Here is a 57,671-nt window from a genome sequence, read left to right as displayed (position 1 = left end):
TGGCCTCTGTTTTCTTCTACTGCCAGCGCTTTCCAGCTGCTGACCGGCTTCGCACGCTGGGTGTTATAGGCGATCACCGTGGCGATAATTTTGGTGCCGAAAAAGGTTTTATCCGCATCGTAATAGGCAGGCTTAAGGTGGCTGACCGGGGCGGCCGGATATGAATAGAGCTGCCCCTCTTTCTTGAGCGCGCCCAGATTGATCGCGTCGGCCACCAGCAGCACATCGGGTTTGACCTGGCCGCTCATCATCTCCGTGCGCAGCACGTTCATCAGTTGAGTGGTGCCGTTGCGGGTCCACTCCACCTCCACCGCCGGATACGCGGCCTTAAACGCATCGATGGTCTGTTGCGCAATTTCAGGTGCCTGCGACGTGTAAACCACCAGCTTGCCGCCGGGCGCGTCGGCCGCCTGCAACAGGGTTGAGGCCGCGAGGCCCGAGAGCAACAACAGCGCGTGAAGCGGAGTACGAAAAGCCGTTTTCATGGTTTCTGAAACCCTTTATGCAGGAAGAATCCAGCCGTCATCGACGGCGACGCCGACGGTGTCATCCACCGCCAGTAATGCAGCATCATTAAGCGTCAGCGACAGGCTGACATCCGGTTGATTAAGCGGTCGAAGGTTGATCTGATGGTAGCCACCGCGAAAGATAATGCGCTCAACGCGGGCGGCAAACTGCCGCTCTCCCTCAGTGGCGAGGTGAAAACTGACGCTGTGGAAGCTGGCTTTGCCGTGCGGCAGCGGGCGCTGGTGAGGCGAGCAGCGCAGCAAAACCCGCAGCCCGCAGAGCGTGGCGGTTGCCTGACCCGGATCGAGCGGCTCAATGTCGCTGACCGGCAGCACCCGCCCCTCATCAATAAAGGTCGCCACCATCTCATTAGCCGGTTCGCGCCACAGGGTTTGCGGGCTGGCGAACTGCATTACTCTGCCGTGTTCGAGCACCACGATGCGGTCGGCCAGTGCCATCGCTTCGCGTTGATCGTGGGTGATATAGAGTAAGGTGGCGCCACTGTGGCGATGGAAGCGGCGGAACTCCTCTTCCATGGTGGTGCGCAGATGGACATCGAGGTTAGCCAGCGGCTCATCCAGCAGCACCAGCGTCGGCCGTGCCACCAGGCAGCGAGCCAGCGCCACGCGCTGGCGCTGACCGCCGGAGAGATCGGCGGGTCGGCGGTCGGCGAAGCGATCCAGCCCGACCAGCGTCAGGGCCTGGGTGGTGCGCAGTTCGCGTTCTGCGCGCGCCACACCGTTCACCTTCAGGCTGTAGCCGACGTTCTCCGCGACCGTCATATGCGGCCACAAGGCGTAGTTCTGGAACACCACGCCGAGCTCGCGGGCTTCCGGCGGCAGGTGCAGCCCGTCTGCGGCAACCTGCCGTTCACCGATGCGGATTTCACCGCTGTCGAGCGTTTCAAAGCCGGCCAGCAGGCGCAGCAGGGTGGTTTTGCCGCAGCCAGAAGGCCCAAGAACGGCGACAAACTCGCCCTGATTAATCTGTAACGAAATCGCGTCCAGTACCGGCTGGGCGCCGAACGCTTTACTCAGTCCGGTTAACGATATTGCCGCCATCTTACTCTGCCTTTGCCGTTAACATGCTGGGCAAAACGCTACGACAGTTTGATGACAGCCCGGTGACAGCCCGGCTTACGGGACGCGAAAGCCGGGCTGGCGGAGCGGCATCGGGGCGTGCTCGCCCCGTGGCTTACTGCTGGGCGGTGAGCGCCGCAATCGGCTGCCAGATCTCGGTTAATGCGCCCTCTTTGCCGGTAAAGGGATCCTGCGTCGGCAACGGCACTTTTTTCACCTGCTCCTGGGCCATTTTCAGCTTCGCGGGCTCATCGCGCAGCGTCTCCGGCGACATCCCGTGCGGATAGGCACCTATCACCATAAAATCTTCGCTGGCGCTGACCTGCCGATGGCCGACACCCGCCGGAATAAGGACTGCATCGCCTGCGCGCAGGGTCACCATCCGGCCACTGTCGCCGCCAAACAGCACTTCCGCCCAGCCTTCAGCGACGCCCAGCAGTTCATGGGTATTAGGATGATAATGGGTGTATGGGAAGATCGGATAGCGCCAGGCGGGTGGCCAGCCGTTCTCCTCAAAGGTTTTCTCAAACCACGCAGCGATCTCCTCCTCTTCCGGCACCACGCGCGGCCAGATAATCAGAGGTAACGGGTTATTGGGTACACCGCCCGACGGGCTGGCGAGCATCAGATGCTGAGGATTGTCAGAGGCCCCGGCCGAGAAGGTGCCAGCGGCAAAGGACATCATTAATAGCAGACTGGAGGATGAGGCACGCATACAGGTTCTCCGATGTTTTTCTAAGTGTGGCAAACCCGCGGTACAATGCAATGTGCGCCAGACGACACAATTGAGATAATTGACTGATATTGCTGACTAAAGCCAAATGTGTCGTTAACTATAGGGTCGGAGTGTGCCTGCGCGACGGCGGATAGCGGTTCTTACTGCGGCAAAGTGTTGCAAAATGTCAGGCGGGAAGTCTAAAGGCGCCACAGCCCGACGCCCCGGTCACTGTCGTATAAACTGTTATATAAAAAAAGCACAGATCTGTTTCTGATATGCTTGACTGTTATCTGTTGTAATAGCTAACAGATGACAGTGAGGTAACAAATGGACGCTATTAAACAAATCCTGATTGACGAGATCGCCCTGCTTAACCGCGAAGAACGTCGCGACAATTTGCCGCGTTTCAGCCTCTCGTTTCTGAAGAACCACCCTGGTCTCTGGGCAGTAATGTATCTCTGCTACGGCCTGTGCGTGGCGCTGATTTTCACCACCGAGATGCTCGGCTGGCCCGCCTTCTGGTTTGCCACCGTGTTTGTGCTGGTGATGAGTGTGCTGATGCTGCTGGATATCAACCCGAAATATCGCTTTGAAGATATCGATGCCCTCGATCTGCGCGTTTGCTACAACGGCGAGTGGTATTACATTCAGCCGGTACGCGAACAGGCAATCTCACGCATTCTGTCGCTGCCTGAGACACCAGAACGCGTGAAGAGCGGTATCCAGCGTCTGCTGACACAAAAAGGGGAAGTGGACTTCTATGATGTCTACTACCTGACCTGGGGCCATCAGGAAGCGGCGCGGGTTTAATCCGCCTATCCTTCCGCCATTAGCTGACCCAGCTTCACGATTGCCGCCTCGGCCCGACTATCCCACGGCCAGGCGGTATTTAACCTGAAGCAGTGCCTGAACTGCTCACCTGCCGAAAATAGCTGCCCCGGTGCAATACTGATCCCCTGAGCCAGCGCCCGCTGATAGAGCCGGGTCGTATTGATGCTTTCCGGCAGCGTCACCCAGAGAAAATAGCCGCCACGCGCTTCGCTGACCGTGGCCTGCGGCGGCAGCACCTTCATTAACGCCTGGCGCACCATCTGCTGTCGCTTCGCCAGAATCTGCCGCAGCCGCTTCAGATGGGTGTCGTAACGCCGCGTGGCAAGAAAATCGGCCAGCGCCAGCTGCATCGGCGCACTGGTAGAGAGCGTGCTCATCAGTTGCAGCCGCTGAATACGCTGCGCATGCTGCCCCGCCGCGACCCAGCCGACCCGGAATCCTGCCACCAGCGACTTTGAAAATGAGCCGCAGTGCAGCACGTTCCCCTGGCGATCCCAGGCTTTCGCCGGCAGCGGCGGCGCATCACCCGCCCAGAGTTCGGCATAGACATCATCTTCAATCATCGGCACCTGATAACGCGCCAGCAGTGCGACCAGCTGCTGTTTGCGTTCCGGCGTTAAGGTTACGCTCAGCGGATTCTGCAGGGTGGTCATCAGCCAGCAGGCTTTCACCGGCCAGCGCTGCAGTGCTTCCTCCAGCTGGACGAGGTCGATGCCATTTCTGGCATCGACCGGAATCGCCAGCGCCTTGAGCTTAAGCCGCTCTATCGCCTGCAGCGCGCCATAAAAACTCGGCTGTTCAATCACCACATAATCGCCCGGCTCGGTCAGAGATTGCAGACTGAGGTTCAGCGCCTCCAGCGCTCCGCTGGTGATGACAATTTCATCCGGCGACAGGGTGATGCCCTGACGCGCATAGCGCTGCGCCAGCAGCTGTCGCAGCGTGGCGTTGCCGGGCGGCAGATTGTGCAGCGCATCGGTTGGGGTCAGATGATGAGAGACGTTAGCCAGCGAGCGCATCAGCTGGCGCTGCGGAAAGAGTGCGGGATCGGGAAAGGCGGAGCCAAACGGCACGATGGCCGGATCGCGCGTGGCCTGCAGCACATCAAACACAAAGTCGTTGATATCGACCTGTTCACTGATCGCCACGCTCAGCGGCGCGGGTGCTAAGGCACGCGGTGCAACGTAGTAACCCGACTGTGGACGGGAGACGATCCAGCCCTGACTCTCCAGCAACTCATAGGCATGCAGCACCGTCATCAGGCTGACGCCCTGTTGCGCGACCTGCTGACGCAATGACGGCAGACGGGTGCCCGGCAGCCAGATGCCGGCCTCTATCTGCTGCTGAATCTCATCCATCAATCGCTGGTATTTCGCCACGGGTGACCTCTCCTTGTTTGACCGTGAATAGTCTGACCGCGAGACTTTACCACGCACGGCGACCAATGACAGGCGGCGCGAATCGCTTTATCCGATTGCGCTGATTCTTCACGGCTTCAGGCAGGTCAGATCACAGCGACCTGCGGCTGCCCGGCTTCGGCTTCGGCTTCGGCTTCGGCTTCGGCATTAAGACTCACTTCCGCAATTGCCTCTTCAATTTCTGCCACCACATAATCAGCCAGCTCCGGCACCCGCTCCGGGGGAACCGGCTTGCCCAGCAGATAGCCCTGCAGCGTATTACAGCCCAGGCTGGTCAGGAAGGCCTGCTGCTCAGCGGTTTCAACGCCTTCGGCCACCACTTTCAATTGCAGCGACTGCGCCAGCGCCACTATCGCCGACACGATGGTGGCATCTTCTGTGTGATGCTGCAGCTCGTTCACAAAGGCCCGGTCAATCTTGAGTTCACTGGCCGGTAGCCGTTTCAGATAGAGCAGGCTGGAGTAGCCAGTGCCAAAGTCATCAATTGAAGCTTTCACCCCGAGCTGGGTCAGCTCAGTCAGAATACGCACGCTCTCATCGGGATCGCGCATCGCGGTGGTTTCCGTCACCTCCAGCGTCAGCAGTTCGGCCGGAATCTGATGTTTTTCCAGCGCATCCACCACCGTCTTCACCAGATTCGATTGCTCAAACTGCAACGCCGACAGGTTCACCGCCACCGACCAGTGCGGATGGCCCTGCAGATGCCACTGGCGCAGCTGGCGACAGGCTTCATGAATTACCCAGTTGCCGATATTGACAATCATTCCGGTCTTTTCTGCCATTGGCAGAAATTTATCGGGCGACAGCAGGCCGCGCTGCGGATGCTGCCAGCGCAGCAGCGCCTCAAAACCGAGAATCGGACCGCTCGGCGCGCAATATTTTGGCTGATAGAACAGGCGCAGTTCATCATGATCCAGCGCCTGCCAGAGATCGTTATTCAGTTGAAGCTGGCTCTGGGCCTGAATGTTCATTGAAGGCTGAAAGAAGGTGTAGCCGTTGCGGCCATTATTTTTGGTGTGGTACATCGCCGCATCGGCGTTGAACATCAGTTCGCGCTCATCCACGCCATCGCCGGGATAGACCGCGATGCCAAGACTCAGCGATACCACCAGCTCATAGCGTGAGATATCAAACGGACGATCCACCGCTTTGACCAGCTTATCGGCGATGGCCGCCGCATCATTGGGATCGTCGATCTCCACCAGCAGCACAAACTCATCACCGCCGAGCCGCGCCAGCGTGAAGTAGCCGGTCATCTGCTCGCTCATGCGCTCGGTCACGCCGACCAGCAGACTGTCGCCAATGTGGTGTCCGAACGCGTCGTTGACCGCCTTAAACCCATCGAGGTCCATAAACATCAGGGCAAACTGCCTCTGCTCACGGTTCGCTTTGTTGATCGCCTGCTCCAGCCGATCCTCCAGCAGGATGCGGTTAGGCAGCCGCGTCAGGTTGTCGTGCAACGCCAGCTGTGCCAGCTCGCGATTGGCTTCAGCCAGCGAACTGGCGAGAATCGAGGTACGCGCCTGCATCCGCGCATCCAGCATCGACACCAGCAGAGTAATGCCCAGAATCGAAATAGTGACCACCGTGACCAGAATCGCCAGCCAGTTGCTGTTGACGCCCTGCCCGACCGGATGACTGTGGACGGGAAACTCTGCCGCCATCATGCCGGTGTAGTGCATGCCGGCAATAGCACAGCCCATCACCACCGATGCGCCAATGCGCAGCAGGGTGACCCGGCTGGTCTGTCCTTCCCGCAGGTTAAACGCCAGCCACAGCGCGGTGCCAGAGGCGGCCAGGGCGATCGCCACCGACAGCGCTACCCAGCTCCATTTCCAGACGATACCGGGGGAGAACATCAGCGCCGCCATGCCGGTGTAGTGCATCGCGACTACGCCGCTGCCGAGGATCAGCGCGCCGCCTGCCAGGCGCGGCAAAGGCAGATCGCCATTGCAGACCAGCCACAGCGCAAATATCGACGCACAAACCGCGATGGCTGCAGAAAAGGCGGTGAGCCCGGCGTTGTAGCTCATGACCATCTCCATGTTCATCGACAGCATGCCGATAAAGTGCATCGCCCAGATGCCGATGCCCATGGAAAAACCGCCGCCGAACAGCCAGACCAGCGCAACTTTGCCGGTTGAATGCACCACCCGTCCCGCCATATCTAAGGCGGTGAACGAAGCCAGCATCGCGACAAGAACGGAGACGATGACGATAAAAGAGTCGTATGAGGTCGCTAACATAGTGCATTCCCGCGAAAGCAGAGCTTGTGGTTGGGCAGAGGGTTTTAAAATTATTCTCTTAGTTATCGGCACAGCCCGGCGGTTAATGAGCCGCGAACCCTGCATCCTTCCACTCATTCTGAGTGATGAAATCTATCGTTGCTGTCAGCGCTATCAGCCGGACAGTGACGCCACCGGCTGTCGCAGTGAGGGAAAACTCAGCGCCTCAACCCGGTCTGCTGGCGTCGGCTTGCCCAGCAGATAGCCCTGCAACGCATCAAAGCCTAAGCTGGTGAGCAAATGCTGCTGCTCTTCAGTCTCCACCCCTTCCGCCACCATGCGCAGATTGAGGCTCTGCGCCAGGGTCAGCATGGCGCTGACTACGGTCGCATCTTCACTGCCGGGCCGCAGGCAGTTGATAAAGCTGCGATCAATTTTGAGTTCACTGGCATCCAGATCTTTGAGATGCAGCAGGTTGGCATAGCCGATGCCGAAGTTATCAATCGCGACGCTGACACCCGCCTGCTGCAATTCACGAATGCGCTGCTGGCTGAAAGCGGGATCGTGCATGGCAATCGCTTCAGTGATCTCCAGCATCAGCGCGCTGCCTGGCAACTGGTTACGCGCCAGGGTCTGCGTCAGGATAGTCAGCAAATCACGCTGGTGAAACTGCAACGCGGAGAGATTCACCGATACTGTCCAGTCACTGTGGCCCTGGCTGTGCCATATCCTGAGCTGACGGCAGGCCTCCCCGATCACCCAGTTACCCAGCGCAATAATCTGACCGGTTTTTTCGGCGCGCGGCAGAAACAGCTCAGGCGTCAGTAAACCGCGCTGCGGATGCTGCCAGCGCAACAACGCTTCGAATCCTATTAACCTGGTGCCGCCGGAACAGAATTTGGGCTGATAGAACAGCCGCATCTGCTCGCGCTCTATCGCCTCCCACAGATCGTTCGCCAGCTCCAGCTGATGCTGCGTCGCGGCGCTCATGGCCGGTTCAAACAGGCACCAGCCGTTTCGTCCGCTGTGTTTGGTGTGGTACATCGCCGCATCAGCATTAAACAATAGCTCCTGCCGGTTGCGACCGTGCAGCGGAAAGATCGCAATGCCCGCGCTGAGTGAAACGTGCAGCACATAGCGGTCAAGTTCAAACGGCGAACTGATGACTTTAACCAGTTTTTGCGCCAGCTGGCGGGCTGCGCTGATATCGCACTCAGCCATCAGCACAAATTCATCGCCCCCCAGACGCACCAGCAGCATCGTGTTGCTAAGCTGGCTGCACAGCCGTTCCGCCACCGCCACCAGCAACCGATCACCGACATGATGTCCCCATGTGTCATTGACCGCTTTGAAGCCATCGAGATCCATATAGATCACGGCAAAGCGATGCTCATTAAGCATCGCCTGTTTAATGGCGAGATCGAGCTGCTGCTCCAGCATTACACGATTGGGCAGCGTGGTCAGGTTGTCATGCATCGCCAGCTGACGCAATTCCTGGTTAGCGCGATTGAGGCGGGTCGCCAGACGCGCGGCGCGCAGCTGCGCATCCAGCATCGAACTCAGCAGAGTGATACCCAGAATAGTCAGGGTAATCAGCGTTACCCACACCGCCAGGCCCGCATTACTGACGCCGTGCGGCTGCATCATACTGCTGTGGCTGAACTCTGCTGCCGCCATACCTACATAGTGCATACCGGCGATGGCGATGCCCATGACCAGAGAGGCCAGCCCGCGCATCAGCATCAGATGATGATCGCCCTGGCGCAGATGAAAGGCCAGCCACAGCGCCAGGCCAGAGGCCGCAAACGCAATCAGCACAGAGAGCGCCACCAGCAGCGCATTCCACTCCGGTTGCGGTTCAATCAGCAGGGCATACATACCAAGATAGTGCATGACCACCACACCCGCGCCCAGGATCAGCGTGCCGCGCAGCAGCCGCTGGCGGGTGAGATGCAGGCCACCCACCGTCTGGCCAAAAGCCAGCACAGACGCCAGGATCGCCACCAGCAGCGAGAGGATCGTCAGTCGCGTGTCATAGCGCATCATCATCGGCATCATCATCGCCAGCATCCCGATAAAGTGCATTGCCCAGACGCCAATCCCCATTGCGATGCCGCCCACCAATAGCCAGAACCGGGCGCTCCAGCCACGGGATACCGCCACTCGTCCGGCGGTATCCAGGGCTGTAAAAGAGGCAATGAACGCCACGATCAGCGAAACGCAGATCAGGACGCTATCCCAGGTGACAGGCAACATGTGCAACTCCTCACCACCCGCGGAGAAACGGGTGCTGTGTACAGTCTGATAAGTGATCTGAAAACACCCGATGGGTGAAAGTGATTAAATTTCGGTATTTTGTGGTCCTGAAGGTCAGGCAAAACGCGCCCGCCGACGCTGGCCATTTATAACCTGCATCTTATTAGCCGCCCGCAGAGCAAGCCGGTAAACCGTTATTATGTCTGATTGGTACAGGAACATATCACCGAAGCAGAAAGCATGCCAGATACCGAAAAAACAAAGAATTTTGTTTTATCGCCTCGTCTTCGCGCCTTGCTGTTACTGGGTTATCGGCCGGAGTGACGTTTTGATTAATCAAAAATAAATAGCAAGGCTTCGCGTAACGCTTTAACTGATCTATAGTAAGTAAAACTGATATAAATCAGCATTCTTAAGTCTAATATTTTTCTTAAGATAGCGGCACTGCCTACCTTGTTATTTTATTTCCTTTATTTTGGGTTGAATCGTTAATAAACACCGGGTGAAAAAGCACTGACTCTGGATAATCCGTAAGGAAATATTATGAAACTCAAGCTTTTTCTGTTTGCCGCTGCAGGATTAACTGTCGCTATTCCGTCATTAACCCAGGCGGCGACGACCTCGGGAACCATCAATGCCACGTTAACCCTGACCACCGGTTGTCTGGTGAACGGCCAGTCGGCTACGGCGGGCGTTAACTTCGGTACCCTGAACTTTGGTAGCAGCGCAGCCACTTTCGATACCCTGAACGCCACACTGGTCGGTGCGGCTGGTAACGGTATTTTTGTGCGCTGCACCACTGGTCAGGATTACAACGTGGTGGTCACCAGCAGCAATACTGCACCGGCGACCATCTACGGCACCGCCTCTGCATCGCCGCGTTATCTGGTGCTGGGATCGGATAATGCGCAGGGCATCGCCTATACCCTCTACAGTGATGCCTCCTTTACCACGGCGATCGCCAACAATACGCCTATCGCCGCCAGCGGTACCACCGATCCGACGCTGGGGACCAACTACGCCATCTATGGCCGGGTGGTCGGCGGCGGCTTCAATCCCCTGATCCCTGCCGGAACCTATACCGACACGATTAACGTTGCCGTGAACTATTAACTGCTGTCGCAGGTAAATACGGGTGGTTCTCTGGCGATCCTGCCTGACGATCGCATGCGGCCTGCCCCTGCTGACAGGGAGTATCAGCGCCTGGAGTCTGCCAACCAGCACCTTCCAGGTTACCGCGTCGATTGTGGCAGGCTGCGTGATATCCGGTACCAATACCGGCGTCTTTGGCACGCTTAATTTCGGTACGCAGTCTGGCGTGGCGGCGAATACCGTCAACGCCAGCTTTCTGCAGAGCACCTCGATTAATCTCGCCTGTACGCCGGGCACCACGCTGAGCATGAGCATTAATCAGGGCAACAATTTCACCACGACCCGTAACCTGAAGCTGCCCAATTTCAGCAACACCGTTCCCTACACGCTCTTTAGCAACGCCAGCCGCACCACGGTGATCCCGGTGAACCAGGCGGTGCCGCTGAGTTATAGCAATGCCAATAACATTACGCTGCCGATCTACGGTCAGCTACAACTGCCCGGCACTGCGCGCGCCGGCGTTTATACCGACACGCTGACCGTCACCCTGAGCTGGTGAGGTGATAGAAAACAAGGATATGATCATGAAGCCACTGCGCGCCCTGTTGCTGCTGCTAAGTTCCACCCTGCTCTCCCCGGCCTTCGCCGCGAATTCGGTCATGATCTGGCCCATCGATCCCGCCATTAATCCTGAAGAGAAAGCCAGCGAACTCTGGCTGGAGAATCGCGGTAACAGCACCACCATGATGCAGATCCGCGTCTTCAGCTGGCAGCAGAACAATGGCCAGGAGCAGTATCAGACTCAGCAGCAGGTGGTCGCCAGCCCGCCGATGGTGCGAATGGAGCCAGGCCAGAAACAGCTGGTCAGGCTGATTAAACAGACGCCGCCTGCGGCCGGTAAAGAGCTGGCCTATCGGGTGGTGCTGGATGAGATCCCGACCCCGCGAAATCCCGGCGAGAATCAGGCCGGGCTGACCTTTCAGATGCGCTATTCGGTGCCGCTGTTTGTTTACGGTACCGGGCTGAACACAGACAGCGCTCGCCCGGCTCTGCGCTGGCAACAGGTCAGCGAGGGCGGCAGGCGCTGGCTCCAGTTAACCAACAGCGGCAGCGGTCACGCCCGGCTGAGCAATGTGGCGATTGGCGGTCGCAAACTGGTCGAAGGCTTATACGGCTATGTGCTGGCTGACAGCTATCACCGCTGGCCGCTCACCTCGCCGGTGAGCGGCGAACTCACCGCAGAGGTTAACAAGAGCCAGTGGCGTAGCGCTGCCCAGAAGTAAGCGCTGAATGAGACCGTTTTCCCTGCATCCCTGCGCGCTGGCCGTGGCCAGCGTTATTTACGCTTTTACGCCGGATCCTGTGCTGGCGGAGACTTACTCATCCCTGCCCCCGCCGCCCAGCCTGCAGACCAGCAGCAACGGTCAGCAATATATGCTGGAGCTGGTGATTAACCAGCAGGAGAACGGCAATATTGTGCCGGCAGAGCAGCGCGACGGTCATTTCTGGATTCGCAGTGGCGATCTGCAGCGTGCCGGCCTGCCAGCGGATAAGCTGGGCCAGCAGCCGCAGGTCGATGTCAGCAGCCTGCAACCCATCAAAGTGGAGTATGACGCTGCGCGACAGCGTCTGCTGCTGACCGTACCGCCTGAGTGGCTGCCCGGTCAGGTGATTGGCGAGGCGAAGAACGGACCGCGCTATCCGGGCCGTACCAGCAGCGGCGCGCTGATTAATTATGATCTTTACGCCAGCCGCACGGATAACAGTGGCTCCCGCCTGTCCGCCTGGAACGAACTAAGGCTGTTTGGTGATGCCGGTCATTTCTCCACTAACGGCGTCTGGCAACAGCAGCTGGAAGGCAGTACGACTTATCAGGATGATGGCTATATCCGCTACGACACCTGGTGGAGCAATGAAGATGAGAATGCGGCGGTAAGCTGGCGAGTCGGCGATCTGGTCACCGACTCGCTGGCCTGGAGCAGCAGCGTGCGGCTCGGTGGCATCCGCGTCGGTCGCGACTTCAGCGTCCGTCCCGATCTGGTGACCTATCCGCTGCCCGCTTTTTCCGGTCAGGCCGCCGTGCCTTCCACCGTCGATCTCTTTATCAACGGCTATCGCTCCAGCCAGGCGAATGTGCAGCCTGGCCCCTGGTCGATGACCAATGTGCCATTCGTTAACGGCGCAGGTGATGCCGTGATCACCACCACCGATGCGGTTGGCCGCCGTGTCACCACCACCATGCCGTTTTACGTCTCCAGTAACCTGCTGAAATCGGGGCTGTCGGACTACGCCTTCTCTGCCGGGGCAATCCGCGAAAACTACGGCATAAAGAACTTCGATTATGGTGAGGCAGCGGCCAGCGGCTCTTATCGTTACGGTATGACCGACTGGCTGACGCTGGAGAGCCACGCCGAAGGCAGCGAAACGCTGGCGATGGGCGGGCTGGGTGGTCAGCTGCGCGTCGGCAGCTGGGGCGTGGTCAACGGCGCGGTGGCGCAAAGTCAGCTCGATGGCGAGAGCGGCAGGCAATATAGCTGGGGATATCAGTACAACAACCGCTGGTTCAACATCGGCACTCAACAGACCCAGCGCAGCAGCGACTTCGGCAATCTGGCGCTGGTCGGCAGCCGTGCCGGTAGCCAGGCGGATAGCCGCTACGCACTCTCACGCCGCAGTGCTCAGTACAGCGCCAGCGTCTCGCTGAACCGCTTTGGCAGCGTCGGTGCCGCCTTCATCGACATCACCGACGGTCAGGGCGATCGCACCCGGCTGTGGAACCTCTCATGGAGTAAAAACCTGTGGGGTAACAGCAGCCTCTATGTCTCGGCCAGCCGCGATCAGCAGGAGAAAAGCTGGACCGGGGCGATTTCGCTGGTGATCCCGTTTGGCGAACAGGGCAGCGTTGCCCTCAGCAACGAACGCGACCAGCGTGGCCGCGACAGTCAGCGCGTTTATGCCTCACGCGCCATGCCCAGCGACGGCGGGTTCGCCTGGGATGCCTCCTGGGCGAATCAGAGCGGAGACAGCGGCGATTATCGTCAGGGCAGTCTGCGCTATCGCAACAACCAGATTGACACCTCGGCGGGCTTCTATGGCGATGATGATAACCTCACCCAGTGGGCCGATCTCTCGGGTGCGCTGGTGTTAATGGACAACAGCGTCTTTGCCGCTAACGAGATCAACGACGCCTTTGTGCTGGTGAAGACCAACTATCCCGACGTTAACGTGCGCTACGAGAATCAGTCGATGGGACGCACCAATCAACAGGGTTATCTGCTGGTGCCCGCCATCAGCAGCTACTACCCGGCCAAATATGATATCGACACCCTCGACCTGCCGGCAGATATGACCACGCCACGGGTTGAGCAGCGCTTTGCGGTGAAACGCCAGAGCGGCTATCTGCTCAACTTCCCGGTGGAGAAACTGCGCTCAGCCAGCGTAATCCTGGTCGATGCGCAGGGCCAGCCGCTGCCGGTATCAAGCCTGGTGCAGCGTCCCGATCATCCCACAGAGTATGTCGGCTGGGATGGCATCGTCTGGATGGAAGATCTCGCCGCCAGTAACCCGATGCAGGTGGTGACGCCCGATGGCCGCCAGTGCGAAACCGAACTGCGCATCGCCAGCGGTCAGCCGCAGGCGCTGAAAACTTACGGCCCCCTGACCTGTGCGCTGCCCGCCCCTGCCGCAGGCAGCGCCCCCTCTCCCGCTGAATCATTTACGTCCGGAAACCGACCATGATGAAATCTGTAATACTGGCTGGCCTGCTGCTGTTACTGCCGTCGCTGGGCTACGCCGCCTGCGCCCTGCCCGCATCGACCGCCAGTTTCGGTTCAGTCACAACCTTTGTGGCTAACACCACCGTCAGTTCCACCACCACGAATGCCAACGTCAACTGTGGCGCGGGTGCCGGGCTGTCGCTGCTGGGCAATAACCAGATCACCTTTCAGCTGACGGGCGCGACCAATAGCAACGGCACGCGCGGTACGCTGAAACGCAGCGGTGATACCGGCAGCGATAATGTGCCGGTGCGGCTCTGCACCGACACGGCCTGCGCTACCGAACTGACGATTGGCGGCACGCCATTTGTCTATGGTTCGCAGACCCTGATCAACCTGGCGGGGTTGCTGGGCAGCCTTAACTTCGCCATCCCGGTCTATCTGCGCACCGTTCCCGGTCAGGTGGTCGCCGCCGGGACCTACCAGCTGACGCTGAATATGGCCGTGACTTATCGCATCTGCACCAGCGTTGCGATTGGCAATATCTGTTTAAGCGAGCAGAACGGCAGCGGTGTCATCCCGATTAATATCACCGCCATTCTTACCAATGACTGCACCACCATCACCGCGCCGAATATAAGCTTTGGCAGCGCGCCGCTGGTCGGCAGCTTCTCCGCCGTATCACAGACCATCAACGTGTTGTGCAGCAAAGGCAGCACCTATACCGTCGGGCTGAGCAACGGCAGTTATCCGGTGGGCAGCGTCAGGAATATGGCGAGCGGCGCGAATCGGCTGAGCTATGAAATTTATAAAAGCACCACCAGCAATCGCTGGGGATCGGCAGGCACTGAACGCTGGAGCAGTACCACCTCGACGGCGGTATCCACGGATGGACTGACGCGCGGTTTTAACTACACCGCGCGCATCCTGACCACGCAGAACACGCCGCCAGCCGGAAACTACAGCGACAGCGTGGTGGTCGATTTGTCGTTTTAGAGTGAAGCACTGACCGGCGTGCCGCTGTGACGGGTCTGATACTGCTTCACCATCCGGCCAATCAGCAACGTGCCGATTAACCCACAGACTGCGGCAAAGGTCAGCCAGACGCCCGGCATCGCTTTGTCACCGGTGGCATGGATCAGGTAGCTGGAGATGGCAGGCGTAAAGCCGCCAAACAGCGCCGTCGCCAGGCTGTAAGCCATGGAGAAACCGGCAGCGCGCACTTCAGCAGGCATGATCTCCGCCAGATAGACCACCATCGCACCGTTATAGCTGGCATAGAGAAACGACAGCCACAGTTCCGCTTCCAGCAGGTGAGCGAAGCTGGCCGATCCCACCAGCCAGTGCAGCACCGGCCAGGTGGTGACAATCATCAGCAGGGTAAAAATGATCAGCAGCGGACGGCGACCGACGCGGTCCGACAACGCCCCCATCAGCGGCAGCCAGATGAGGTTTGAGACACCGACACAGAGCGTCACCAGGAACGCCTGCTTGTCACTCATCATCAACACCGTTTTACCAAAGGTCGGGGTAAAGGCGGTGATCATGTAGAACATCACCGTGGTGGTGACCACCATCAGCATCCCCGCCAGCACCAGCGCCCAGTTGCTGGCGACAGACCGCATGATTTCCGTCATGCTCGGATGATGTTTACGTTTGCTGAACGCCTCGGTCTCTTCCAGCATCCGGCGGATATAGAACAGGAACGGCACAATCAGACAGCCGATCACAAACGGGATACGCCAGCCCCACTCCGTCACCGCCTCTTTCGCCAGCAGATGATTCAGCATCAGGCCCAGCAGAGCAGCAAAGATCACCGCAATCTGCTGGCTGCCCGACTGCCAGCTGACGAAAAAGCCTTTGCGTCCTTTGGGCGCGACTTCGGCCAGATAGACCGACACGCCACCCAGCTCCACGCCCGCCGAGAAGCCCTGCAACAGCCGTCCCAGCAGGATCAGAATCGGCGCTGCCACGCCCAGGGTGGCATAGCCCGGCACCAGCGCGATAGTCAGGGTGCCCATCGCCATTAAGCCCAGCGTCAGCAACAGCCCTTTACGACGACCATGATGGTCGATGTAGGCACCGAGGATGATCGCCCCCAACGGGCGCATCAGGAAGCCGGCACCGAAAGTCATCAGGGTCAGCATCAGGGAGGCAAACGGGTCATCGCCGGGAAAGAAGGTTTTTGAAATGGCAGTGGCGTAGTAGCCAAATACCATAAAATCGTACATCTCCAGGAAGTTACCACTGGTGACGGTGAAGATGGTTCGGGCGGCACTTTTCGGCGGCTTTTGTAAAGAGGGGGTGTGACTCATAACGGCTTCCTGTTGTTTTTTAGCCGTTTTAGCCTGCCTGATGCGGGATTAATGTGACCTGGCTCACCATTGCACTTTACAAATCTATGTACATAAGTAACAACCAATTAACAATTCAGCTCAGGCAGCATAAGTGATTACCCTGGCCCTGATTTGCCTGATTTTATAGGGCTGGAGAGCAGCCATAAAAAAGGCGACCTGAACAGTCGCCTTTTTCCTGAGCCGGATAACCCGCTATTTCTTCACGGTTTCCATGCCCATCAGACCAATTTTCAGATAGCCCGCCGTGCGTAGCTTATCCATCACGCTCATCAGCGTTTCATAATCGACTGACTTATCCGCCTGGAAGAAAATGGTGGTCTCTTTATTGCCCTGGGTCTGGTTAGTCAGCACGTTAACCAGCGACTCCGGCGTGACCTGATCGTTACCGACGTAAAGCTGCTTATCCGCTTTAATCGACAGGTAAACCGGCTTTTCCGGGCGCGGCTGCGGCGCGCTGGTTGAGGCGGGCAGATTGACGCGTACGTCGACCGTGGCCAGCGGCGCGGCCACCATAAAGATGATCAGCAGAACCAGCATGACGTCGATAAACGGCGTCACGTTGATCTCATGCATTTCACCATCCGTTTCCAGATCGTCGTTTAATCGCATTGCCATAAGAACTTACCCTAAGCGCAGTTTCTGAGCCGTCGCAGGACGCGGAACATCAGTGGCGACGGTGCCCAGATCGATATCACGACTCTGCAGCAGCATCACCTGAGCGGCGACATCACCCAGCGAGGCTTTGTAGTTGGCGATCATGCGGGCAAAGACGTTGTAGATCACCACCGCCGGAATCGCAGCGATCAGGCCAATCGCGGTTGCCAGCAGCGCTTCGGCGATACCCGGTGCAACAACCGCAAGGTTCGTCGTCTGGGTTTTAGCGATGCCGATAAAGCTGTTCATGATGCCCCATACGGTGCCGAACAGGCCGATAAACGGCGCAACCGAACCGATGGTCGCCAGGAAGCCATTGCCCCGGCCTGCATGACGGCTGAACGCAGCGACGCGACGCTCAAGGCGGAAACTGGTGCGATCTTTAATCCCGTTGGTATCTTCCACGCCAGCCGACAGTTCAAGCTCATTCTGCGCATCATTCAGCAGCACCACACTGTGGCTGCGACCGGTAAACGACTGGGCAATGCGGGCGGCGTCATTCAGATTGCGGGCTTCGCCCAGCGCCAGATGCTCGCGCTTCAGGCGGCGCTTAGCGGCGCTGAGTTCGGCATATTTGCCGAAGAAGATCGCCCAGGTCACCACTGAGGCCAATAACAGGCCAATCATGACCACCTTTACCACGATATCGGCATGTTGATACATGCCCCAAACGGAGAGGTCCGTTTGCATCAAATCACTGGCTACCACGCTGCTTCTCCAACTTCTGATTCAGGGATGCGAGACAAGCGCGAATAATAGCAAAACGACGGCGAATTGATAGTAGTTCTCATTAGTATTTACAAAGCTGATCGACGCCATTTACCCGCAATTGACCAGGTTTAAACACTTTTGACAAGGATGTTTCGAAAATGTGAAGTTGCATGAAAATTTATTAAAACATCGTTTCAAAATGTGATGGCATTCATTCAATCAGCATTGCCGCATTTTACTGGCGCGCGTTTTCACTATGCTGGCTCCACACGGTTCTCTCCGGTTAGCCCCCGACGCCGGACGCCGTCCTACCTCAGCGGGAGACAAAATAATGAGAATGACGAAAACATGCCTGGCCAGTGCCCTGGCGGCGATGATGATGAGCGCCACCGCCACGGCACAGGTGATCAAAGTGGCTGAAGTCCAGCCTGCCGGTTATCCGACCGTGGTCGCCCTGCAGCACATGGGCGACAAACTCAAACAGGCCACCGATGGACGGCTGGAGATGAAGCTCTTCGCCGGTGGCGTGCTGGGGGACGAAGATCAGACGCTGCAACAGGTGCAGCTGGGCGCAATCGACATGATCCGTGTGTCGCTGGCGCCAGTCACCTCGATCGCCCCGGAAACCAGCGTGCTGACCCTGCCCTACATTTTCCGCGACATTGACCACATGCACAAAGTGTTGGATGGCGAGATAGGCCGCGAGATTGCCGACAAATTCGATAAAGATCCCAACGCCCGCATGGTGTTCCTGGGCTGGACCGATGCCGGTGAGCGCAACATGATTACCAAGAAGCCGCTGGCAAAACCGGAAGATCTGAAAGGCATGAAGATCCGGGTGCAGAACAGCGCCATCTCATTGGCGACGCTGAAAGCGATGGGCGCGAATCCGGTGGCGATGGGCGTCAGTGAAGTGTTCAGTGCGATGCAGACCGGCGTGGTCGATGGCACCGAGAACAATCCACCGACCTTTGTCGCCCATAACTATATGCCGGTGGCGAAGTACTACACCCTCAGCGGCCACTTTATCCAGCCAGAGATGATCCTGTTTTCAAAACGCGCCTGGGATCGCCTGAAACCTGAGGATCAGGCGCTGCTGAAGAAGCTCGGCAAAGAGGCGCAGGATGAGGAGCGCCAGCTCTGGGCGACCTATACCGAAGAGTCGATCGCCAAAATGAAGGCGGGTGGCGTCACCTTCCAGCAGACCGACCGCGACTACTTCGTCAAAGCGACCCAGCCGGTGCGCGATCAGTTTGGCGGCAAATATCAGGATCTGATGACCCGGATCGCTGAGGTGAAATAACCCTTCCGCGCCACACTGCCGTGTGGCGTGCTTAATCAGGTATCAATTATGGCTGCTTATACACGTCTGATGGATGGGCTCTATCTGCTCTGCATGCTGGTGGCCGCCGTGGCACTGATGATTATGGTGACGGTGATCCCGATCGGGATCTTCGCCCGCTACGTGATGAACGGCGCGCTCTCCTGGCCGGAACCGGTGGCCATTATCTGCATGATCATTTTTACGTTTATTGGCGCACCGGTCGGACTGCGGGCCGGGACGCATATCTGCGTTTCCATGGTCACCGATCGTCTGTCACCCGCCCGACAGCGCCTGATGCTGCGCGTCAGCGATCTGCTGATGATCATCACCTGTCTGGTGATCTTTCAGGCCAGTTACAGCCTGTGCGAAGCGATGTGGGTACAGACGCTCGCTTCATTACCGGCAGTAACTTACGGCGAGATGTATCTGCCGATTCCGATTGGCGCGATCTTCACCCTGCTGTTTGTTGTTGAGCGATTGCTGACCGGCGATCAGAGCCAGCGGCCGATTGTCACGCTGGGCGGCACCCACTAACGCGGAGCAGAAAAATGGATGCATTGATCTTGATAGGCAGTTTGCTGGTGTTGCTGATGGTGGGTTTTCCGGTCGCCTTTGCGGTGGGGCTGAGCGCCTTTATTGGCGCCTGGTGGATCGATCTGCCGCTGGAAGCGGTGGTGATTCAGGTGACCAACGGCATTAACAAATTTTCGCTGCTGACTATCCCGTTCTTTATTCTCGCGGGTGCGATTATGGCGGAGGGTGGGATTGCCCGGCGGCTGGTCAACTTCGCCTATATCTTTGTCGGCTTTATTCGCGGTGGCCTGTCGCTGGTGAACATTGTCGCCTCCACCTTCTTCGGCGCGATTTCCGGCTCATCGGTGGCGGATACCGCCTCGATTGGCTCGGTGATGATTCCGCAGATGGAGGAGAAAGGCTATCCGCGTGATTTCGCCGCCGCAGTAACCGCCAGCGGCTCAGTGCAGGCGGTGCTGACGCCACCCAGCCACAACTCGGTGATCTATTCGCTGGCGACCGGTGGGCTGGTAACTATCTCTTCCCTGTTCGTGGCGGGTATCCTGCCTGGCCTGATGCTGGGTGGCTGCCTGATGGTAATGTGCCTCGGCTTTGCCCATAAACGCGGCTATCCCAAAGGGGAACGTATTCCGTTTCGTCAGGCGCTGAAAATCTTCTTTGACGCGTTCTGGGGACTGTTTACCGTGGTGATTATTATGGGTGGCATTCTCTCCGGTATTTTTACCGCATCGGAGTCCGCCGCGATTGCCTGTATCTGGGCCTTTTTCGTCACCATGTTTATTTATCGCGACTTTAAATGGAACCAGCTGCATATCCTGCTGTTCCGCACCATTAAGACTGTCACCATCGTGATGGTGCTGATCGCCTTTGCCGCCGGATTTGGCGCAGTGATGACCTTCATGCAACTGCCAACGATTATCACCGAGGCGTTCACCAGCCTCTCCGATAACAAATATGTGATCCTGATGTGTATCAACATCCTGCTGCTGGTGGTGGGGACGCTGATGGATATGGCGCCGCTGATCCTGATCCTGACGCCGGTGCTGTTGCCGGTCGCTACCGCGCTTGGCGTCGATCCGGTTCACTTCGGCATGATCATGCTGACCAACCTCGGGATCGGCCTGATCACCCCGCCGGTCGGTACAGTACTGTTTGTCGCCAGTGCGGTCAGTAAGCAGAAAATCGAGCAGGTGGTCAGAGCCATGCTGCCGTTTTACGGCATGCTGTTTATCGTGCTGATGCTGATTACCTATATTCCGGCTATCTCCCTCTGGTTACCGCGCCTGATGGGCGTGATGTAGCGTCGGCAAAATCGGGTCCGGTAGCGGACCCGATTTTCATCCTGCGAAGCACTCTGATAATCACCATTGAGTCTCAACCCTGCTGGTCGTTTCGTGGTAACGTGAGGGCTTAGTCAGAAGCGGCAAAGGCGACTCATGACCACCAGAAAAATTGATACCACGCTCGTCAGTGCAGGACGCAGCAAGCGTTATACCCAGGGCTCGGTGAACAGTGTGATTCAACGGGCCTCCTCGCTGGTTTTTGATACGGTCGCGGAGAAGAAACGCGCCACTGCCGGTCGGGCAAAAGGCGAGCTCTTTTATGGCCGTCGTGGCACCCTGACGCACTTTGCACTGCAGGATGCGATGACGGAGCTGGAAGGCGGCGCAGGCTGTGTGCTCTACCCCTGCGGCGCGGCTGCCGTGGCGAACGCGATTCTGGCGTTTGTCGAGGCGGGCGACCACGTGCTGATGAGTGGCGCAGTCTATGAACCGACCCAGGATTTCTGTACTAAGATCCTGACTAAGCTGCAGGTTTCAACGGGCTGGTTCGATCACTGTATCGGCAGTGAAATCGGTGAGCTGGTGCAGCCCAATACCCGGGTCGTTTTCCTGGAATCACCGGCCTCTATCACGATGGAAGTTCAGGATATTCCGGCGATTGTGGCGGCGGTTCGCGCCAAAGCGCCCGAGGCGATCATCATGATCGACAACACCTGGGCGGCCGGTATTTTATTTGATGCGCTGGCGCACGGCATCGATATTTCGATTCAGGCGGGCACCAAATATCTGATTGGTCACAGCGATGCGATGATCGGCACGGCGGTCGCCAATGCGCGCTGTATCGATCAGCTGCGCGAGAACTCCTATCTGATGGGTCAGATGGTCGATGCCGACACAGCCTATATGGCGAGTCGGGGGCTGCGCACGCTGGGTACCCGTCTGCGTCAGCATGAAGAGAGCGCGATTCAGGTGGCAGAGTGGCTGGCAGCGCGTCCCGAAGTGGCGCGGGTTAATCACCCGGCGCTGGCGCAGAGCAAAGGTCATCAGTTCTGGCAGCGTGATTTTAACGGCAGCAGCGGCCTGTTCTCTTTTATCCTGCAGGAAAAACTCAGCGCGCCCCAGCTGGCGGAATATCTCGATCACTTCCATCATTTCAGCATGGCGTACTCCTGGGGCGGCTATGAATCGCTGATCCTGGCGAATCAGCCGGAAGAGCTGGCCGCGATTCGTCCGGCGGGTGGAGTCGACTTCACCGGTACGCTGGTGCGACTGCATATTGGTCTGGAGCACGTTGACGATCTGCTGGCTGACCTGGACGCCGGTTTTGCGCGCCTGACGCGTTAATAAACTCAGGCAAAAGATAAACAGACGCTAAACAGAAGATGAACCGGGTAGCGGCCACCCGCAGAGTTTGCCGGGCTGCTGCTCATTTATTGTTAAAATTTATCCCAGACCGTTCAGGTCATCAGTGAGGTCGCTGCATTTATTGCGCAGCGCCGCGACCGATTGCCTGAATGCAGACGGATAGTTCCTTGTGACGTGATGGAATAGCAAATGGGTGTTTTACACGAGATTGTCCACGCGCTCTGGCATCAGGATTTTGCCGCGCTGGCAAATCCGGATGTGGTGTGGGTGGTGTACGGCGTGATGTTCCTGACGCTGTTTCTGGAAAATGGGCTGTTACCCGCCTCTTTCCTGCCGGGCGACAGCCTGCTGCTGCTGGCGGGTGCGATGGTGGCAAAAGGGGTGATGGATTTTGTGCCGACGATGGTGATCCTCACCACCGCCGCCAGCCTGGGCTGCTGGCTGAGCTATCTGCAGGGTCGCTGGCTGGGGAATACCCGGCTGGTGAAGAGCTGGCTGATGCATCTGCCCGCGCAGTATCACCAGCGCGCGTGGAATATGTTTAACCGTCACGGCCTGATGGCGCTGCTGGTGGGCCGTTTTCTGGCTTTCATCCGGACGATCCTGCCAACCATGGCGGGCATTGCGGGCTTGCAGAATGGTCGCTTTCAACTGTTCAACTGGCTCAGCGGCGTGCTGTGGGTCGGCATCGTCGTGACGTTTGGCTATGGCATCAGCCAGGTGCCGTTCATCAAGCGTCATGAAGATCAGGTGATGGCGATCCTGATGATACTGCCGATGGTGTTGCTGTTTCTCGGGCTGTTTGGCAGCATTCTGGTTATCTGGAAAAAGCGTCGGCAGAAACAGGCCTGACGTCAGCGCGTAGCATCAGGATCCGCCGCCACTCAGGCGGACGGATCCGCTACCGTCTGCCGCACACGATTCACCTCTTCCCCTGGCGTCACGCCAAAATAGCGCTTAAATTCCCGCGAAAACTGTGAGGGACTTTCATAGCCAACCCGCACCGCCGCCGCACTCGCTTTCAGTCCATCGTGCAGCATCAGCAATCGCGCCTGATGCAGGCGATATCGCTTGAGATACTGCAGGGGCGACGTCTGCGTAACCGCTTTAAAGTTATGGTGAAAGGCTGAAACGCTCATGTTCACTTCCGCCGCCAGCGCATCGACGCTGAGGTTTTCCGCATAGTGATTCTCAATCCGTCGCAGGGCACGCGCGATCAGGCTGAATTGCGTCTGTCGGCTCACCAGTGAGAGGAGCGCACCACCAATCGGGCCAGTCAGCACGTAGTAGATAATCTCCCGCACGATGTGCGGCCCCAGCACCCGCGCATCGCGTGGCTGGGTCATCACATCAAGCAGCCGCTCAGCGGCACACAGCATCGGTTCCGTCAGCCACGCCGAGTGGATCCCTGAGGTCTGCGGCTGCGGCTGGAACTGATCGTCATCGCCGATTTCAATCAGCAGATCCTGCAGGCTGGCGGTATCGACATTAAGGCACAGCCCGGCAATCGGCACCTCTGGCGAGGCCCAGGTTTCGCACTCCACCGGCAGCGGCACGGTGAGCATCAGGTACTTGCTGGCGTCATACTGAAACACCGTGCTGCCGAGATAGCCGGTTTTGCTGCCCTGAAACAGGATCACAATGCCGGGCTGATACATCATCGGCGTACGGGGACGATATTGATTAGCGTAAATCAGCGACACATTTTCGACCGGACAAAGACGGTCGTGACCATGGGTCATTAATGTGACGACCTGCTGCGCCAGCCGGTGACACAGGGCATCGTGCGCCATAGCGACTCCTTTTACGGGCAAAAAGCCAGTGTGCCGTGCGAATGCCTGAATCACCAGCAGCCTGGAGAATCAGGCAAGAAATTTACCGGATCGGGCATGCGGCAGAACCGCTGTTGTTGCCTCAGCTAAGCAGGCTGAGAATTGTTGGCTAGACTTAAGCACAGTGAAATCTCACGGATTAACCGCAACGGAAAGGAGCAACTATGGCAGACCAACCCATTATCAAACTGCGCGATGGCAATATGATGCCGCAACTCGGACTCGGCGTGTGGCAGGCCAGCATTGAAGATGCACGTCATGCGGTGCTGAAAGCGCTGGAGGTCGGCTATCGCTCAATCGATACCGCCGCCGCCTATAAGAATGAAGAGGCGATTGGCCAGGCACTGCAGGAAACTGACGTGCCGCGAGAAGAGATTTTCGTGACCACCAAACTCTGGAACGACGATCAGCAGAACGTTCAGCAGGCGATGGAAACCAGCCTGGAGAAACTGAAACTGGAGCAGGTTGATCTCTATCTGATGCACTGGCCGTGCCCGGAAAAAGACAATTATGTCGATGCCTGGAAGAAGATGATTGAACTGCAGCAGCAGGGGCTGACCAAAAGTATCGGCGTCTGTAACTTCCATGAGGCGCATCTGAAGCGACTGCTGGATGAAACCGGTGTCACGCCGGTGGTGAACCAGATTGAGCTGCACCCGATGCTACAGCAGCGCACGCTGCATGCGTGGAACGCACTGCATCAGATCCAGACCGAATCCTGGAGTCCGCTGGCGCAGGGCGGCAAAGGGGTCTTCGATCAGGAGATCATCAAGTCGCTGGCGAAGAAATATGGCAAGACGCCGGCACAGATCGTGATCCGCTGGCATCTGGATAGCGGCCTGGTGGTGATTCCGAAGTCGGTGACACCAGCCCGCATTGAAGAAAACTTTAAGGTGTTCGACTTCCGTCTGGACAAGCATGAAGTGAGCGATATTGCCAAGCTGGACAGCGGCAATCGTCTGGGGCCGGATCCGGAAACCTTTAACTAAGGCTGGGCGTCACCAGGTGACCTCACCTTATCTGCCCTGCGGCTGGGGCAGCTAACGATTAACGCGGTCAGGCGGGCTCTCCCTGCCTGACCGCGCTGTTATGCGCTGGGCTGCACCACCAGCTGACCGGCAGTGCCGCGGTCGGCCAGTTCCAGCGTCTGACTGTAGTAGACGAACGGGAAGTGATCTGACGAACTTTGCGGGAAAGTGACCATCAGTTCCACGCTGCCATCGACCCACACCGTATCTTTCCAGCCACGATCTTCGCCCATCGGCTGTGCACCATTCACACTTTTAATCAGGAACATCACGCCCTGGATATGCAGCGACTGTGGCCGGTCAGCATGCAGGATCCAGCGCTCAAAGGTGCCCTGCTGTGCCGTGGTGTCAATGCGGCTCATATCCCAGATCGCGCCGTTAATGCCCGGCATGCTGTCACCGATGCGGAATTCACGGGTGCGAACCGCCACGCCATCCAGAATCTGATCGGCCAGCAGCCGCATCGGCAGATTATCCGTCACCAGCGGCAGCAAGCCGGTTGGCCGCAGCGTCAGGATCAGGGTTGACGTCAGAATGGAGGATGGCTCAAAGAAGCCGCGCAGCCGATCCATAATGCCCGCCGCCGTACCTGCGGTAATCGACACTTCATCGCCCTGCGACATATCCACCAGCACCTCGCGGCGTTCGCCCGGCGCCAGTGACAGGCGCTGCACCGCGACCGGCGCAGGCAGATAGCCCTGATCGCTGGCGATGACCATAAACGGGCGATTGTCGCTGAGCACCATCTCATAGCGGCGCGCATTCGAGGCATTCAGCAGACGCAGACGCACCCAGCCGCGTGATACCTCCACAAACGGATTGCGTACGCCATTCACCAGCAGCGTGTCGCCCAGGAAACCACCATCCTGCGGCGGGTCATAGACCGGCGTGGCAAAGTTATCGAGCCGCTTGTCCTGAATGATAATCGGGAAGTCATCGACGCCGTAATGCTTCGGCAACGGCAGCTGCCTGCCAATATCATCTTCCACCAGCCACATCCCCGCCAGTCCGTTATAGATGTGCGGAGCCATGCGGTTCGGCGTGTTGGCGTGATACCAGCAGGTTGAGGCCGCCTGACGAATCGGCAGCACCGGCGACCAGTCGACACCGGCTGACATCATACGCGGCGCGCCACCCATCAGCGCACCCGGCAACTGCAGGCCGCTGATAGTCATAGAGACCGGCTCGTTCAGACGGTTGCTGTAGATCAGCTTAACGTCATCGCCGCTGTAAACCCGGACGGTCGGGCCAAGATAGAGGCCATTAATGCCCCACACCGGCACTTTGTTGTTGTCGCCATTAAAAGACCAGTGGCTGCGCTGCATTGTCAGGAACAGCGGCTGGCCGCGACGGGATTCCAGCAACGGCGGAACCGGAAGTGGCGTGTCGCCATTAGCTGAAGAAGCGGCACGCGCCGCATGAGGTAGTACACTGGCGCTAAGCGCCGCTCCGGCAGAAAGCTGGATGAACTGACGTCTGCTGAAAGACATAAAACTTCTGACCCTTTACGCGTGGCGCTAAGCGCCGACCCTGTTTTTATTGATCTGTTTTTGCTGTGCTGCGTTCACGGCGGGCGGACGTGCCCCGCCGTGCGGCATCCCTGCAGGATAGTTCGGCGAATGGTTCGCCGGTCAGATATTTCCGTTTTTTTCGCGTTCTGCGACTTCGGCGTTCAGCTCTTCCAGCTTTGCCGCCATCAGTTCGCGACAGTGGGTCGCCAGCTTACGCACCGACGACGACTCGAAAGCCTTTACATCAATCGGTGGCATCATCTCAACGATTACCAGCCCGTTTTTCCAGCGATTGAGGTTGATCTTGCCATGCGTGTTAGAGACCACAATCGGAATGATCGGCACACCCGCCGCCACAGCGGCGTGAAAGGCACCGGTTTTAAACGGCAGCAGGCCACGGCCACGGCTGCGCGTCCCTTCCGGGAACATCCAGATGGAGATGCGCTTACTGTTAAACTCATCTACCAGCTGACCTATCGTGCCGCGTGCTTTTGCACGGTCATCGCGATCAATCAGCAGGTTACCGGTCAGCCAGTAGAGCAGGCCAAAAAACGGCACCCACAACAGGCTCTTCTTGCCCACCGTCACCGTACAGGGCTGCACCATTTTAGCCGCGGTGACCATGTCGTAGTTGTTCTGATGGTTCGCGATGTAGATCGCATTACCATAATTCTCAGCACCTTCCGGTCTGCGCAGTTCTACTTTAAGGCCAAATACCGTCGACAGTTTGCCGAACAGATGGCCAAATGTGGCGACATGACGCGGATTGCGCGGTGAAAACAGACACCAGATACAGCCAGATATACAGACTAAGATCGAATAGATGACCACAATAATGGCACGCAGAATCAGTAACATAGTTCCCTCATTGAGCCACGGCTGACGCGGTGTCAGCCGGGTAGTTTACGCTTCGCTATCCGGGCTCGCCGGACGCGCAGGCGCATCCAGTTCAACACGATCAATTTTTTGCAGGCCGCGCGGTAACAGCGTACCGCGACGTCCGCGATCGGCGCGGAATTTTTGTAGCTCTTCACTGCGCAGCAGCATTTTACGCTTGCCTACGTGCAGCGTGATAGCGCTGCCCGGCGGTAAAATCATCAGCCAGGCCAGTTTGTCCTGACCGGCGGCCGCTTCCGCGGATGGAATCGAGATGATTTTGTTGCCCTTGCCTTTCGACATCTGCGGCAGCTCCCCGACCGGGAACATCAGCATCCGTCCCGCCTGGGTGATCGCCAGCAGCATGTCATCTTCATGATGGACGGCCATCGGCGTCATCACACGGGCGTTTTCCGGCAGCGTCAGCAGCGCTTTACCGGCGCGGTTGCGCGACACCAGATCGCTGAAGGTACAGATAAAGCCGTAACCCGCATCAGAGGCCATCAGCAGGCGCTGATCATCCGGCTCCATCAGCACCTGTTCAACTACCGCACCCGGCGGTGGCGTCAGCTTGCCGGTCAACGGCTCGCCCTGCCCGCGCGCTGAAGGCAGCGACGTTGGATCCAGGGTGTAGCTGCGGCCGGTGGAGTCGATAAAGGCCACCGGCTGATTGCTCTTGCCGCGTGCCGCAGCCAGATAGCTGTCGCCGGCTTTGTAGCTGAGTCCGGCTGGATCGATATCGTGGCCTTTGGCGCTACGCACCCAGCCCATCTGCGACAGCACAATGGTCACCGGCTCAGACGGCACCAGCTCGGTTTCGCTCAGGGCTTTGGCTTCTTCACGCTCACGCAGCGGCGAGCGACGATCGTCACCGTAGCTGGCGCTGTCAGCCTGTAACTCTTTTTTCAGCAGGGTGTTCATCTTGCGTTCAGAGGCCAGCGTGGCCTGCAGCTGATCGCGCTCTTTTTCCAGCTCCGCCTGCTCGCCACGGATCTTCATCTCTTCCAGTTTTGCCAGGTGGCGCAACTTCAGTTCGAGGATCGATTCGGCCTGGGTTTCGCTGATGCCAAAGCGTGACATCAGGACCGGCTTAGGCTCATCCTCAGTACGGATGATCTCGATCACTTCATCGATGTTCAGGAACGCAACCAGCAAACCTTCCAGGATATGCAGGCGGCGCAGCACGCGATCCAGGCGGTGATTCAGACGACGTTTGACCGTATCGCGGCGGAACACCAGCCATTCGGTCAGGATCTCATGCAGGTTTTTCACCGCCGGGCGGTTATCCAGCCCGATCATGTTGAGGTTAACGCGGTAGCTCTTTTCCAGATCGGTGGTGGCGAACAGATGGTTCATCACCTGATCGAGATCGACGCGGTTGGAGCGCGGAACGATCACCAGGCGGGTCGGGTTCTCGTGATCCGATTCATCACGCAGATCCTCCACCATCGGCAGCTTTTTATTGCGCATCTGGTTCGCAATCTGCTCCAGCACGCGCGCGCCCGACACCTGATGCGGCAGCGCGGTAATCACCGCCTCGCCCTCTTCCTTCTTCCAGACTGCACGCTGGCGAATTGAGCCGCGACCGGTCTGATAGATTTTGCGGATCTCGTCACGCGGCGTGATGATCTCCGCCTCTGTAGGATAATCAGGCCCCTGGACAATATCCAGCAGCTGTTCCAGCGTGGTTTTCGGCGAGTCGATCAGCGCGATGGCGGCCTGAGCCACTTCGCGCAGGTTATGCGGCGGAATATCGGTCGCCATACCCACGGCAATCCCGGTGGTGCCGTTCAGCAGAATATTGGGCAGGCGCGCCGGTAACATCTTCGGCTCCTGCAGCGTGCCATCAAAGTTCGGCTGATAATCGACCGTCCCCTGACCCAGCTCACCCAGCAGCAGCTCGGCATATTTTGACAGGCGGGATTCGGTGTAACGCATCGCCGCGAACGACTTGGGATCATCCGGTGCCCCCCAGTTACCCTGGCCATCGACCAGCGGATAACGGTAGGAGAACGGCTGCGCCATCAGCACCATCGCTTCATAGCAGGCGCTGTCGCCGTGCGGATGGTATTTACCCAGCACATCACCTACGGTACGCGCCGATTTTTTGAATTTTGCGCTGGCGCTCAGTCCCAGTTCGGACATGGCGTAGACGATACGTCGCTGAACCGGCTTTAATCCGTCGCCAATGTAAGGCAGGGCGCGGTCCATGATGACGTACATCGAATAGTTTAAGTACGCATTCTCGGTGAATGTGTGCAGGGCAAGACGCTCTGCACCATCCTGAGTCAGTTCACTCATTAATTTCTCATCCTCACATCGTGGCCCACAACGGCGGGACACCCGGCGGTGGTTTGGCGAGGATAGTACCTTATTCGCTGGTGTTAGTCACAGGGGAAGCGCGGGAGAGCAGGCGTCCCGCCGCGCGATTTTATGTGCCGGAGGCACGCCGGATTCAGACCGGCAAGTGTCTGACCTGTCTGCGGAAGTGGATCAGGGCTTTGCGCCCATCCACTGGCGGGCAATGTCACGATATTCGCCGGTGGCGGTGCTGAGATGCAGCCACTGATCGACATAGAGCTTCCAGCTGATATCGTCACGCGGAATCATGTAAGCCTTCTCGCCATACTGCAGCGGTTTGTCGGGATTGATCGCACAGAGCGTCGGGTAATGCTGCTGCTGAAAACGCGCTTCAGAGGCATCGGTGATCATCACATCCGCCTTGTTGTCCACCAGTTGCCGGAAGATGGTGACGTTATCGTGGAACAGCGTCAGTGAGGCCTTTGGCAGGTGGCTGTGCACAAAGGCTTCGTTGGTGCCGCCTGCCGGTTCAATCAGTCGCACGTCAGGCCGGTTGAGCTGTTCGATGGTCTGGAAGCGATCTTTATCGCTGCAGCGCACCAGCGGGATTTTGCCATCCACATCCAGCGGCCGGGCGAACCAGGCGGTCTGCTGGCGTTTCAGCGTGACGGAGACGCCGCCGACGGCGATATCACACTGCTTTGCCAGAAAATCGGGCATCAGGTTTTTCCAGCTGGTTGGCACCCACTCCACTTTCGCGCCGAGCGAGGTAGCCAGCGCGTTCGCCATGCTGATATCCAGCCCTTCATACTGACCATCGGGTCGCAGGAAGCTGTAAGGCTTGTAATCCCCGGTGGTGCAGACCTTAAGCGTTTTAGAACTGAGGATGGTGTCGAGATGAGATTGTGCCTGGACAGCACCGGTGGCCAGCAGCAAAGAGAGGACAATTTTTTTCATTTTGCGTTTTTCTATAATTGTTTCACAGTGAGTTTGCCTGCCGATGGTGCCATAAACCGGCGCATTGTTGCTTCCACAGCAAAAGTGTTGTGATCAACCTCCCATTTTTCTGCGACCCCAGCGCGCGTAAGCTAAGCGCCATATTCAGGAAATGAGGCAAACAATTCATGAGCAAGATTTTAATTATCGATGGCGGCAAAACCTTTGCCCACTCTAAAGGCGAACTGAACCACACGCTGACCGACGTTGCGGCCAGCCAGTTGCGTGACATGGGGCATGAGGTGTCTGTGACCCTGGCTGACAGCGACTACGTGGTCGCAGATGAAGTGCAGAAATATGTCGACAGTGATGTGGTGATTTATCAGATGCCTGGCTGGTGGATGGGCGAGCCGTGGACTGTGAAGCGTTATATCGATGAAGTCTTTACCGAAGGCCACGGCTCGCTCTACGCCAGCGATGGCCGTACCCGTTCTGATGCGGCAAAGAAATATGGTTCCGGCGGTCTGCTGCAGGGCAAAAAATATATGCTGTCGCTGACATGGAATGCGCCGCTGCAGGCCTTTACCGACCCGGAGCAGTTCTTTGAAGGCGTCGGCGTCGACGGTCTTTATCTGCACTTCCACAAAGCCAACCAGTTCCTGGGTATGGAAGCGCTGCCGACCTTTATCTGCAACGATGTGATTAAAGCGCCGGACGTGCCACGCGATATTGCCGCTTATCGGACCCATCTTAGTCGCGTTTTTGCGTAAGATGGCTGGGGGACACCCCCTATTTTCCCATGAAAGAGGAATTCGCGAATGTTAACAGTCGTTGCTGAAATTTGTGTCAAACCCGGTCGCCGTCAGGCCGTGCTGGATGCGGTGAAAAAACTGATCCCGCTGGTTTTAGAAGAAGAAGGCTGCCATCAGTATGACGCGCTGCTGGACCATCAGGCGCAGGTGCCGTGGAAACAGAACTCGCCGGACTCCATTTTTATGCTGGAACAGTGGGAAACGCTGCGTCATCTGGAGCAGCATCAGCAGATGCCGCACATGGATGCGCATCGCGCCATCATTAAAGATGATGTGGTGGATGTGGAGATTCTGGTGCTGGAACCCAGCGCCTGATTCGTGCTGAAGGCTTAACCCCTTTTCGGTAAACGGGGTCAGGCTGCTGACAACCTCAAACCTGAGTGCCTCTGGCAGCAATGAATTAGCTCAACGCGAAGGGAACACGGTCAGAAGAGGAAAGCGTCCCGCGCCAGGGATGGCGCGGGTAGAGCGACCAGGGACTGGCTTGAGCGCCTTTCCGATCTGACCGTGTTCCCTGTGCAAGCACAATCTCACAGCGAATCCGGCCAGACTTGCCAGCATCTCAAAACCCCTGCCCTATGACAGGGGTTTTTTATTATGCCAGGAGAGATCACAGCAGCTGACGCCGATCAATCTCGGTGCGGAGAAAATCCAGGAAGCAGCCGATACGCGAAGAGAGCGTGGTGTTGCGGTAATAGACCGCATGCACCGGCAACCGCAGCTCGCGGGTTTCAGCGGGGAGAACCGGCACCAGCCGGCCTGCCGCGCAATCTTCCCGGCTGACAAAGTCGGAGAGGCGTGCGATCCCCTGTCCTGCCAGCGCCAGCTGCCGGATGGTTTCGCCGCTGGAGGCAGAGATTGTGGGCTTAATGCGCATGAAATCGCCATCAGGCTGCCAGATCGGCCAGACGTTGTGCGCCTCAAGATGGCTGAAGCCGATGATTTGATGCTGCGCGAGATCGGCAACGCTCTGCGGGGTGCCCGCTTTCGCCAGATAGGCCGGACTGGCCATCAGCCGGATCGCACTGCTGCCAAGCATCCGGGCGCGCAGCGTAGAGTCGCGCAGTTCGCCGATGCGAATGGCAATATCCGTTTGCTGCTCCAGCAGATCGATCAGGATATCGTCAGTATTCAGTTCAAGCTGGATCAGGGGATAGCGGGCGCGGAAATCGTCCACCAGCGGCACAATCACATGCAGCATAAAAGGGGTGGCGGCGTTTACCCGCAGCCGCCCTGACGGCATCTCGCGCCGCAGGGCTATCTGCTCTTCGGCCTGCTCAACCGAGGCCAGGATCTGTCGCGCATGCTCCAGAAAAACCTGTCCCTCTTCGGTCAGCGCCAGCCGTCGGGTGGTGCGATGCAGCAGGGTGGTCTGCAGCTTGCTCTCCAGCCGGGACAACGCCCGGCTGATGCCCGAACTGGTCTGCGCCAGCTGGGATGCCGCCGCGGTAATAGAACCGCTGTCCACCACCGCCACCCAGGCGCGTAATTCTTCCAGGGTAATTTTCACAAGGATTACTGTCTCTGCTCTGAATCTGCCGGGTTCTCCGGGGATGTGCTGGCTGAAGCACAAAGAGAACAGGACGCTTTCGCGTCCTGTTTTTTTACACTTCGATATCGGCCTTGTCGCCTTTTTCCTGCAACCAGTTACGCCGGTCTTCGGAACGTTTCTTCGCCAGCAGCATATCCATCATGCGCAGCGTCTGATCGATATCCTCTTCACTAATGGTCAGCTGTACCAGACGGCGGGTATTCGGATCCAGCGTCGTTTCGCGCAGCTGTAAGGGGTTCATCTCGCCCAGCCCTTTAAAGCGCTGAACGTTAGGTTTGCCCTTTTTGCGTTTCAGCTGCTCCAGCACGCCCTCTTTCTCATCTTCATCCAGCGCGTAGTAGACCTCTTTTCCGAGATCGATACGGTAGAGCGGCGGCATGGCAACGTAGACGTGTCCGTTTCTGACCAGTGAACGGAAATGTTTCACGAACAGGGCACACAGCAGCGTGGCGATGTGCAGACCATCCGAGTCCGCATCCGCCAGAATGCAGATCTTGCCGTAGCGCAGCTGTGAAAGATCTTCGCTGTCGGGATCGATGCCGATCGCCACGGAAATATCATGCACTTCCTGCGACGCCAGCACCTCATCGGAAGAGACTTCCCAGGTGTTAAGGATCTTGCCCTTAAGCGGCATGATCGCCTGATATTCACGATCGCGCGCCTGCTTGGCCGAGCCGCCTGCCGAGTCCCCTTCGACCAGGAACAGTTCTGTTTTATTCAGATCCTGCGCGGTGCAGTCTGCCAGCTTGCCCGGCAGCGCCGGACCGCTGGTGAGCTTTTTACGCACCACTTTTTTGGCTGCCCGCATACGTCGCTGGGCGCTGGAGATCGCCAGCTCAGCCAGCTGCTCTGCGATCTGGATATTCTGGTTCAGCCACAGGCTGAAGGCATCTTTTACCACGCCAGAGACAAAGGCTGCACACTGACGTGAAGAGAGGCGCTCTTTGGTCTGCCCGGCGAACTGCGGATCCTGCATCTTCACCGACAGCACATAGGCGCAGCGATCCCAGATATCTTCAGCGGAGAGCTTCACGCCACGCGGCAGAATGTTGCGGTATTCGCAGAACTCGCGCATCGCATCCAGCAGCCCCTGACGCAGGCCGTTGACGTGAGTCCCGCCCTGCATGGTCGGGATCAGGTTAACGTAGCTTTCAGTTAACAGCTCACCGCCTTCCGGCAGCCACAACAGCGCCCAGTCAACCGCTTCCACATCGCCAGCAAAGCTGCCGACAAACGGTTTTTCCGGCAGCGTCGGTAAGCCATTCACCGCTTCGCACAGGTAGTCAGTCAGGCCATCTTCGTAGCACCAGGTTTGTTCGGTATTGTTCAGCTTGTCTTTAAAGACAATCTCAACGCCAGGACAGAGCACCGCTTTGGCTTTCAGCAGATGTGATAAGCGTGACACCGAAAAACGTGGGCTGTCGAAGAAGCTTTCATCGGGCCAGAAATGGACGCGCGTGCCGGTGTTGCGTTTAGCCACCGTGCCGGTAACCGTGAGATCCTGGACTTTGTCGCCATTCTCAAACGCCATGTCATAGATTTCGCCATTACGGCGCACCGTCACTTCGACGCGTTTTGACAGGGCGTTAACCACCGAGATGCCAACGCCGTGCAGGCCGCCCGAGAACTGATAGTTTTTATTGGAGAACTTGCCGCCCGCGTGCAGACGACACAGGATCAGCTCGACGGCAGGCACGCCCTCTTCCGGGTGAATATCCACCGGCATGCCGCGACCATCATCAATAACTTCCAGCGACTGGTCAGCGTGCAGAATCACTTCAACCCGCTTCGCGTGGCCGCCCAGCGCCTCATCGACGCTGTTATCAATCACTTCCTGACCCAAATGGTTGGGTCGCGTCGTATCGGTGTACATCCCCGGGCGACGGCGAACAGGCTCAAGGCCAGTCAGGACCTCAATGGCATCCGCGTTATAGTTAGATTGACTCATCGTAAATGTCTGATTAGAAGGGTGAAATGGGGTGCGATTTCCGCATTACTCAGGGATGATTCAGACCGAGAAAGTCCAGAATCTGCGGGAAATGGCGCTCGAATCCAGTAAATGCATGATTTCCGCCCTCTTCTACCGTGTGACGGCACGCGCTGTAATAGTCGAGCGCCTGACGGTAATCGAGAACTTCATCGCCGGTCTGTTGCAGCAGCCAGAGTAAATCGGGCGCTTCCAGCGGTTCAATCTGCATTACTTTCAGATCGTAAATGTGGCGTGACTCTAACACATATTGCTGGCCGGTGTAGGGATTCTGATTTTCGCCCAGGAAATCCGCCAGCAGCTCAAAAGGCCGCACCGCGGGATTGACGACCACAGCAGGCAGCATAAAGCATTGCGACAGCCAGGTGGCGTAATAACCGCCCAGCGACGAGCCTACCAGCCCCAGCGTTTCGCCGCTGCGGCTCAGTACCAGATCTTCCAGCATTGCGGCGGCATCGGCCGGAAACGTCGGCAGCTGGGGCACGATCATTTCGATCTCCGGATGCTGCGCCTCTAACCATTGCCGGAACTGCGTCGCCTTAGCCGACTGCGGCGAGCTGTTAAAACCGTGCAGATAGAGTAATACCGCCACGCGTCAGTATCCTTCTGAGTCTAAATCGGGACGAAAAGCGTCGGTGTCGAGCCGGTTAACCTCGGTCTCAAGGCCGCCATCCGGATACAGCGTGAACCAGCGCCAGCCTGGTGCCACGGTGTCGATCGTAAAGCTGGTGCAGTGCGGTTTGAACTGAACGCAGGTTGAAGGGGTGGCCAGCACACGACGACCGTGCCACTCAAGATCCAGCTCCTGGTGAATATGACCACAGACCAGCGTCCGGGCTAACGGGTAATGCTGTAACACCGCATCAAGCTGATGTGAGTTGCGCAGGCTGTGCTGATCGAGCCAGGTACAGCCAGAGGCCAGCGGATGGTGGTGCAGCAGCACCAGCGTGTGACGTTGCGGATAGCGGGCCAGCGCGTTATCGAGCCACTCCAGCTGATAATCACTCAGCATCCCGTGCGGCACACCCGAGACCTGGCTGTCCAGCAACACAATCTGCCACTGCTCCCCCACCAGCACCTGCTTGTGGGCATTGATATGAGCTGCTGCCAGCGTGTCGAACATCGCGGGCTGAAAATCATGATTACCGGGCAGCCAGACGCAGGGCCGCGGCAAACGTGAGATGCCCTCAGCAAAATGCTGATAGGCTTCGATAGAGTGATCCTGGGCGAGATCGCCGGTGGCGATAATCAGGTCGTAGTCGCGATGTTGCGCAATAATCGCATCCAGCACCGCTTTATAGCTCGACCAGGTGTTCACCCCAAGCAGCGATTCATGTTTTCCCGCGAACAGGTGGGTATCCGTGATTTGCAAAATCCTGATTTCGGAACCGTTCGCTGCAGGAAGAGTTAGCAGGCTATCCAAAGCGTTTCCTTCGTCTCCACGCCATTTACTGCATTATACGCATCAGCAGACCGGAACTGCCATCGCACCATGTGCCAGGCAGTAGCGCAGCCAGTCTGCGAGAAACTGGTTTATCTGATGTTTTTCATCGCGCTGATGCAATTTTTTATTAGGATAATCATAGCGCGCTTTGAAACGATAGATCTGTTGAGTTGAACACACTTCGGCGACCATCGCATCGTGATAGAGCCTTACCGACATCGAGGGCAGGCTCCAGTAACTCACGGCAGGCGCGACCTGGCGGATCTCCACCAGCGTGGTGTAGCGTGTGGACTCCTGGATCGTCAGCTGATAACGGGCGCCACTCACCTGATAGATCACCGATTCTCCCGCCTCATCGTTACGCGGCAGCAGGCGGCGTAACTGGGCGAAATTGGTTTCGCAGAGCCGCATCATTTCGGGAAAGTCAGGGGTATAGCGCTGTTTCATTTTTGTATCCACTCTTCGCGTAGTTTCTCATGGTGCAACGCCAGCCATTGCAGGGCGATGACAGACGCCGCATTGTCAATTATCCCCTCTTCCACCCAGCGGTAAGCCTGTTCGCGGCTTACCACATGGACAAGAATATCCTCATTCTCTTCCTCCAGACCATGGCATCCCTCTGCCTGGCTGGCATCCACTTCCCCAATCAGCACCGACAAACGTTCGCTGGTGCCGCCAGGGCTGGCCAGATAGTTAAGCATGGGCTTAATCCGGCCGACCTCTAATCCTGCTTCTTCAACGGCTTCACGGCGCACGACCTGCTCAACAGATTCACCGGGCTCAATAATGCCGGCGACCATCTCCAGCAGCCAGGGCGAAACACTGCTGTCATAAGCCGGGATGCGGATCTGTTCAATCAGCACCACTTCATCGCGTAAGGGATCATAAGGTAGCAGCACGGCGGCATGTCCGCGCTCAAAAACTTCGCGCTGTACTTCCCCACTCATTTCGCCGTTAAACTGGCGGTGGCGGAAGCGATAACGTACGACGGAAAAAAAACCATCATAGACGGTTTCGCGTGCAATAATTTCTACATCGTTTTTTGTGAAAGTCACAGGGGATTTTTTTTCTTCCGGCATCATCGGGTTCCTTATGCAGATTGAGGTGGAGCGAAAAAAGCCTGTAACCGTGCTCCATGTAAGTGGTTCTTTCTGAATTATTTACGTAAATTAGGGGGAGAAGGCACGTTCAGCCAACTTATCTCACAGTTGCCCTCTGCTAGAATCGGCGATAATTTTTTGGCTTACCCGGCAGCGCACCCACTGCAATTTGCTGCAACAAAAGGAATGCAAATGAAAAAACTGCTCCCATTTTTTATTGGGCTGAGCCTGGGCGGTTTCAGCTTCGCCAGCCAGGCCGAAGACCTGCTTCAGGTTTATCAACAAGCACGTCTGAGCAACCCGGATCTGCGCAGCGCCGCTGCCGATCGCGATTCTGCCTTTGAGAAAATCAACGAAGCGCGTAGCCCATTATTACCCCAGCTCGGCCTGGGTGCAGACTACACCTATAACAACGGCTATCGCGACAGTAGCGGTCTCCATTCCAACACGACCAGCGGCTCGCTGCAATTAACCCAGACTATTTTCGACATGTCGAAATGGCGCGCACTGACCCTGCAGGAAAAAGCTGCCGGTATCCAGGATGTGACCTATCAGGTGGCGCAGCAGGATCTGATTCTGAACACCGCGACCGCCTACTTCAACGTGCTGAAAGCGATTGATACCCTTTCTTACACCGAAGCGCAGAAACAGTCGATCTATCGCGAACTGGATCAAACTACCCAGCGCTTTAACGTTGGTCTGGTTGCCATTACTGACGTACAGAACGCCCGTGCGCAATATGACAGCGTGCTGGCTAACGAAGTGACCGCGCGTAATAACCTCGATAACAACGTGGAAACGCTGCGTCAGATCACCGGCATGGACTACATGTCGCTGGCGTCGCTGAGCATTGATCGCTTCAGAACCGATAAGCCCGAACCGGTCAGCGCGCTGCTTAAGCAGGCGGAAAGCCGTAACCTGTCGCTGCTCTCTGCGCGTCTGAACCAGGATTTAGCCCGTGAGCAGATCCGCTCAGCTGAAGCTGGTCACATGCCGACGCTGGGTCTGACGGCCTCTACCGGCATGTCGAACAGCAAATATGGCGGCAGCCGTGCGAACCAGAGCCAGGGGTCTACTGACTCCATTACCGGTTCTAACCAGGTGGGTCTGAGCTTCTCACTGCCACTCTATAGCGGCGGCAGCGTCACCTCTCAGGTGAAACAGGCACAGTACAGCTTCGTCAGCGCCAGTGAATCACTGGAAAGCGCGCACCGCTCTGCGGTTCAGACAGTCCGCTCATCGTTTAACAACGTGAATGCTTCTATCAGCAGCATCAACGCTTATAAACAGGCCGTGGTCTCTGCGCAAAGCTCTCTGGATGCGTCAGAAGCGGGCTATCAGGTTGGTACGCGTACTATCGTTGATGTGCTGGATGCAACCACCGTGCTCTACAACGCTAAGCAGCAGCTCTCTGATGCGCGCTATAGCTATCTGATTAACCAGCTGAATATCAGCTATGCGCTGGGTACGCTCAATGAGCAGAGCCTGCAGAAACTGAACAGCCAGCTGGGTAAAGAGATCCCGACGTCACCGGAAACGGTAGCACCGGAAAATGCACAGCAGACCGCGCGCGTGGATAGCGGTCCGGCGGCAACCGGCTCTTCTGAGGCAGCGCGTCCTGCGGCTCGCCACAGCAGCGGTAATCCTTTCGGTAATTAATGAGCGGACGGGCTGCTTTGCGGCCCGTCTCTCTGTTGAACGTATAACTAAGTAAAGATCCCTGTTGTATCAGGCCTCCAGCTTCAATTTTACCCCCCCATCCCCTATTCTATGCGCTACCTTTGGGCACAGGATAATCATAATGAAACGCACAAAATCTATTCGCTATGCCGCTTTTCGCAAGAGTTGGCAGGCACGCCATTTAACGCCCGTTGCTATCGCCGTTTCGGCGGTATTTATGCTGGCTGGTTGTGAACAGAACGACGAAACGGTTTCGATGTACCAGAATGCCGATGACTGTTCAAAAGCCAATCCGGGCCAGAGTGCGCAATGTACTACCGCATTCAATGAAGCCAAAAAAGAGGCGGAACGCACCGCGCCAAAATATGCCACGCGTGAAGATTGTGTCGCTGAATTTGGTGAAAACCAGTGTCAGCAGACACCGGCTCAGGCGGGCGTGGGCACCACTAATGCCGAATCGCAGCAGAGTGGCGGCAGCTTCTGGATGCCACTGATGGCAGGTTACATGATGGGTCGCATGATGGGCGGTGGTTCGGGCTTTGCACAGCAACCGCTCTTCTCACCGAAAAATGCCCGCAGCCCGGCCAATGGTCAGTTTGTTGATGCATCAGGCCGTAATTATGGTGCAGCAACATCCGGCAAAAGCATGACCGTGCCGAAAACGGCGCTGGCACCAAAACCGGCTACCACCTCCACCATTACCCGTGGTGGCTTTGGTGAAACCGTCGCGAAGCAGAACAGCATGCAGCGTAGCAGCGCCAGCGGCACTTCCAGCCGCTCAATGGGAGGCTAGCGCCCCGATGGAACGCATTGCCATTTCAGAGCGCCCAGGCTGGCGCGAAAAAGCCACCGAGTTCGGTTTTCGTTTTCACACCATGCATGGTGAACCCTACTGGTGTGAAGATGCTTATTATCAGTTCACGCTGGCGCAAATCGAGCATCTGGAAGAGGTGACCGCTGAATTACATCAAATGTGCCTGCAGGTGGTGGAAAAAGTGGTTAACAGCGAAGCGCTGCTGGCTAAATTCCGCATTCCTAAACACACCTGGGACTTTGTGCGCGATTCATGGCATCAGCGTCAGCCTTCGCTTTACTCTCGTCTGGATCTCGCCTGGGATGGCAAAGGCGATGTAAAGCTGCTGGAGAACAATGCCGATACGCCGACCTCGCTGTATGAAGCGGCATTTTTCCAGTGGCTGTGGCTGGAGGACCAGCTTAACGCCGGTCAGCTCCCCGCAGGCAGCGATCAGTTTAATAGCCTGCAGGAAAAGCTGATTGAACGCTTCGCCGCGTTACATCAGCAGCACGGCTTCAACTGGCTGCACTTCGCCTGCTGCCGTGACACCGACGAAGATCGCGGCACCGTGCAATATCTTCAGGATTGCGCCACCGAAGCGGGACTGCCGAGTGAGTTTCTCTACATGGATGAAATTGGACTGGGCGAGAAAGGGGAATTTACCGACGCCCAGGATCAGGTGATTAGCAACCTGTTCAAGCTCTATCCGTGGGAATTCATGCTGCGTGAGATGTTCTCCACCAAGCTGGGCGATGCTGGCGTGCGCTGGCTGGAACCGGCCTGGAAAAGCATTATCTCGAATAAAGCCTTGCTGCCGCTGCTGTGGGGGATGTTTCCGAATCACCCTAACCTGCTGCCCGCCTGGTTCGCGGAAGATGACGTGCCGCACATGGACAAATATGTGGTGAAGCCGCTATTTTCACGTGAAGGTGCCAACATTCGCATCGTGGAAAATGGTCAGGAGATCGCCCGCGTCGATGGACCCTATGGCGAAGAAGGAATGATCGTCCAGCAGTTCCATCCGCTGCCTAAGTTTGGCGACAGCTATACGCTGATCGGCAGCTGGCTGATTGACGATCAACCGGCCGGTATCGGCCTGCGGGAAGATCGCGACCTGATCACGCAGGATCTTTCCCGTTTCTATCCGCACGCTTTTATCGGTTAATGCACCGCGATAATCTCCGTTTGGTTTAGCGGTTAGACCGAGCCTGCGCAAAGAACACGGTCAGATCGGAAAGACGCAAAAGCCGTCATCCATGACACGCTCGGCCCGCGCCGTCCCTGGCGCGGGACGCTTTCCTCTTCTGACCGTGTTCCCTGCACAATAAGCTCTTCTATGGCTGTCAGCTTCGCCCTAACCTACCTGAACCGACAACATGCTGATCGCACCCATCTCCATGCCATCAACCGGAATGCTGATGGCGTCATCCGGCTGACGTGCGCCAAGTACATAGAGCAGCGGCAGATAGTGCTCAGGTGTTGGATTAGAAAGCGCCGCACCAGGATGATCCATAAAGTTAACCAGCGGATGAGAAGCAGCATCGCTCTGCACCGCCAGGTTATCGCGCACGAACTGTTCAAAACTGCTGGCCCATGGATAAACTTCGCTGTTGCCATCCCAGCGCACTTTACGCAGGTTATGTACCACGTTGCCGCTGGCGACAATCATCACGCCCTGATCGCGCAGTGCAGCCAGTTTCTGGCCCATCTCAAAGTGCCATGCCGCAGGTTTGGTGCCATCAATGCTTAGCTGGACCACCGAAATATCGGCCTCCGGATACATCTTGATCAGCACACCCCAGGAACCATGATCCAGTCCCCACTCGTGATCCAGCGTCACCGCAACGGGCGCTAACTGCTCCACCAGCTGCTGCGCCAGTTCAGGCGATCCCGGTGCCGGATAGCGCGTATCAAACAGCGCCTGCGGAAAGCCCCCAAAATCATGAATGGTCTCAGGCTGTGCCATTGCCGTCACGGCGGTGCCGCGCGTATACCAGTGCGCCGAAACCGCAATAATCGCGCGTGGACGTGGCAGAGTATCGCCCAGGTGACGCCACGCGGCGGTATAGCGATTCTCTTCAAGGGCATTCATCGGGCTGCCGTGACCCAAAAACAGCGCTGGCATTCGTAACTGGCTCATTCGTGATCCCCGGGATCGAGTATTTGATAGCCATTACGATACGCGCATCCGCTGCTTTATCACGCGGATAACCATGATGGTGATCATCAGGAAATTTGAATGAAATTTAACGTGGCAGGTTTAACAGGGTTTTCGGCATGAAGGAGAGAGGAGAAGTCAGCGGTCAGGCCGCGCCATTCCGGGTGTCAGGACGATAAACAGGCCCGGGAGGGGCCTGTTTATCGCAGCAGCCAGATTAGCTGGCGTGGCGTGTTTCGTGCGCGCGACGCCAGGCGATCAGATCTTCAATGGTCACCACCGGCATGTTGTGCTGACCGGCGAACGCAATCGCTTCTGGCGCATGAGCCATGGTGCCATCGTCGTTGGTCAGTTCGCACAGCACACCTGCGGGCTTAAAGCCGGCCAGGGTGACTAAATCAATAGTCGCTTCGGTATGCCCGCCACGGGTTAATACGCCGCCTTCGCTGGCACGCAGCGGGAAGACATGACCAGGGCGATGCAGATCGGTGGGTTTGGCATTGTCGGCAATGGCGGCGCGGATGGTGGTGATACGATCCTGCGCGGAGACGCCCGTGGTGACGCCTTCTGCGGCCTCAATGGTCACGGTGAAGCCAGTGCCGAAAGAGCTGGTGTTGTTTTCCACCATCATTGGCAGATCGAGCTGCTGGCGACGCGCTTCGGTCAGGCAAAGGCAGACGATGCCGCTGCCGTGACGGATAGTCAGTGCCATCTGTTCAACGGTCATGGTTTCTGCGGCGAAGATCATGTCGCCTTCGTTTTCGCGATTTTCATCGTCGAGTACCATCACACCGCGTCCCTCACGCAGGGCGGCGATAGCACGTTCTACACGCTGTTCAGGCGTGCCAAATTCAGAAAGTAGCGTCTGATTCATGGTAATAAAAACCTTAAAATGTATGGGTTACCAGAATCAGGGCGTGCTTAGGAGTGACGTCAAAAAGACGTGGCAATAACGTGAAGCAGACACAATTGTCCGACAGATGTCGTTACCCTCTCCCATCCGGACTGTAACCGTCGGCCCCGGAATTACACCGGATCTGCTGACCTTTACCTCTCTTTTCATTAAGATAAAGCGCTCGCGGGCTTTCAGCCGAAGCTGATTTACCGCCGGTGGGGAATTGCGCCCCGCCCTGAGAATAAGCACTTTAACTATAACGCCGATCGTTTGAGGCGGCAATCATCAATAGCGCAATTGCTTTTGCATTTCCTGCGTTACCGATTTGAGGTTTATCCTTTTCATTTCTGGCATTACACTTAACACTTATTACGTTGGTAAACACGCTGACACAGCTCCCCGTAACCAGGAAATCATCATGATCGACACGAAAAAAATTGAACAACTTGCCCGTCAGGTTCACGAAGCGATGCCTAAAGGTGTTCGTGAGTTTGGTGATGATGTCGAAAAGAAAATTCGTCAGGTTCTTCAGGCGCAGCTGACCCGGATGGATCTGGTCAACCGTGAGGAGTTTGATGTGCAGACGCAGGTATTACTGCGTACACGTGAGAAGCTGGCGGCGCTGGAGCAGCGTCTGGCGCAGCTGGAAAGTCAGGGGTCATCAGCCGGTACGCCGCCGACGGCAACCGCACCAGTAACACCTGCTGCCGCGACCACACCATCAGCCGCCGTAGCGACCTCACCTGCAGCCTCGCCGTCACCGGTTGCGGACGTGGTGAAACCTGTTGTGGACAACAAGCCAGAATAAGCCCTTAAGCGGGAGCGCGGCTCCCGCTTACGCCGCGCTTTAGCTGCCGCGGATGGTTTTGATAATGTTGGTAGTGGAGATACCATCTTCGAAGTTCAGCACCTGAACGTCGCCGCCATTTGCCCACACTTCTTTGCTGCCCGCGATATCTTCCGGCTTGTAATCTCCCCCTTTGACCAGCAGGTCAGGGAGAATGCCCGCAATCAGCCGCTGCGGCGTATCCTCTTCAAATACCACCACCCAGTCGACCGCTTCCAGCGCGCCCAGCACGATCATCCGGTTTTCCTGCGGATTCACCGGACGGCTTTCGCCTTTCAGACGTTTAGTCGACGCATCGCTGTTCACCGCGACAATCAGTCGATCGCCGAGCTTGCGCGCATTTGCCAGGTAGGAGACATGACCGGCATGCAGAATGTCGAACACGCCGTTGGTCATCACCACTTTTTCGCCACGGCGGCGGGCCATCTCAACGGCGGCTTTTAACTGCGCTTCGGTCATGATGCCGAAACCCTGTTCCGGGCGGGCATGAATCGCATTTTCCAGCTCAACGGTGCTGACGGTAGACGTACCCAGTTTCCCCACCACCACACCCGCAGCCGCGTTGGCCAGGAAACAGGCTTCTTCCAGCGAATCACCGGCCGCTAATGCCGCCGCCAGCACGCCAATCACCGTATCGCCGGCACCGGTCACGTCATAGACTTCCTGTGCCTGGGTGGGCAGATGCAGAGGCGCTTTGCCTGGCTGCAGCAGCGTCATGCCATTTTCTGAACGGGTCACCAGCAGCGCGGAGAGGTCAAAATCGGCGATCAGCTGGGTGCCGCGCGCCACGATCTCCTCTTCGTTTTTACATTTTCCGACCACGGCTTCAAACTCAGAGAGGTTCGGCGTCAGCAGCGTCGCGCCACGGTAGCGCGCAAAATCGGTGCCTTTCGGATCAATTAATACCGGTACGCCCGCTTCGCGCGCCAGAGTAATCATGGTCTGCACGCTGGAGAGCGCGCCTTTGGCGTAATCGGACAGCACCAGCGCACCCGCGGCGGCCAGTGACTCACGCATTTTCTGGTGAATCGGCTCCGGATCGACCTGATCAAAGCCCTCTTCAAAATCGAGACGGATCAGCTGCTGATTGCGGGAAAGCACGCGCAGTTTGGTAATGGTCGGATGGCTTTTGACCGCCACGAAGTCACAATGCACGTTGACGTCTTTCAGCGTGTTACTCAACACACGCGCCGCATCATCTTCGCCAGTCAGGCCAATCAGGCGCGACGCGGCACCGAGTGCTGCAATGTTCATCGCCACGTTTGCCGCGCCGCCAGGGCGCTCTTCAACCGTGTCCACTTTCACCACCGGAACCGGCGCTTCAGGGGAGATACGGCTGGTTGGGCCATACCAGTAACGATCCAACATTACATCGCCAACAACCAGCACTGAGGCTTGGCCGAACGCGGGCAGAGTCACTTTCATTCCAGACACTCCAGACTGCATTAAAAATAGTGCGCGGATGATAGCACAGTTGCGATTTGTGCTATCAGCATCACGCCAGGATAGACGCAGGCGTTATCAGCCAGCGCTGCCAGCTGCTCAGAACCGTCTGCCGCTCCGCTGCATAGGCCTCTGGCTCAACGTGGCCGGGCTGTTCCTGCAGGGCGCGATGGTGCAATGCGTCGCGCAGCGTCACATAAGCCTGCGTCAGCGCCTGTGCTTCATCGGCGGGCATTTTATGGTACTTCGCCATCAGCTCGAAAATGCGCACATTGTCAGACCAGCGCGTCAGTTCAGGCTGCTCAGCGGCGTAGCGTAAGACAAGATATTGGGCGATGAATTCAATATCGGTGATGCCGCCCGCGTCGGCTTTAATATCCCAGCGACCTTTATGTTTGTTGCTGAGGTGAGCGCGCATTTTTTCACGCATCTCACGTACTTCAGTTTGCAGCGCTTCGGCGGCACGTGGCAGCGACAGAATCGCCTGACGAATCACGCTGAAACGTTCACCCAGTGCCGCCTCGCCAAAGACGACGCGTGCCCGGACCAGCGCCTGATGCTCCCAGGTCCAGGCTTCACTGCGCTGATACTCTTCAAAGGCCTCAAAGGTACTGACCAGCATACCCGCCGCGCCCGAAGGGCGCAGGCGCGCATCCACTTCGTAGAGAATGCCGGAGGAGGTGCGGGTACTGAAAAGATGCATGATGCGCTGGGCGAGGCGCAGATAGAACTGACGGCCATCGATGCTGCGCTCCCCTTCTGTCACCGCGTCTGCCGGGCAGTCATGCAGGAACACCAAATCGAGGTCAGAACTGTAACCCAGCTCCCAGCCCCCCAGTTTGCCGTAGCCCAGTACGGCAAAACCGCGTTCATGTTCATTACTCAGATGCGAAGGACGGCCGTAACGCTGCACCATCATATTCCACGCCTGGCGCACCACAGATTCGATAATCGCTTCTGCCAGCCAGGTGAGATGATCGCTGACTTTCATCACCGGCAGCGTTCCGGCGATGTCGGCGGCAGCAATACGCAGATGCTGTGCCTGCTTAAACTGCCGCACCGCTTCCAGCTGCTGCTCTTCGTCCTCGGTAGGGATGCGCAGCAGATATTGTCGCAGCTCATCGCGATAGGCATCGGTGGCGGTTGGCTGATAGAGCGTGGCGGGATCGAGCAGTTCATCCAGCAATAAGGGATGACGCGCCAGCTGGCTGGCTACCATCGGTGAGGCGGCGCACAGGCGAATTAAGTGGCGCAGCGCACCATGATATTCGGTCAGCAGCTCCAGATAGGTGCTGCGGGTCAGCACGCCGATCAGCAGCGGCGTCAGGCGGCCGAGCGTCACCGCCGCATCTTCACGCGGGCAGACTTCGCTCAGCAGTCGCGGCATCAGCTGGTCCAGCGCCTGACGGCCACGCGGGCCGATGGTGCGACGGTTGATATCCTGACGAAACGCCTCCAGCGTCTGGTGCAGCGTAAGCCGCTGCTCGTCACTGAGCTGCGGCACCAGCGGCGCCAGTTCGCTATCCTCCAGCTGGTCCTGCCACAGCACCTGAAACTCTGCCAGCTCACGCTGATCGCCAATCTCAGGGGTATCTTCGCCAATCAGCTCGTCGAAGATGGCGCGCACCGCCGCCATCTGGCCGTCGAGCCGGGTCATCAGAGCAGGCCAGTCGGCACAATCCATCGCCCACGCCAGCCGGGCGCGATGCAGTTCATCCTCTGGCAGGGTCTGGGTCTGCTCGTCGCCCAGGCTTTGCAGCAGATTCTCCAGCCGCCGCAGGAACAGATAGGCAACACGCAACGCATCGACCTGTTCCGCGGGCAGCAGGGCCAGGGTTTTGATCGCCTCCAGCGTCGGCAGCAGTGAACGCAGCTGTAACGAGCGCTCACGCCCGCCGCGAATCAGCTGGAATACCTGCACGATAAATTCGGTTTCACGGATGCCGCCCGCGCCCAGTTTGATATTGTTTTTCAGCCCGCGTCGCCGCACTTCGCGGCTAATCATCCCTTTCATGTTACGCAGTGACTGGATCACGCTGAAGTCGATGTAGCGGCGGTAAACGAATGGCCGCAGCATCTGCTGCAGCTCCAGGCTCCAGCGATCGTGGTCATCACCCATCAGCCGCGCCTTGACCATGGCGTAACGCTCCCAGTCGCGTCCCTGCTCCTGGTAATAATCTTCCAGCGCGGCAAAGCTCATCACCAGAGGGCCGCTGTCGCCAAACGGGCGCAACCGCATATCCACCCGATAGACAAAGCCATCCATGGTGGGTTGGTCCAGCACTTTGATCAGCCGCTGTCCCATGCGAGTAAAGAACTGAGCGTTGTCGAGTTCACGCCGTCCGCCACGCGTTGTGCCGTTTTCCGGCCAGGCAAAAATCAGGTCAATATCAGAAGAAAAATTGAGTTCGCCGCCGCCCAGCTTGCCCATGCCCAGAATCAGCATCGGCTGCGCGTCGCCGTCCGCATTACAGGGCGTACCAAAATCACGACAGCAATCCTGATAAACCCAGTCACGCGCCCGGCTGATCAGCACTTCGGCTAATGCGCTGAGCTGTTGCAGGCTCTGTTCGGTTGTAGCGTGCTGCAGAGACTGCATCCAGGCGATGCGTACCAGCATACGGCGACGAAACAGCCGCAGTTCACGCATCAGGCTCGCTTCACTGTCGATGCCGCTAAGCGCCTGATTGAGCCACGCAGAGTAGTGTTGCCACTCATCAGGCTGCGGCGGCTGGTCGAGCATCGCCTGCCACCAGTCGGGATGTTGTTGCAGGTTTTCCAGCACAAAATCGCTGAAAGCCAGTCCGGCAGCCTGCTCCGGGCTTAACGAAGCCAGCGGAACCCCAATCTGTCGGGTGGCCTCTTCGGCCTGGTCGCGTAGCAACGCGGGAAGTGCTGACAACATAACTCCCTCCTTGATGGCGTGACGGAATGCCCGTTAGCGGCCAGCGCCGCTGGTGAGCCAGAACGGAGGCTGTTTCAGCGCCTGCATCGCCAGCCAGGCTAACCCGGACGTCTGTTTTTCATGAATTGCCGACAGCAGCTGTTGCCACGGGTCGAGCCAGCTCACGACCGCCTCAGACGGATAGAATCCCGCCAGCAGGTGGACAGTAAGCAATTGACGCGCCAGACGGGTAGCTTTGTCCTGATACTCGTTGGGTTGTTTTACCGTGATGAACGTTTCTCTCAGATCGGCATTGACGCGGCTCAGCATAATGTCGCTGAAGCGTTTATAGGACCCCTGCAGCTTGGCTTCCCCTTTGGCATCGATCCACTGACGCCACTGAGATTCAGCCAGCCAGTGTGTCAGCGCCAGCTGCGTCTCAACCGAGAGGGAAGATAAGCAGAAAGTGGCAGCATCCTGCTCTTCATTCACCAGCGTCTCTTCCAGCGTGGTCAGCTGCTGACGCAGCGCACTGCTGGCTTTACGCGGCACCAGCGCACCAAACAGGCTGAACGCCTGACGCAGCAGATCCAGCGCTTCGCGCACCGCATCCTGGGCCGCCGCATTGCCGCGCAGCCAGACTTCTTCATGATATTGCCAGTGATGAAGTCCTGCCGACATCGCGGCCACCATGCCCTGCTCTACGGTGGCTTTGGCGCCCGCTTTCAGCAGCGGGAAAGGCTGTATCTGGCGCGGCGGATTACCCTGCGCCAGCTGATAGCCGCGGGCAGCTTTGCTCAGGCTGCCCATACGCAGACCGCCCAGCGCCACCAGCTGCTGTGCGAAGGCCAGCAGATCCTGGCGTTCGCCACGTTTCAGCTCCAGCTCGATCTCGCACAGCGGTTCGCTGAGATCACCTGACGTGACCTCGCCCTGATCAAACGCCACTTCAATTTCACTGTTGCCTGTGGTGATCAGCCAGATCTCGCGCTGGAAATGGGTGGTGAACAGGGGCTGCAAGCGCGGCTGCAGCGCCGCGACATCGGTGCCCTGCGGCCAGATCTCTGCCGGCAGGCGTGCAATGTCCAGAACCGGTTCGCTGAGCTCAACGTTGTATTCCGGACGCTGATGCAGTCCGCCGAGCGTCTGCCCCGCCGCTTTCAGCGTCATTTCATAACGCTGGTCTACGCCGCGGATACGCAATCCCATATCCCAGCGTCGTAGCTGGTTGTCGTCGGTTTCAAAGTAGATGTTGGTCAGCTCGCGAGCAGCCTGATGCTGATGCGGCAGAGTGGAGAGCAGTTCAGCCAGTTTCCCGGCCGCCTGTGGAGTTGCAATGAACTTTAGTTCGATTTCGATGGTCATAATTTTTTATTCACTACGCCGCTGGCACTTAAGAGGGTGTTTCCTGCATATTTCAGGCGATTATCAGCAGGTTACTCAAGCTGTCGCCTGGAGGGCAAGGGGTTATCAGGCGAAGATTAATGCACAGAAGCCGCGCTGTCTCTGCTTTCTTTGCTCTTTCGCAGACCTTTTCGCACTCTCATGAGACCAGGATAGTTCTCATTCAGATTTATGCGAGGCCTCTCCAGACTGTGCCGGTAAATTTTTAGTCAGACTAAGCCAAACGAAATCGAATGAAAAAAATTACTCTCGCTGGACTCACTTTGCTGGCCCTTAGCACCCTTGCACCTGCCCATGCCGAAGAAAAACGCTATGTTTCTGATGAACTTTCTACCTGGGTTCGCAGCGGACCGGGCGATCAGTTTCGCCTGCTCGGTAAGCTGAACGCCGGGGAAGAGGTGCAGCTGTTACAGACCAACAATGACACGCATTATGGCCAGATCCGTGATTCGGAAGGCCGCACCACCTGGATCCCCCTGTCGCAGCTCAGTGCTAATCCGAGCCTGCGCACCCGGGTGCCTCAGCTTGAGCAGCAGGTGAAAGATCTGACTGCCAAACTGGATAACATCGACAACAGCTGGAACCAGCGCACGGCTGAGATGCAGAACAAAGTCGCCAGCAGCGACGGCGTTATCAACGGGCTGAAAGGCGAGAATCAGAAGCTGAAAAATGAGCTGATCGTCGCGCAGAAGAAAGTCAGCGCCGCTAACGTTCAGTTGGATGATAAGCAGCGCACCATCATCATGCAGTGGTTTATGTATGGCGGCGGCGTGCTGGGCGTCGGCCTGCTGCTGGGCCTGTTACTGCCGCACATGCTGCCGCGCCGTAAGAAAAGCGATCGCTGGATGAACTGACACCATTTAGCCGGATTTGAGCAGGGGATCGCAGGATCCCCCTTTTGGCATGTCTGCAATCCGGGGAATCTGTGCAACAATAAAATGAGATGCACCGCTGATTTCAGGCGCGGGATGCGCCCGGCGTGCAGGTCATTTCTTTTTCTCTGGAGTTTTGCGTGAAGACGTTTCTTGTTGGCGGTGCGGTGCGTGATGCGCTGCTGAATCTGCCGGTTACAGACAAAGATTGGGTGGTGACAGGTTCCACGCCTGAAGCCATGCTTGAGCAGGGCTATCACCAGGTCGGTCGCGATTTTCCCGTTTTCCTGCATCCCGTCAGTCGCGAAGAGTATGCGCTGGCACGTACCGAGCGGAAAAACGGGAAAGGCTACACCGGTTTTGTCACCTGGTCCGCGCCCGACGTGACGCTGGAGCAGGACTTACAGCGCCGCGATCTGACCATCAATGCGATTGCGCAGGATGAAAACGGCGAGCTGGTCGATCCTTATAATGGCCAGCGTGATATTGCCCTGCGCCTGCTGCGTCACGTCTCTGACGCCTTCAGTGAAGATCCGCTGCGGGTACTGCGCGTTGCGCGCTTTGCGGCGCGTTTTGCCCATCTCAACTTCCGTATTGCCCCCGAAACCCAGTTGCTGATGCAGCAGATGGCCGAAAGCGGCGAGCTGTCGAATCTCACTGCTGAGCGGGTGTGGAAAGAGACGGAAAAGGCGCTGAGTTCCCGTAATCCGCAGGTCTATTTTCAGGTCCTGCGCGACTGCGGTGCATTGCAGGTGCTGTTTCCTGAGCTGGATAATCTGTTTGGTATTCCTGCGCCGATTAAGTGGCACCCGGAAATCGATACCGGTGTTCATACGCTGATGACACTGGCGATGGCCGCCGCCCTCTCCAGTGAGATCGAGGTGCGCTTCGCCACGCTGTTCCATGACGTCGGCAAGGCGCTGACGCCGCCTGAGTTGTGGCCCAGCCACCACGGTCATGGTCTGGCGGGCGTTCCGCTGGTCGAGGCGCTGTGCCAGCGACTGCGGGTGCCAAACGCGATTCGCGATCTGGCGCTGATTGTGACCGAATTTCACGACGTGGTGCACACCATTGAACGGCAATCCGCCGCGTCGCTGGTAGCACTGTTTGACCGGATCGATGCCTGGCGTAAGCCACAGCGCGTTGAGCAGATGGCGCTGACCAGTGAAGCGGATGCGCGCGGGCGAGCCGGACTGGAGAGCATGCCTTATCCGCAGGGCGACTATCTGCGTCGTGCTTTTGCGCTGGCGCAGGCGGTGCCGACCAAAGCGGTGGTCGAAGCGGGATTTAAAGGTGCAGAAGTGCGGGAAGAGTTGACGCGACGACGGATTGACGCCGTCGCGCAGGGTCTGGCGATTACGCAGCCTGACTAGCAGGCTGCGCTGGCTTTACATGAAGACCATGTAAACCGCGGCTGCCACAATAAAGCGGTAGATCGCGAACGAGACAAATGAGATGCGTTTGATCAGCTGAAGGAAGGCTTTAATCGCAATCAGCGCCACGATAAACGCCGTGACAAAGCCTACCGCGAACATCGGGAAATCCGCCATCGTCAGGAAGCCGATGCTCTTGTACAAATCCAGTACGGTTGCACCCATCATCATTGGCACTGCCAGGATGAAGGAGAACTCCGACGCGGCATAGCGGCTCACGCCCATCAGCATGCCACCGGAGATGGTTGCCCCGGAACGTGAGAAGCCCGGCCACAGCGCTAAGCACTGGAAACAGCCAATCATCAACGCCTGACGATAGGTAATATCATCGACGCCCACCGCTTTCGGCTGTTTTGGCTTAAGGTACTCAGCTGCCAGCAGCAGCACACCACCTACCACCAGGGCGTACATCACGTTGATGGGATTAAACAGCGTTTTGATCTGATCGTGCAGCACCAGACCCACGACTACCGCCGGTACCATACCCAGCAGGATATGGATCAGCGACAGACGGCCAGTGCCGACGCCTTCATGTTTGACTTCGCCAAAGTGGATGCCGATCAGGCCAAACAGACGGCGCCAGAACATCACTACTACAGCCAGAATCGATCCTAACTGGATCACAACTTCAAAGGTCTCGGCTTTTTCACCCTCAAAGCCCAGCAGGTGACCCACTATAATCATGTGCCCGGTGGAAGAGACCGGTAAAAATTCGGTCAGCCCTTCCACAACGCCCAGGATTGCAGCTACCCAAAGCTGATGAATATCTGCCATCAAATGTTTCCTCTATCCGTTTCAAAACCATTAAAAAGGCGGTAGCGCGTGGCTATCGCCTGAAATCATGCCGCTATCAGCCTGAATTAAACCTTAAGGTCTACACCATTTCGCCTGCTGTAACGAAACGGTACACGCTATGACAGACAGTAATTTGGTTTGGTTTCATTGTGATGGCAATCACATCGTATTTATTTAGGAATAGTCCCGCGCTCAATTCGCACGCCAACCTGTGCTGCCTGGGCTACAGCCCCCGGTTTGCTTACCTTTATGCGGACGCCAGGCGAATTGAAACGGTTCATCAACAGATCCGCGATTTCTTCAGCAACCCGTTCAACCAGCGCAAAACGACTGCCGGTAAGATGCGTCAGAATCGCCGAGGAGACATCCGCATAGCTGAGACAATCTTTCACATCGTCGCTACTGGCCGCCAGACGGTTATCCCAGGCCATTTCGACATCGAGCACCAGCTTCTGCTGTATGCCCTGTTCCCAGTCGTAAACGCCAATAGTGGTGAAGACCGTGAGTTGTTCTATAAATACGATATCCATGATGAGAGTCTCTGTTTTTGGCTAAGCCGGATACCACTTCCGGCTGATTATGCGTATTATCCACGGTTAAAGAGATCAAAACGACCCTAAAGGGAACGGTACGGTGTTATGAGTGCTTTCGCGCTTGGTATGATTATTTTCGCGTATCTTTGCGGTTCGATTTCCAGTGCGATTCTGGTTTGCAAACTCGCTGGCCTGCCCGATCCGCGCACACACGGTTCCGGCAATCCGGGTGCCACCAACGTCCTGCGTCTGGGCGGTAAAACCGCAGCAGCCAGCGTATTAGTGTTTGATGTGCTGAAAGGGATGGTGCCGGTCTGGCTGGCCTATCTGATGCACGTGACTCCGCTCTATCTCGGCCTGACCGCCATTGCCGCCTGTCTGGGTCATATTTATCCGGTGTTCTTTCACTTTCGCGGTGGCAAGGGTGTGGCGACGGCATTTGGCGCGATTGCGCCGATTGGCTGGGACTTAACCGGGCTGGTGACCGGCACCTGGCTGTTAACGGTCTTACTCAGCGGCTATTCCTCGCTGGGTGCCATCGTCAGCGCGCTGATCGCGCCTTTTTATGTGTGGTGGTTCAAACCGCAGTTCACCTTCCCGGTTTCTATGCTCTCCTGTCTGATCCTGCTGCGTCATCACGACAATATTCAGCGGCTGTGGCGGGGTCAGGAAGGCAAGATCTGGAAGCGCAAAAAGAAATCTCAGCCATAAAAAAAGCTGGCCTGAAGGTGTCGACAAAGTCTGGCTTTATGTCCGCGACTGCGCAGGAAACAGGGTCAGATCGGAAAGACGCAAAAGCCGTCATCCCTGACCGCTCGGCCCGCGCCATCCATGGCGCGTGACGCTTTCCTCCTCTGACCCTGTTCCCTGCGCGTTGAGCTTATCCGTTACGGCCAGATTCCCCCAGATGCAGGCTTGTGAGCCGGCTTTTTTCACATCAGATGGCGGGCAGTTCCGCCAGCGGCCAGCGCGGTCGCACGCTGACGCTTAACTCTCCCCGCGTTCCGCCTTTTAACCGCACCATGCCCGCATACGCGATCATCGCACCGTTATCGGTACAGAACTCCGGGCGGGCGTAGAACACTTCACCGCCGCGCTTTTGCATCATGATCGCCATCTGCTCGCGCAGTGTGCGGTTAGCGCTGACGCCACCGGCAATCACCAGACGCTTAAAGCCGGTCTGATCCAGCGCACGCTTACATTTGATCGACAGCGTATCCACCACCGCATCTTCAAAGGCGCGGGCGATGTCAGCACGGGTCTGAGCATCATCATCATTGGCGCGGATAGTATTGGCGGCAAAGGTTTTCAGGCCGGAGAAGCTGAAATCCAGGCCCGGACGATCGGTCATCGGACGCGGGAAGGTAAAACGTCCCGCCGTGCCCTGCTGCGCCATCTTCGACAGCATTGGTCCGCCCGGATAATCCAGCCCAAGCAGCTTGGCCGTTTTGTCGAACGCTTCACCCGCGGCATCATCGATCGATTCACCCAGCAGCGCGTATTCACCAATGCCGGTGACGCTAATCAGCTGCGTATGTCCGCCCGACACCAGGAGTGCGACAAACGGAAATTCCGGCGGATTCTCTTCCAGCATCGGCGCCAGCAGGTGGCCTTCCATATGGTGGACCGGCACGGCGGGGACTTTCCAGGCAAACGCCAGGGCGCGGCCAATGGTGGCACCAACCAGCAGCGCACCGACCAGTCCAGGGCCTGCTGTGTAAGCCACCGCGTCGATCTGCTGCGGCTCCAGACCGGCCTCTTTCAGCGCAGCCTGAATCAACGGCACAGTTTTACGCACGTGATCACGTGAGGCCAGTTCCGGCACCACACCGCCATAATCGGCGTGCAGTTTTACCTGGCTGTAGAGTTGGTTAGCCAGTAATCCGGCCTCGTCATCATAGATTGCGATGCCGGTTTCATCGCACGACGTTTCAATACCCAGAATTCGCATTGCATCACCTCATTCTTGCGGCGCGCAGTTTATCACAGCAATTGGATGTGCAGCGCGGGCATCCACCGTAAAAAGTCATTTTCTGTCGGCTAAAGAGTGCGCTATACTCCCGCCCCTGGAAAAACCGGCAGCCGCACAGGCAAACGCTCCTGTTGGTTTCAAATTATCCATGGTGCTTTACAAACCAACTTGAGTTGGAGTAAAATGCTGCACCATTTTGAAATGTGCTGGCGCCGCAGTCAGCAGCAAAAACCGAATTTTATCGAGGTGAGAGTTACATGCCGGTAATTAAAGTACGTGAAAACGAGCCATTTGACGTAGCACTGCGTCGCTTCAAGCGTTCATGCGAGAAAGCAGGCGTTCTGGCTGAAGTTCGTCGTCGTGAGTTCTATGAAAAACCGACTACCGAACGTAAGCGCGCTAAAGCGTCAGCAGTTAAGCGTCACGCCAAGAAACTGGCTCGCGAAAACGCACGCCGCACTCGTCTGTACTAAGTCGTTCCGGAGGTCCGCCTCCACCGCGTGATTCACGCAGACAGAGTCAAGTAAAAGGCCGTGCTTTCCGAAAGGAAGCGCGGCTTGTTGCCGTTTATGAGCTGAAAATCTGGGGCGTATGGCTGGACGAATTCCACGCGTATTTATCAACGATTTACTTGCCCGCACGGATATCGTGGATCTTATCGATGCCCGCGTTAAGCTGAAAAAGCAGGGTAAGAATTTCCATGCGTGCTGTCCTTTCCATAATGAAAAAACGCCCTCTTTCACCGTAAACGGCGAAAAGCAGTTCTATCACTGTTTCGGCTGTGGTGCACACGGCAACGCTATCGACTTTTTAATGAACTTTGATCGTCTGGAGTTTGTGGAAAGTATTGAAGAGTTAGCCACTTCCCACGGTTTAGACGTGCCTTACGAAGCAGGCAGCGGGCCCAGCCAGATGGAACGCCATCAACGCCAGAGCCTGTATCAGCTGATGGAGAACCTGAACGGTTTTTATCAGCAGGGTCTGCAGCAATCCAGTGCGCAGCCAGCACGCGACTATCTTGATCGTCGTGGTCTGAGCGCCGAAATCATCAATCACTTCGCCATAGGTTACGCGCCAGCCGGCTGGGATAACGTTCTCAAGCGTTTTGGTAAGCAATCGGAAGATCGCGAGTCATTGATGGAAGCGGGCATGCTGGTCAGCAATGACAAAGGCCGAACTTATGACCGGTTTCGCGACCGCGTCATGTTTCCGATTCGCGATAAGCGTGGACGCGTCATAGGTTTTGGCGGACGCGTGCTGGGTAACGATACGCCGAAGTATCTGAACTCGCCGGAAACACCTATTTTCCATAAAGGCCGCCAGCTCTATGGCCTCTATGAAGCCGTTAAGAACCATCCTGAACCCGCCCGCCTGTTAGTGGTTGAGGGATACATGGACGTGGTTGCGCTGGCGCAGTACGGGATAGATTATGCCGTCGCGTCATTAGGCACCTCCACCACTGCTGAACACATTCAGTTGCTGTTCCGCAGTACCGACACAGTGATCTGCTGTTACGACGGCGACAGGGCTGGTCGTGAAGCGGCATGGCGTGCGCTTGAAACCGCATTGCCTTACATGAATGATGGTCGTCAGCTACGCTTTATGTTTTTACCCGATGGTGAAGACCCGGATACGCTGGTACGCAAAGAGGGTAAAGACGCCTTCGAAGCGAGGATGGAGCAGGCGATGCCGCTCTCTTCATTTTTATTTGATAGCCTGCTGCCGCAGGTGGATCTGAGCTCACGCGACGGAAAAGCGCGCCTGAGTACGCTGGCTTTACCGCTGATTACGCAGATCCCTGGTGAGACCTTACGTATTTATATGCGTCAGGAACTGGGGAATAAACTGGGTATTCTTGACGACAATCAGCTTGAAAAGCTGATGCCGAAGCTGGCCGCAAGCGGAACGACGCCGGTAGCGCCACCGCTGAAGCGTACCACTATGCGCGTGCTGATCGCGTTGCTGATTCAGAGTCCGCAGCTGGCCACCCTGGTGCCTTCGCTTGATGGGCTGTCTGAGTCAAAAATGCCGGGTTTACCGCTATTTATTGAATTAGTGGGCCGTTGTAATGAGAATCCTGGATTGACCACCGGTCAGCTACTAGAGTTATATCGCGGAACAAATTTTAGTCAGACGCTTGAAACACTGGCGATCTGGAACCACATGATAGTAGATGAGGAAGCCGAAGCGGTGTTTCAGGACTCGCTGGCCAGCATCTACGACTCTGCTCTTGAAGAGCGCCTGGAGTTTTTGATTGCGCGTGAACGCACCCAGGGACTGAGCGCCGATGAGCGCCGGGAACTCTGGACTCTCAGTCAGGCGTTTGCCAGAAAGTAACTGTTTTCAGCACGCTGCCCGTTCTGACAGATGAAAGGGCAGATTGCCTGTTTTAGTGCTGCTGACACCCGTTTCGATACCGTGAACAGTCCGGGACCGAAATAGTCCGCAGTACCACAAGTTAAAGGCCGCAGGCGTCGAAGCCAGTCTGGTCACCGCCAGCGCACAGCTTC

51 protein-coding genes and 1 riboswitch (1 of these 52 only partly in view) are annotated in these 57,671 nt (G+C 57.3%); of the genes, 23 read left to right on the top strand and 28 right to left on the bottom strand.

The window, feature by feature from the left end; translation table 11 throughout:
* From NR195_RS10230 to NR195_RS10220, 3 genes are all read right to left on the bottom strand, one after another.
* On the bottom strand, positions 1-485 hold the start of the coding sequence (locus NR195_RS10230) for an ABC transporter substrate-binding protein (protein WP_010248999.1). 517 nt of this gene lie to the left of the window's left edge; the window shows 485 of its 1,002 coding nt (coding positions 1-485); its start codon is at positions 483-485; its stop codon lies off the left edge, out of view.
* Between the two features lie 15 nt (positions 486-500).
* Complete coding sequence (locus tag NR195_RS10225) at positions 501-1,568, bottom strand: ABC transporter ATP-binding protein (protein WP_256844485.1); 1,068 nt, start codon at positions 1,566-1,568, stop codon at positions 501-503.
* Between the two features lie 133 nt (positions 1,569-1,701).
* A complete protein-coding gene (locus tag NR195_RS10220) occupies positions 1,702-2,301 on the bottom strand; it encodes a cupin domain-containing protein (RefSeq protein WP_010249001.1) in 600 nt (199 codons plus the stop codon).
* Positions 2,302-2,631: 330 nt separating this feature from the next.
* Between NR195_RS10220 and NR195_RS10215 the strand changes: the two genes are divergently transcribed.
* Positions 2,632-3,114 (top strand): YlaC family protein, encoded by a 483-nt coding sequence (locus NR195_RS10215; protein ID WP_010249002.1) that lies wholly within the window; start codon positions 2,632-2,634, stop codon positions 3,112-3,114.
* A 5-nt stretch (positions 3,115-3,119) separates the two neighbouring features.
* Here NR195_RS10215 and NR195_RS10210 read toward each other — a convergent pair whose 3' ends face one another.
* From NR195_RS10210 to NR195_RS10200, 3 genes are all read right to left on the bottom strand, one after another.
* A complete protein-coding gene (locus tag NR195_RS10210) occupies positions 3,120-4,514 on the bottom strand; it encodes a PLP-dependent aminotransferase family protein (protein WP_045139620.1) in 1,395 nt (464 codons plus the stop codon).
* 125 nt (positions 4,515-4,639) lie between these two features.
* Positions 4,640-6,799, bottom strand: a complete 2,160-nt coding sequence (locus NR195_RS10205) for a bifunctional diguanylate cyclase/phosphodiesterase (RefSeq protein ID WP_256844484.1) — start codon at positions 6,797-6,799, stop codon at positions 4,640-4,642.
* Between the two features lie 153 nt (positions 6,800-6,952).
* Positions 6,953-9,034 (bottom strand): bifunctional diguanylate cyclase/phosphodiesterase, encoded by a 2,082-nt coding sequence (locus tag NR195_RS10200; RefSeq protein ID WP_256844483.1) that lies wholly within the window; start codon positions 9,032-9,034, stop codon positions 6,953-6,955.
* Between the two features lie 543 nt (positions 9,035-9,577).
* Here NR195_RS10200 and NR195_RS10195 point away from each other — a divergent pair.
* From NR195_RS10195 to NR195_RS10175, 5 genes are read left to right on the top strand one after another with little or no spacing between them, the layout of a single operon-like run.
* The gene (locus NR195_RS10195; RefSeq protein WP_010249006.1) at positions 9,578-10,147 is read left to right on the top strand and encodes a spore coat protein U domain-containing protein; all 570 of its coding nucleotides are present in this window, start codon (positions 9,578-9,580) and stop codon (positions 10,145-10,147) included.
* A gap of 22 nt (positions 10,148-10,169) precedes the next feature.
* A complete protein-coding gene (locus NR195_RS10190) occupies positions 10,170-10,685 on the top strand; it encodes a spore coat U domain-containing protein (protein WP_039388136.1) in 516 nt (171 codons plus the stop codon).
* Between the two features lie 25 nt (positions 10,686-10,710).
* The gene (locus NR195_RS10185; protein WP_256844482.1) at positions 10,711-11,409 is read left to right on the top strand and encodes a molecular chaperone; all 699 of its coding nucleotides are present in this window, start codon (positions 10,711-10,713) and stop codon (positions 11,407-11,409) included.
* Between the two features lie 7 nt (positions 11,410-11,416).
* The gene (locus tag NR195_RS10180; protein ID WP_033785604.1) at positions 11,417-13,864 is read left to right on the top strand and encodes a fimbria/pilus outer membrane usher protein; all 2,448 of its coding nucleotides are present in this window, start codon (positions 11,417-11,419) and stop codon (positions 13,862-13,864) included.
* On the top strand, positions 13,861-14,838 hold the full coding sequence (locus tag NR195_RS10175) for a spore coat U domain-containing protein (RefSeq protein WP_010249011.1): 978 nt from the start codon (positions 13,861-13,863) through the stop codon (positions 14,836-14,838). Before NR195_RS10180 ends, NR195_RS10175 begins: the two co-directional genes overlap by 4 nt.
* On the opposite strand, the gene NR195_RS10170 is transcribed toward NR195_RS10175, so the two are convergent.
* From NR195_RS10170 to exbB, 3 genes are all read right to left on the bottom strand, one after another.
* A complete protein-coding gene (locus tag NR195_RS10170) occupies positions 14,835-16,157 on the bottom strand; it encodes an MFS transporter (protein ID WP_010671115.1) in 1,323 nt (440 codons plus the stop codon). The genes NR195_RS10175 and NR195_RS10170 overlap by 4 nt on opposite strands.
* A 234-nt stretch (positions 16,158-16,391) precedes the next feature.
* Positions 16,392-16,814, bottom strand: coding sequence for a TonB system transport protein ExbD (exbD, locus tag NR195_RS10165; protein WP_010249013.1), 423 nt, complete (start codon positions 16,812-16,814; stop codon positions 16,392-16,394).
* A gap of 6 nt (positions 16,815-16,820) precedes the next feature.
* Positions 16,821-17,543 (bottom strand): tol-pal system-associated acyl-CoA thioesterase, encoded by a 723-nt coding sequence (exbB, locus tag NR195_RS10160; RefSeq protein ID WP_171820344.1) that lies wholly within the window; start codon positions 17,541-17,543, stop codon positions 16,821-16,823.
* A 352-nt stretch (positions 17,544-17,895) separates the two neighbouring features.
* On the opposite strand from exbB, the gene NR195_RS10155 reads away from it, so the two are divergent.
* From NR195_RS10155 to NR195_RS10135, 5 genes are all read left to right on the top strand, one after another.
* A complete protein-coding gene (locus NR195_RS10155; protein ID WP_010249015.1) occupies positions 17,896-18,867 on the top strand; it encodes a TRAP transporter substrate-binding protein in 972 nt (323 codons plus the stop codon).
* A 48-nt stretch (positions 18,868-18,915) separates the two neighbouring features.
* Positions 18,916-19,422 carry a TRAP transporter small permease gene (locus NR195_RS10150; protein ID WP_010249016.1) on the top strand — a complete coding sequence of 169 codons (507 nt, stop codon included), beginning with the start codon at positions 18,916-18,918 and terminating at the stop codon, positions 19,420-19,422.
* Positions 19,423-19,436: 14 nt separating this feature from the next.
* Positions 19,437-20,723, top strand: a complete 1,287-nt coding sequence (locus tag NR195_RS10145) for a TRAP transporter large permease (protein ID WP_010249018.1) — start codon at positions 19,437-19,439, stop codon at positions 20,721-20,723.
* A gap of 135 nt (positions 20,724-20,858) precedes the next feature.
* Entirely contained in the window at positions 20,859-22,049 is a 1,191-nt protein-coding gene (gene metC / locus NR195_RS10140; protein ID WP_010671119.1) for a cystathionine beta-lyase, read from the top strand.
* Between the two features lie 210 nt (positions 22,050-22,259).
* Entirely contained in the window at positions 22,260-22,922 is a 663-nt protein-coding gene (locus NR195_RS10135) for a DedA family protein (RefSeq protein WP_010249020.1), read from the top strand.
* 32 nt (positions 22,923-22,954) lie between these two features.
* Here the strand turns inward: NR195_RS10135 and NR195_RS10130 are convergent, their stop codons facing one another.
* The gene (locus NR195_RS10130) at positions 22,955-23,863 is read right to left on the bottom strand and encodes an AraC family transcriptional regulator (RefSeq protein WP_010249021.1); all 909 of its coding nucleotides are present in this window, start codon (positions 23,861-23,863) and stop codon (positions 22,955-22,957) included.
* Positions 23,864-24,066: 203 nt separating this feature from the next.
* On the opposite strand from NR195_RS10130, the gene dkgA reads away from it, so the two are divergent.
* Positions 24,067-24,891, top strand: coding sequence for a 2,5-didehydrogluconate reductase DkgA (dkgA, locus tag NR195_RS10125; RefSeq protein WP_010249022.1), 825 nt, complete (start codon positions 24,067-24,069; stop codon positions 24,889-24,891).
* Between the two features lie 98 nt (positions 24,892-24,989).
* On the opposite strand, the gene ftsP is transcribed toward dkgA, so the two are convergent.
* The 4 genes from ftsP to NR195_RS10105 all read right to left on the bottom strand — a co-directional run bounded on the left by ftsP (position 24,990) and on the right by NR195_RS10105 (position 30,575).
* Complete coding sequence (gene ftsP, locus NR195_RS10120) at positions 24,990-26,420, bottom strand: cell division protein FtsP (RefSeq protein ID WP_010249023.1); 1,431 nt, start codon at positions 26,418-26,420, stop codon at positions 24,990-24,992.
* 141 nt (positions 26,421-26,561) lie between these two features.
* Positions 26,562-27,299: a 1-acylglycerol-3-phosphate O-acyltransferase gene (locus tag NR195_RS10115; protein WP_167430418.1), complete on the bottom strand. Its 738-nt coding sequence runs from the start codon at positions 27,297-27,299 to the stop codon at positions 26,562-26,564.
* Between the two features lie 45 nt (positions 27,300-27,344).
* Positions 27,345-29,618: a DNA topoisomerase IV subunit A gene (gene parC, locus NR195_RS10110; protein ID WP_010671122.1), complete on the bottom strand. Its 2,274-nt coding sequence runs from the start codon at positions 29,616-29,618 to the stop codon at positions 27,345-27,347.
* Positions 29,619-29,810: 192 nt separating this feature from the next.
* The gene (locus NR195_RS10105; protein ID WP_256844481.1) at positions 29,811-30,575 is read right to left on the bottom strand and encodes a transporter substrate-binding domain-containing protein; all 765 of its coding nucleotides are present in this window, start codon (positions 30,573-30,575) and stop codon (positions 29,811-29,813) included.
* A gap of 167 nt (positions 30,576-30,742) precedes the next feature.
* Here NR195_RS10105 and NR195_RS10100 point away from each other — a divergent pair, with 167 nt between their 5' ends.
* Together NR195_RS10100 and NR195_RS10095 are read left to right on the top strand one after the other, a co-directional pair.
* A complete protein-coding gene (locus NR195_RS10100; RefSeq protein WP_010249028.1) occupies positions 30,743-31,324 on the top strand; it encodes an NAD(P)H-dependent oxidoreductase in 582 nt (193 codons plus the stop codon).
* A gap of 48 nt (positions 31,325-31,372) precedes the next feature.
* Positions 31,373-31,681 (top strand): putative quinol monooxygenase, encoded by a 309-nt coding sequence (locus NR195_RS10095; RefSeq protein ID WP_256844480.1) that lies wholly within the window; start codon positions 31,373-31,375, stop codon positions 31,679-31,681.
* 295 nt (positions 31,682-31,976) lie between these two features.
* Here NR195_RS10095 and NR195_RS10090 read toward each other — a convergent pair whose 3' ends face one another.
* From NR195_RS10090 to nudF, 6 genes are all read right to left on the bottom strand, one after another.
* Positions 31,977-32,876 carry a LysR substrate-binding domain-containing protein gene (locus NR195_RS10090; protein ID WP_010671124.1) on the bottom strand — a complete coding sequence of 300 codons (900 nt, stop codon included), beginning with the start codon at positions 32,874-32,876 and terminating at the stop codon, positions 31,977-31,979.
* A gap of 94 nt (positions 32,877-32,970) precedes the next feature.
* The gene (gene parE / locus NR195_RS10085; RefSeq protein WP_010249031.1) at positions 32,971-34,866 is read right to left on the bottom strand and encodes a DNA topoisomerase IV subunit B; all 1,896 of its coding nucleotides are present in this window, start codon (positions 34,864-34,866) and stop codon (positions 32,971-32,973) included.
* Positions 34,867-34,915: 49 nt separating this feature from the next.
* Positions 34,916-35,497 (bottom strand): esterase YqiA, encoded by a 582-nt coding sequence (yqiA, locus tag NR195_RS10080; protein WP_033772614.1) that lies wholly within the window; start codon positions 35,495-35,497, stop codon positions 34,916-34,918.
* Positions 35,498-35,500: 3 nt separating this feature from the next.
* Complete coding sequence (gene cpdA / locus NR195_RS10075) at positions 35,501-36,328, bottom strand: 3',5'-cyclic-AMP phosphodiesterase (RefSeq protein WP_022623882.1); 828 nt, start codon at positions 36,326-36,328, stop codon at positions 35,501-35,503.
* A 42-nt stretch (positions 36,329-36,370) separates the two neighbouring features.
* Complete coding sequence (locus NR195_RS10070; protein ID WP_008925735.1) at positions 36,371-36,796, bottom strand: DUF1249 family protein; 426 nt, start codon at positions 36,794-36,796, stop codon at positions 36,371-36,373.
* Positions 36,793-37,428: an ADP-ribose diphosphatase gene (nudF, locus tag NR195_RS10065; RefSeq protein WP_033758832.1), complete on the bottom strand. Its 636-nt coding sequence runs from the start codon at positions 37,426-37,428 to the stop codon at positions 36,793-36,795. Before nudF ends, NR195_RS10070 begins: the two co-directional genes overlap by 4 nt.
* 213 nt (positions 37,429-37,641) lie before the next feature.
* Here nudF and tolC point away from each other — a divergent pair, with 213 nt between their 5' ends.
* The 3 genes from tolC (at position 37,642) to NR195_RS10050 (ending at position 41,090) form a co-directional block, all read left to right on the top strand.
* Positions 37,642-39,108, top strand: coding sequence for an outer membrane channel protein TolC (gene tolC, locus NR195_RS10060; RefSeq protein WP_010249035.1), 1,467 nt, complete (start codon positions 37,642-37,644; stop codon positions 39,106-39,108).
* A gap of 142 nt (positions 39,109-39,250) precedes the next feature.
* On the top strand, positions 39,251-39,922 hold the full coding sequence (locus NR195_RS10055) for a DUF1190 family protein (RefSeq protein WP_010249037.1): 672 nt from the start codon (positions 39,251-39,253) through the stop codon (positions 39,920-39,922).
* Between the two features lie 7 nt (positions 39,923-39,929).
* Positions 39,930-41,090, top strand: coding sequence for a glutathionylspermidine synthase family protein (locus NR195_RS10050; RefSeq protein WP_256844479.1), 1,161 nt, complete (start codon positions 39,930-39,932; stop codon positions 41,088-41,090).
* A 189-nt stretch (positions 41,091-41,279) separates the two neighbouring features.
* Here the strand turns inward: NR195_RS10050 and ygiD are convergent, their stop codons facing one another.
* Together ygiD and ribB are read right to left on the bottom strand one after the other, a co-directional pair.
* Positions 41,280-42,065: a 4,5-DOPA dioxygenase extradiol gene (gene ygiD, locus NR195_RS10045; protein ID WP_256844478.1), complete on the bottom strand. Its 786-nt coding sequence runs from the start codon at positions 42,063-42,065 to the stop codon at positions 41,280-41,282.
* Between the two features lie 235 nt (positions 42,066-42,300).
* Positions 42,301-42,957, bottom strand: a complete 657-nt coding sequence (ribB, locus tag NR195_RS10040) for a 3,4-dihydroxy-2-butanone-4-phosphate synthase (protein ID WP_033785600.1) — start codon at positions 42,955-42,957, stop codon at positions 42,301-42,303.
* A 110-nt stretch (positions 42,958-43,067) separates the two neighbouring features.
* A riboswitch (FMN riboswitch) is annotated at positions 43,068-43,225 on the bottom strand.
* A 171-nt stretch (positions 43,226-43,396) separates the two neighbouring features.
* Between ribB and NR195_RS10035 the strand changes: the two genes are divergently transcribed.
* On the top strand, positions 43,397-43,786 hold the full coding sequence (locus tag NR195_RS10035; protein ID WP_022623887.1) for an accessory factor UbiK family protein: 390 nt from the start codon (positions 43,397-43,399) through the stop codon (positions 43,784-43,786).
* A 39-nt stretch (positions 43,787-43,825) separates the two neighbouring features.
* On the opposite strand, the gene hldE is transcribed toward NR195_RS10035, so the two are convergent.
* From hldE to NR195_RS10020, 3 genes are all read right to left on the bottom strand, one after another.
* Positions 43,826-45,250, bottom strand: coding sequence for a bifunctional D-glycero-beta-D-manno-heptose-7-phosphate kinase/D-glycero-beta-D-manno-heptose 1-phosphate adenylyltransferase HldE (hldE, locus tag NR195_RS10030; protein ID WP_031590883.1), 1,425 nt, complete (start codon positions 45,248-45,250; stop codon positions 43,826-43,828).
* A gap of 70 nt (positions 45,251-45,320) precedes the next feature.
* Positions 45,321-48,173, bottom strand: a complete 2,853-nt coding sequence (glnE, locus tag NR195_RS10025; RefSeq protein WP_256844477.1) for a bifunctional [glutamate--ammonia ligase]-adenylyl-L-tyrosine phosphorylase/[glutamate--ammonia-ligase] adenylyltransferase — start codon at positions 48,171-48,173, stop codon at positions 45,321-45,323.
* Between the two features lie 33 nt (positions 48,174-48,206).
* On the bottom strand, positions 48,207-49,517 hold the full coding sequence (locus NR195_RS10020; RefSeq protein ID WP_033780674.1) for an inorganic triphosphatase: 1,311 nt from the start codon (positions 49,515-49,517) through the stop codon (positions 48,207-48,209).
* 272 nt (positions 49,518-49,789) lie between these two features.
* Here NR195_RS10020 and NR195_RS10015 point away from each other — a divergent pair, with 272 nt between their 5' ends.
* Together NR195_RS10015 and NR195_RS10010 are read left to right on the top strand one after the other, a co-directional pair.
* Positions 49,790-50,410 (top strand): TIGR04211 family SH3 domain-containing protein, encoded by a 621-nt coding sequence (locus tag NR195_RS10015; RefSeq protein ID WP_010671133.1) that lies wholly within the window; start codon positions 49,790-49,792, stop codon positions 50,408-50,410.
* 158 nt (positions 50,411-50,568) lie between these two features.
* Positions 50,569-51,801 (top strand): multifunctional CCA addition/repair protein, encoded by a 1,233-nt coding sequence (locus NR195_RS10010; RefSeq protein ID WP_010249056.1) that lies wholly within the window; start codon positions 50,569-50,571, stop codon positions 51,799-51,801.
* A gap of 15 nt (positions 51,802-51,816) precedes the next feature.
* On the opposite strand, the gene bacA is transcribed toward NR195_RS10010, so the two are convergent.
* Entirely contained in the window at positions 51,817-52,635 is an 819-nt protein-coding gene (bacA, locus tag NR195_RS10005) for an undecaprenyl-diphosphate phosphatase (protein WP_010671134.1), read from the bottom strand.
* A gap of 191 nt (positions 52,636-52,826) precedes the next feature.
* A complete protein-coding gene (gene folB, locus NR195_RS10000) occupies positions 52,827-53,186 on the bottom strand; it encodes a bifunctional dihydroneopterin aldolase/7,8-dihydroneopterin epimerase (protein ID WP_010249061.1) in 360 nt (119 codons plus the stop codon).
* Between the two features lie 108 nt (positions 53,187-53,294).
* Between folB and plsY the strand changes: the two genes are divergently transcribed.
* The gene (gene plsY / locus NR195_RS09995) at positions 53,295-53,900 is read left to right on the top strand and encodes a glycerol-3-phosphate 1-O-acyltransferase PlsY (RefSeq protein ID WP_010249063.1); all 606 of its coding nucleotides are present in this window, start codon (positions 53,295-53,297) and stop codon (positions 53,898-53,900) included.
* A 226-nt stretch (positions 53,901-54,126) separates the two neighbouring features.
* Here the strand turns inward: plsY and tsaD are convergent, their stop codons facing one another.
* Positions 54,127-55,140, bottom strand: a complete 1,014-nt coding sequence (gene tsaD, locus NR195_RS09990; RefSeq protein ID WP_010249066.1) for a tRNA (adenosine(37)-N6)-threonylcarbamoyltransferase complex transferase subunit TsaD — start codon at positions 55,138-55,140, stop codon at positions 54,127-54,129.
* A gap of 278 nt (positions 55,141-55,418) precedes the next feature.
* On the opposite strand from tsaD, the gene rpsU reads away from it, so the two are divergent.
* Together rpsU and dnaG are read left to right on the top strand one after the other, a co-directional pair.
* A complete protein-coding gene (gene rpsU / locus NR195_RS09985) occupies positions 55,419-55,634 on the top strand; it encodes a 30S ribosomal protein S21 (RefSeq protein ID WP_001144069.1) in 216 nt (71 codons plus the stop codon).
* Positions 55,635-55,752: 118 nt separating this feature from the next.
* Positions 55,753-57,498 (top strand): DNA primase, encoded by a 1,746-nt coding sequence (gene dnaG, locus NR195_RS09980; protein WP_010699748.1) that lies wholly within the window; start codon positions 55,753-55,755, stop codon positions 57,496-57,498.
* Positions 57,499-57,671: the final 173 nt, after the last annotated feature.

The organism is Pantoea sp. Ft-CA_14 (assembly GCF_024520875.1).
Taxonomy (GTDB): Bacteria; Pseudomonadota; Gammaproteobacteria; order Enterobacterales; family Enterobacteriaceae; genus Pantoea; species Pantoea agglomerans.
Note: the sequence above shows the minus strand (reverse complement) of the source record. Positions and strands in the feature narration are given on the sequence as shown.

Excerpts from the sequence above, each read along its gene's own strand:
- NR195_RS10225 (WP_256844485.1), bottom strand. The coding sequence starts at position 1,568 with ATGGCGGCAATATCGTTAACCGGACTGAGTAAAGCGTTCGGCGCCCAG.
- NR195_RS10220 (WP_010249001.1), bottom strand. The coding sequence starts at position 2,301 with ATGCGTGCCTCATCCTCCAGTCTGCTATTAATGATGTCCTTTGCCGCT.
- NR195_RS10215 (WP_010249002.1), top strand. The coding sequence starts at position 2,632 with ATGGACGCTATTAAACAAATCCTGATTGACGAGATCGCCCTGCTTAAC.
- NR195_RS10205 (WP_256844484.1), bottom strand. The coding sequence starts at position 6,799 with ATGTTAGCGACCTCATACGACTCTTTTATCGTCATCGTCTCCGTTCTT.
- NR195_RS10200 (WP_256844483.1), bottom strand. The coding sequence starts at position 9,034 with ATGTTGCCTGTCACCTGGGATAGCGTCCTGATCTGCGTTTCGCTGATC.
- NR195_RS10195 (WP_010249006.1), top strand. The coding sequence starts at position 9,578 with ATGAAACTCAAGCTTTTTCTGTTTGCCGCTGCAGGATTAACTGTCGCT.
- NR195_RS10185 (WP_256844482.1), top strand. The coding sequence starts at position 10,711 with ATGAAGCCACTGCGCGCCCTGTTGCTGCTGCTAAGTTCCACCCTGCTC.
- NR195_RS10180 (WP_033785604.1), top strand. The coding sequence starts at position 11,417 with ATGAGACCGTTTTCCCTGCATCCCTGCGCGCTGGCCGTGGCCAGCGTT.
- NR195_RS10175 (WP_010249011.1), top strand. The coding sequence starts at position 13,861 with ATGATGAAATCTGTAATACTGGCTGGCCTGCTGCTGTTACTGCCGTCG.
- NR195_RS10170 (WP_010671115.1), bottom strand. The coding sequence starts at position 16,157 with ATGAGTCACACCCCCTCTTTACAAAAGCCGCCGAAAAGTGCCGCCCGA.
- exbD (WP_010249013.1), bottom strand. The coding sequence starts at position 16,814 with ATGGCAATGCGATTAAACGACGATCTGGAAACGGATGGTGAAATGCAT.
- exbB (WP_171820344.1), bottom strand. The coding sequence starts at position 17,543 with ATGCAAACGGACCTCTCCGTTTGGGGCATGTATCAACATGCCGATATC.
- NR195_RS10155 (WP_010249015.1), top strand. The coding sequence starts at position 17,896 with ATGAGAATGACGAAAACATGCCTGGCCAGTGCCCTGGCGGCGATGATG.
- NR195_RS10150 (WP_010249016.1), top strand. The coding sequence starts at position 18,916 with ATGGCTGCTTATACACGTCTGATGGATGGGCTCTATCTGCTCTGCATG.
- NR195_RS10145 (WP_010249018.1), top strand. The coding sequence starts at position 19,437 with ATGGATGCATTGATCTTGATAGGCAGTTTGCTGGTGTTGCTGATGGTG.
- metC (WP_010671119.1), top strand. The coding sequence starts at position 20,859 with ATGACCACCAGAAAAATTGATACCACGCTCGTCAGTGCAGGACGCAGC.
- NR195_RS10135 (WP_010249020.1), top strand. The coding sequence starts at position 22,260 with ATGGGTGTTTTACACGAGATTGTCCACGCGCTCTGGCATCAGGATTTT.
- NR195_RS10130 (WP_010249021.1), bottom strand. The coding sequence starts at position 23,863 with ATGGCGCACGATGCCCTGTGTCACCGGCTGGCGCAGCAGGTCGTCACA.
- dkgA (WP_010249022.1), top strand. The coding sequence starts at position 24,067 with ATGGCAGACCAACCCATTATCAAACTGCGCGATGGCAATATGATGCCG.
- ftsP (WP_010249023.1), bottom strand. The coding sequence starts at position 26,420 with ATGTCTTTCAGCAGACGTCAGTTCATCCAGCTTTCTGCCGGAGCGGCG.
- NR195_RS10115 (WP_167430418.1), bottom strand. The coding sequence starts at position 27,299 with ATGTTACTGATTCTGCGTGCCATTATTGTGGTCATCTATTCGATCTTA.
- parC (WP_010671122.1), bottom strand. The coding sequence starts at position 29,618 with ATGAGTGAACTGACTCAGGATGGTGCAGAGCGTCTTGCCCTGCACACA.
- NR195_RS10105 (WP_256844481.1), bottom strand. The coding sequence starts at position 30,575 with ATGAAAAAAATTGTCCTCTCTTTGCTGCTGGCCACCGGTGCTGTCCAG.
- NR195_RS10100 (WP_010249028.1), top strand. The coding sequence starts at position 30,743 with ATGAGCAAGATTTTAATTATCGATGGCGGCAAAACCTTTGCCCACTCT.
- NR195_RS10095 (WP_256844480.1), top strand. The coding sequence starts at position 31,373 with ATGTTAACAGTCGTTGCTGAAATTTGTGTCAAACCCGGTCGCCGTCAG.
- parE (WP_010249031.1), bottom strand. The coding sequence starts at position 34,866 with ATGAGTCAATCTAACTATAACGCGGATGCCATTGAGGTCCTGACTGGC.
- NR195_RS10070 (WP_008925735.1), bottom strand. The coding sequence starts at position 36,796 with ATGAAACAGCGCTATACCCCTGACTTTCCCGAAATGATGCGGCTCTGC.
- nudF (WP_033758832.1), bottom strand. The coding sequence starts at position 37,428 with ATGCCGGAAGAAAAAAAATCCCCTGTGACTTTCACAAAAAACGATGTA.
- tolC (WP_010249035.1), top strand. The coding sequence starts at position 37,642 with ATGAAAAAACTGCTCCCATTTTTTATTGGGCTGAGCCTGGGCGGTTTC.
- NR195_RS10055 (WP_010249037.1), top strand. The coding sequence starts at position 39,251 with ATGAAACGCACAAAATCTATTCGCTATGCCGCTTTTCGCAAGAGTTGG.
- NR195_RS10050 (WP_256844479.1), top strand. The coding sequence starts at position 39,930 with ATGGAACGCATTGCCATTTCAGAGCGCCCAGGCTGGCGCGAAAAAGCC.
- ygiD (WP_256844478.1), bottom strand. The coding sequence starts at position 42,065 with ATGAGCCAGTTACGAATGCCAGCGCTGTTTTTGGGTCACGGCAGCCCG.
- ribB (WP_033785600.1), bottom strand. The coding sequence starts at position 42,957 with ATGAATCAGACGCTACTTTCTGAATTTGGCACGCCTGAACAGCGTGTA.
- NR195_RS10035 (WP_022623887.1), top strand. The coding sequence starts at position 43,397 with ATGATCGACACGAAAAAAATTGAACAACTTGCCCGTCAGGTTCACGAA.
- hldE (WP_031590883.1), bottom strand. The coding sequence starts at position 45,250 with ATGAAAGTGACTCTGCCCGCGTTCGGCCAAGCCTCAGTGCTGGTTGTT.
- glnE (WP_256844477.1), bottom strand. The coding sequence starts at position 48,173 with ATGTTGTCAGCACTTCCCGCGTTGCTACGCGACCAGGCCGAAGAGGCC.
- NR195_RS10020 (WP_033780674.1), bottom strand. The coding sequence starts at position 49,517 with ATGACCATCGAAATCGAACTAAAGTTCATTGCAACTCCACAGGCGGCC.
- NR195_RS10015 (WP_010671133.1), top strand. The coding sequence starts at position 49,790 with ATGAAAAAAATTACTCTCGCTGGACTCACTTTGCTGGCCCTTAGCACC.
- bacA (WP_010671134.1), bottom strand. The coding sequence starts at position 52,635 with ATGGCAGATATTCATCAGCTTTGGGTAGCTGCAATCCTGGGCGTTGTG.
- folB (WP_010249061.1), bottom strand. The coding sequence starts at position 53,186 with ATGGATATCGTATTTATAGAACAACTCACGGTCTTCACCACTATTGGC.
- plsY (WP_010249063.1), top strand. The coding sequence starts at position 53,295 with ATGAGTGCTTTCGCGCTTGGTATGATTATTTTCGCGTATCTTTGCGGT.
- tsaD (WP_010249066.1), bottom strand. The coding sequence starts at position 55,140 with ATGCGAATTCTGGGTATTGAAACGTCGTGCGATGAAACCGGCATCGCA.
- rpsU (WP_001144069.1), top strand. The coding sequence starts at position 55,419 with ATGCCGGTAATTAAAGTACGTGAAAACGAGCCATTTGACGTAGCACTG.
- dnaG (WP_010699748.1), top strand. The coding sequence starts at position 55,753 with ATGGCTGGACGAATTCCACGCGTATTTATCAACGATTTACTTGCCCGC.